Origin of the sequence: Nocardiopsis alborubida (assembly GCF_012396365.1) — a bacterium.
GTDB lineage: Bacteria > Actinomycetota > Actinomycetes > Streptosporangiales > Streptosporangiaceae > Nocardiopsis > Nocardiopsis alborubida.
This window is the reverse complement of sequence record NZ_JAAXPG010000004.1, coordinates 170,942-226,866: the sequence shown is the minus strand read 5'-3', so window position 1 is coordinate 226,866 and position 55,925 is coordinate 170,942. Positions and strand designations below refer to the sequence as shown.

At 71.9% G+C, this 55,925-nt stretch carries 56 protein-coding genes and 1 tRNA gene (2 of these 57 running past the window's edge); 39 read left to right on the top strand and 18 right to left on the bottom strand.

The features are described 5' to 3' along the window. From HGB44_RS06170 to HGB44_RS06160, 3 genes are all read left to right on the top strand, one after another. Positions 1-894 carry the 3' portion of a glycoside hydrolase family 64 protein gene (locus tag HGB44_RS06170; RefSeq protein ID WP_061083460.1) on the top strand. Its footprint begins 288 nt before the window's first position, so only the last 894 of its 1,182 coding nucleotides appear in the window; its start codon lies beyond the left edge, outside the window; it ends in the stop codon at positions 892-894. Between the two features lie 87 nt (positions 895-981). Further along, positions 982-1,917 carry a glycoside hydrolase family 16 protein gene (locus HGB44_RS06165; RefSeq protein WP_231972659.1) on the top strand — a complete coding sequence of 312 codons (936 nt, stop codon included), beginning with the start codon at positions 982-984 and terminating at the stop codon, positions 1,915-1,917. Between the two features lie 178 nt (positions 1,918-2,095). Further along, positions 2,096-2,171, top strand: a tRNA-Arg gene (locus HGB44_RS06160). A 355-nt stretch (positions 2,172-2,526) separates the two neighbouring features. Here the strand turns inward: HGB44_RS06160 and HGB44_RS06155 are convergent. Together HGB44_RS06155 and HGB44_RS06150 are read right to left on the bottom strand one after the other, a co-directional pair. Next, complete coding sequence (locus tag HGB44_RS06155) at positions 2,527-3,099, bottom strand: DUF4232 domain-containing protein (RefSeq protein ID WP_231972517.1); 573 nt, start codon at positions 3,097-3,099, stop codon at positions 2,527-2,529. Positions 3,100-3,330: 231 nt separating this feature from the next. Then, on the bottom strand, positions 3,331-4,389 hold the full coding sequence (locus HGB44_RS06150; protein ID WP_061081738.1) for an LPXTG cell wall anchor domain-containing protein: 1,059 nt from the start codon (positions 4,387-4,389) through the stop codon (positions 3,331-3,333). 510 nt (positions 4,390-4,899) lie between these two features. On the opposite strand from HGB44_RS06150, the gene HGB44_RS06145 reads away from it, so the two are divergent. Continuing rightward, positions 4,900-6,156, top strand: a complete 1,257-nt coding sequence (locus tag HGB44_RS06145) for an FAD-binding protein (RefSeq protein WP_061081739.1) — start codon at positions 4,900-4,902, stop codon at positions 6,154-6,156. 39 nt (positions 6,157-6,195) lie between these two features. Here the strand turns inward: HGB44_RS06145 and HGB44_RS06140 are convergent, their stop codons facing one another. Next, the gene (locus HGB44_RS06140; RefSeq protein WP_231972518.1) at positions 6,196-6,666 is read right to left on the bottom strand and encodes a dihydrofolate reductase family protein; all 471 of its coding nucleotides are present in this window, start codon (positions 6,664-6,666) and stop codon (positions 6,196-6,198) included. A 177-nt stretch (positions 6,667-6,843) separates the two neighbouring features. Between HGB44_RS06140 and HGB44_RS06135 the strand changes: the two genes are divergently transcribed. Next, positions 6,844-7,557: a DUF2306 domain-containing protein gene (locus tag HGB44_RS06135; protein ID WP_061081740.1), complete on the top strand. Its 714-nt coding sequence runs from the start codon at positions 6,844-6,846 to the stop codon at positions 7,555-7,557. 46 nt (positions 7,558-7,603) lie between these two features. Here HGB44_RS06135 and HGB44_RS06130 read toward each other — a convergent pair whose 3' ends face one another. From HGB44_RS06130 to HGB44_RS06120, 3 genes are all read right to left on the bottom strand, one after another. After that, complete coding sequence (locus HGB44_RS06130; RefSeq protein WP_061081741.1) at positions 7,604-9,307, bottom strand: choice-of-anchor I family protein; 1,704 nt, start codon at positions 9,305-9,307, stop codon at positions 7,604-7,606. A gap of 352 nt (positions 9,308-9,659) precedes the next feature. After that, entirely contained in the window at positions 9,660-10,073 is a 414-nt protein-coding gene (locus HGB44_RS06125; RefSeq protein WP_061081742.1) for a hypothetical protein, read from the bottom strand. Between the two features lie 427 nt (positions 10,074-10,500). Continuing rightward, positions 10,501-11,259 (bottom strand): protein phosphatase 2C domain-containing protein, encoded by a 759-nt coding sequence (locus HGB44_RS06120; protein ID WP_061081743.1) that lies wholly within the window; start codon positions 11,257-11,259, stop codon positions 10,501-10,503. A 414-nt stretch (positions 11,260-11,673) separates the two neighbouring features. Here HGB44_RS06120 and HGB44_RS06115 point away from each other — a divergent pair, with 414 nt between their 5' ends. Further along, on the top strand, positions 11,674-13,218 hold the full coding sequence (locus tag HGB44_RS06115) for a stealth family protein (protein ID WP_061081785.1): 1,545 nt from the start codon (positions 11,674-11,676) through the stop codon (positions 13,216-13,218). 41 nt (positions 13,219-13,259) lie between these two features. Here HGB44_RS06115 and HGB44_RS06110 read toward each other — a convergent pair whose 3' ends face one another. Continuing rightward, positions 13,260-13,997, bottom strand: coding sequence for a L,D-transpeptidase family protein (locus tag HGB44_RS06110; protein ID WP_061081744.1), 738 nt, complete (start codon positions 13,995-13,997; stop codon positions 13,260-13,262). Between the two features lie 208 nt (positions 13,998-14,205). Continuing rightward, a complete protein-coding gene (locus tag HGB44_RS06105) occupies positions 14,206-15,144 on the bottom strand; it encodes an ACT domain-containing protein (protein ID WP_061081745.1) in 939 nt (312 codons plus the stop codon). A gap of 314 nt (positions 15,145-15,458) precedes the next feature. On the opposite strand from HGB44_RS06105, the gene HGB44_RS06100 reads away from it, so the two are divergent. Continuing rightward, on the top strand, positions 15,459-15,950 hold the full coding sequence (locus tag HGB44_RS06100; protein ID WP_231972519.1) for a hypothetical protein: 492 nt from the start codon (positions 15,459-15,461) through the stop codon (positions 15,948-15,950). A 162-nt stretch (positions 15,951-16,112) separates the two neighbouring features. On the opposite strand, the gene HGB44_RS06095 is transcribed toward HGB44_RS06100, so the two are convergent. The 3 genes from HGB44_RS06095 to HGB44_RS06085 form a co-directional block, all read right to left on the bottom strand. Next, entirely contained in the window at positions 16,113-17,297 is a 1,185-nt protein-coding gene (locus tag HGB44_RS06095) for a DUF418 domain-containing protein (RefSeq protein WP_061081746.1), read from the bottom strand. 164 nt (positions 17,298-17,461) lie between these two features. Then, positions 17,462-18,019 carry an anti-sigma factor gene (locus tag HGB44_RS06090; RefSeq protein WP_061081747.1) on the bottom strand — a complete coding sequence of 186 codons (558 nt, stop codon included), beginning with the start codon at positions 18,017-18,019 and terminating at the stop codon, positions 17,462-17,464. After that, complete coding sequence (locus HGB44_RS06085) at positions 18,010-18,558, bottom strand: RNA polymerase sigma factor (protein ID WP_061081787.1); 549 nt, start codon at positions 18,556-18,558, stop codon at positions 18,010-18,012. The genes HGB44_RS06090 and HGB44_RS06085 overlap by 10 nt, the downstream gene beginning before the upstream one ends. Before the next feature lie 207 nt (positions 18,559-18,765). On the opposite strand from HGB44_RS06085, the gene HGB44_RS06080 reads away from it, so the two are divergent. From HGB44_RS06080 to HGB44_RS05990, 19 genes are all read left to right on the top strand, one after another. Then, positions 18,766-18,957, top strand: coding sequence for a hypothetical protein (locus HGB44_RS06080; protein WP_061081748.1), 192 nt, complete (start codon positions 18,766-18,768; stop codon positions 18,955-18,957). A 182-nt stretch (positions 18,958-19,139) separates the two neighbouring features. Next, a complete protein-coding gene (locus tag HGB44_RS06075; RefSeq protein WP_061081749.1) occupies positions 19,140-19,646 on the top strand; it encodes an Asp23/Gls24 family envelope stress response protein in 507 nt (168 codons plus the stop codon). Between the two features lie 53 nt (positions 19,647-19,699). Next, positions 19,700-19,885, top strand: coding sequence for a hypothetical protein (locus HGB44_RS06070; protein WP_061081750.1), 186 nt, complete (start codon positions 19,700-19,702; stop codon positions 19,883-19,885). After that, a complete protein-coding gene (locus HGB44_RS32390; RefSeq protein WP_061081751.1) occupies positions 19,882-20,376 on the top strand; it encodes an Asp23/Gls24 family envelope stress response protein in 495 nt (164 codons plus the stop codon). The genes HGB44_RS06070 and HGB44_RS32390 overlap by 4 nt, the downstream gene beginning before the upstream one ends. Before the next feature lie 19 nt (positions 20,377-20,395). Further along, positions 20,396-21,034 carry a DUF6286 domain-containing protein gene (locus HGB44_RS06060; RefSeq protein ID WP_061081752.1) on the top strand — a complete coding sequence of 213 codons (639 nt, stop codon included), beginning with the start codon at positions 20,396-20,398 and terminating at the stop codon, positions 21,032-21,034. Between the two features lie 2 nt (positions 21,035-21,036). Next, positions 21,037-21,822 (top strand): hypothetical protein, encoded by a 786-nt coding sequence (locus HGB44_RS06055; protein WP_061081753.1) that lies wholly within the window; start codon positions 21,037-21,039, stop codon positions 21,820-21,822. 444 nt (positions 21,823-22,266) lie between these two features. Continuing rightward, the gene (locus HGB44_RS06050) at positions 22,267-23,067 is read left to right on the top strand and encodes an ABC transporter permease (RefSeq protein ID WP_061081754.1); all 801 of its coding nucleotides are present in this window, start codon (positions 22,267-22,269) and stop codon (positions 23,065-23,067) included. Next, positions 23,060-23,896, top strand: coding sequence for an ABC transporter permease (locus tag HGB44_RS06045; protein WP_061081755.1), 837 nt, complete (start codon positions 23,060-23,062; stop codon positions 23,894-23,896). The genes HGB44_RS06050 and HGB44_RS06045 overlap by 8 nt, the downstream gene beginning before the upstream one ends. Positions 23,897-23,898: 2 nt before the next feature. Beyond that, on the top strand, positions 23,899-24,903 hold the full coding sequence (locus HGB44_RS06040; protein ID WP_061081756.1) for an ABC transporter ATP-binding protein: 1,005 nt from the start codon (positions 23,899-23,901) through the stop codon (positions 24,901-24,903). A gap of 180 nt (positions 24,904-25,083) precedes the next feature. After that, on the top strand, positions 25,084-25,587 hold the full coding sequence (locus HGB44_RS06035) for a hypothetical protein (protein WP_061081757.1): 504 nt from the start codon (positions 25,084-25,086) through the stop codon (positions 25,585-25,587). A 116-nt stretch (positions 25,588-25,703) separates the two neighbouring features. Next, entirely contained in the window at positions 25,704-26,612 is a 909-nt protein-coding gene (locus HGB44_RS06030; RefSeq protein ID WP_061081758.1) for a DMT family transporter, read from the top strand. A 561-nt stretch (positions 26,613-27,173) separates the two neighbouring features. Then, positions 27,174-27,761 (top strand): hypothetical protein, encoded by a 588-nt coding sequence (locus HGB44_RS06025; RefSeq protein WP_061081759.1) that lies wholly within the window; start codon positions 27,174-27,176, stop codon positions 27,759-27,761. A 104-nt stretch (positions 27,762-27,865) separates the two neighbouring features. Beyond that, complete coding sequence (locus HGB44_RS06020) at positions 27,866-29,329, top strand: PepSY-associated TM helix domain-containing protein (RefSeq protein WP_061081760.1); 1,464 nt, start codon at positions 27,866-27,868, stop codon at positions 29,327-29,329. A 117-nt stretch (positions 29,330-29,446) separates the two neighbouring features. After that, positions 29,447-29,830, top strand: coding sequence for a hypothetical protein (locus HGB44_RS06015; RefSeq protein ID WP_061081761.1), 384 nt, complete (start codon positions 29,447-29,449; stop codon positions 29,828-29,830). Then, a complete protein-coding gene (locus HGB44_RS06010) occupies positions 29,820-31,424 on the top strand; it encodes a sensor histidine kinase (RefSeq protein ID WP_061081762.1) in 1,605 nt (534 codons plus the stop codon). The genes HGB44_RS06015 and HGB44_RS06010 overlap by 11 nt, the downstream gene beginning before the upstream one ends. Continuing rightward, positions 31,421-32,080, top strand: coding sequence for a response regulator transcription factor (locus HGB44_RS06005; protein WP_061081763.1), 660 nt, complete (start codon positions 31,421-31,423; stop codon positions 32,078-32,080). Before HGB44_RS06010 ends, HGB44_RS06005 begins: the two co-directional genes overlap by 4 nt. A gap of 303 nt (positions 32,081-32,383) precedes the next feature. Beyond that, the gene (locus HGB44_RS06000; protein WP_061081764.1) at positions 32,384-33,001 is read left to right on the top strand and encodes a DUF4956 domain-containing protein; all 618 of its coding nucleotides are present in this window, start codon (positions 32,384-32,386) and stop codon (positions 32,999-33,001) included. Between the two features lie 50 nt (positions 33,002-33,051). Next, positions 33,052-33,900, top strand: a complete 849-nt coding sequence (locus HGB44_RS05995) for a polyphosphate polymerase domain-containing protein (protein WP_061081788.1) — start codon at positions 33,052-33,054, stop codon at positions 33,898-33,900. 173 nt (positions 33,901-34,073) lie between these two features. Beyond that, complete coding sequence (locus HGB44_RS05990) at positions 34,074-34,613, top strand: AAA family ATPase (RefSeq protein ID WP_061081765.1); 540 nt, start codon at positions 34,074-34,076, stop codon at positions 34,611-34,613. A gap of 288 nt (positions 34,614-34,901) precedes the next feature. Here HGB44_RS05990 and HGB44_RS05985 read toward each other — a convergent pair whose 3' ends face one another. Beyond that, positions 34,902-36,848 (bottom strand): heavy metal translocating P-type ATPase, encoded by a 1,947-nt coding sequence (locus tag HGB44_RS05985; protein ID WP_061081766.1) that lies wholly within the window; start codon positions 36,846-36,848, stop codon positions 34,902-34,904. A gap of 695 nt (positions 36,849-37,543) precedes the next feature. Between HGB44_RS05985 and HGB44_RS05980 the strand changes: the two genes are divergently transcribed. Beyond that, the gene (locus HGB44_RS05980; RefSeq protein WP_061081767.1) at positions 37,544-38,056 is read left to right on the top strand and encodes an SRPBCC family protein; all 513 of its coding nucleotides are present in this window, start codon (positions 37,544-37,546) and stop codon (positions 38,054-38,056) included. Between the two features lie 181 nt (positions 38,057-38,237). Here the strand turns inward: HGB44_RS05980 and HGB44_RS05975 are convergent, their stop codons facing one another. Continuing rightward, positions 38,238-39,002: a phosphatase PAP2 family protein gene (locus HGB44_RS05975; protein ID WP_061081768.1), complete on the bottom strand. Its 765-nt coding sequence runs from the start codon at positions 39,000-39,002 to the stop codon at positions 38,238-38,240. Between the two features lie 743 nt (positions 39,003-39,745). Here HGB44_RS05975 and HGB44_RS05970 point away from each other — a divergent pair. From HGB44_RS05970 to HGB44_RS05925, 10 genes are all read left to right on the top strand, one after another. Continuing rightward, complete coding sequence (locus HGB44_RS05970) at positions 39,746-40,423, top strand: GntR family transcriptional regulator (RefSeq protein ID WP_017562859.1); 678 nt, start codon at positions 39,746-39,748, stop codon at positions 40,421-40,423. A gap of 577 nt (positions 40,424-41,000) precedes the next feature. Further along, positions 41,001-42,113 carry a pyruvate dehydrogenase (acetyl-transferring) E1 component subunit alpha gene (gene pdhA / locus HGB44_RS05965; RefSeq protein ID WP_061081769.1) on the top strand — a complete coding sequence of 371 codons (1,113 nt, stop codon included), beginning with the start codon at positions 41,001-41,003 and terminating at the stop codon, positions 42,111-42,113. 13 nt (positions 42,114-42,126) lie between these two features. Continuing rightward, positions 42,127-43,140, top strand: a complete 1,014-nt coding sequence (locus tag HGB44_RS05960; protein ID WP_017562861.1) for an alpha-ketoacid dehydrogenase subunit beta — start codon at positions 42,127-42,129, stop codon at positions 43,138-43,140. A gap of 14 nt (positions 43,141-43,154) precedes the next feature. Beyond that, positions 43,155-44,465: a dihydrolipoamide acetyltransferase family protein gene (locus HGB44_RS05955; protein WP_061081770.1), complete on the top strand. Its 1,311-nt coding sequence runs from the start codon at positions 43,155-43,157 to the stop codon at positions 44,463-44,465. A gap of 200 nt (positions 44,466-44,665) precedes the next feature. Beyond that, positions 44,666-45,109 carry a hypothetical protein gene (locus tag HGB44_RS05950; RefSeq protein ID WP_061081771.1) on the top strand — a complete coding sequence of 148 codons (444 nt, stop codon included), beginning with the start codon at positions 44,666-44,668 and terminating at the stop codon, positions 45,107-45,109. A 268-nt stretch (positions 45,110-45,377) separates the two neighbouring features. Further along, the gene (locus HGB44_RS05945; RefSeq protein WP_061081772.1) at positions 45,378-46,469 is read left to right on the top strand and encodes a hypothetical protein; all 1,092 of its coding nucleotides are present in this window, start codon (positions 45,378-45,380) and stop codon (positions 46,467-46,469) included. 250 nt (positions 46,470-46,719) lie between these two features. Further along, positions 46,720-47,496, top strand: a complete 777-nt coding sequence (locus tag HGB44_RS05940; protein WP_061081773.1) for a cupin domain-containing protein — start codon at positions 46,720-46,722, stop codon at positions 47,494-47,496. 354 nt (positions 47,497-47,850) lie between these two features. Next, positions 47,851-48,426 carry a TetR/AcrR family transcriptional regulator gene (locus tag HGB44_RS05935; protein WP_082768469.1) on the top strand — a complete coding sequence of 192 codons (576 nt, stop codon included), beginning with the start codon at positions 47,851-47,853 and terminating at the stop codon, positions 48,424-48,426. 81 nt (positions 48,427-48,507) lie between these two features. Further along, on the top strand, positions 48,508-49,509 hold the full coding sequence (locus HGB44_RS05930) for an acyltransferase domain-containing protein (RefSeq protein WP_269458476.1): 1,002 nt from the start codon (positions 48,508-48,510) through the stop codon (positions 49,507-49,509). Between the two features lie 15 nt (positions 49,510-49,524). Beyond that, complete coding sequence (locus tag HGB44_RS05925; RefSeq protein WP_061081776.1) at positions 49,525-50,622, top strand: transposase; 1,098 nt, start codon at positions 49,525-49,527, stop codon at positions 50,620-50,622. Here HGB44_RS05925 and HGB44_RS05920 read toward each other — a convergent pair. From HGB44_RS05920 to HGB44_RS05900, 5 genes are all read right to left on the bottom strand, one after another. Further along, on the bottom strand, positions 50,615-51,301 hold the full coding sequence (locus tag HGB44_RS05920) for a 4'-phosphopantetheinyl transferase family protein (RefSeq protein WP_061081777.1): 687 nt from the start codon (positions 51,299-51,301) through the stop codon (positions 50,615-50,617). The two genes, HGB44_RS05925 and HGB44_RS05920, sit on opposite strands and share 8 nt — an antisense overlap. After that, positions 51,298-52,365: a copper resistance D family protein gene (locus HGB44_RS32670; protein ID WP_061081778.1), complete on the bottom strand. Its 1,068-nt coding sequence runs from the start codon at positions 52,363-52,365 to the stop codon at positions 51,298-51,300. Before HGB44_RS32670 ends, HGB44_RS05920 begins: the two co-directional genes overlap by 4 nt. Further along, positions 52,362-52,724, bottom strand: coding sequence for a hypothetical protein (locus tag HGB44_RS05910; RefSeq protein WP_168443969.1), 363 nt, complete (start codon positions 52,722-52,724; stop codon positions 52,362-52,364). The genes HGB44_RS32670 and HGB44_RS05910 overlap by 4 nt, the downstream gene beginning before the upstream one ends. Positions 52,725-52,786: 62 nt before the next feature. Continuing rightward, positions 52,787-53,218, bottom strand: coding sequence for an SCP2 sterol-binding domain-containing protein (locus tag HGB44_RS05905; RefSeq protein ID WP_061081780.1), 432 nt, complete (start codon positions 53,216-53,218; stop codon positions 52,787-52,789). After that, entirely contained in the window at positions 53,215-54,207 is a 993-nt protein-coding gene (locus HGB44_RS05900) for a TIGR03564 family F420-dependent LLM class oxidoreductase (protein WP_082768470.1), read from the bottom strand. Before HGB44_RS05900 ends, HGB44_RS05905 begins: the two co-directional genes overlap by 4 nt. A gap of 277 nt (positions 54,208-54,484) precedes the next feature. Here HGB44_RS05900 and HGB44_RS05895 point away from each other — a divergent pair, with 277 nt between their 5' ends. Both HGB44_RS05895 and HGB44_RS05890 read left to right on the top strand, forming a co-directional pair. Continuing rightward, positions 54,485-55,660: a beta-ketoacyl-[acyl-carrier-protein] synthase family protein gene (locus HGB44_RS05895; RefSeq protein WP_061081782.1), complete on the top strand. Its 1,176-nt coding sequence runs from the start codon at positions 54,485-54,487 to the stop codon at positions 55,658-55,660. Then, positions 55,660-55,925, top strand: the start of a protein-coding gene (locus tag HGB44_RS05890; RefSeq protein ID WP_061081783.1) for a hypothetical protein. Its footprint extends 433 nt past the window's final position; 266 of the gene's 699 nt are visible here — the first part of the coding sequence; the start codon lies at positions 55,660-55,662; the stop codon falls past the right edge of the window. Before HGB44_RS05895 ends, HGB44_RS05890 begins: the two co-directional genes overlap by 1 nt.

Below are 55,925 nucleotides of genomic sequence, written 5' to 3'. Positions count from 1 at the left end.
ACCGACTACTCGATCCCGCTGGACTCGGTCAGCGGGCTGACCCTGCCGTTCATGTCCGGCCGGGTGTACTTCGCCCTCGGCGGCAAGCTCCGGTTCAAGGTCGTCATCGACGGCAACGGCAGGCCCGCGCTCCAGTACCCGGCGGGCTGGGTGGAGTCCGACCCCAGCCACGGGGTGCTCCACGACACCGTGGAGTTCACCCACAACGAGACCGGCATGTACTGCAACACCAGCATGGTGGACCAGTTCAGCGTGCCGCTGGCCATCCGCCTCCAGGGCGAGGCGGACCAGACCACCGGCACGTTCAAGCCGGGCGGCCGCGACGCGGTCTTCGCCACGCTCTCCGCCGACCCCGTCTTCTCGTCGCTCGTGCTGAGCGACGGAGGACTCGTCATCGCTCCCGGGCACGGGCTGGACGCCGGGCTGTTCCCCGCCGACTACTACGACTCCTACATCGACCAGGTCTGGGAGCGCTACAGCACCACCGACCTGCGCGTCACCACCAACGCCGGGACCTTCACCGGCCGTGTGGACGGCTCGGGCAACCTGGTCTTCGACGGCGGCGTGGCCCCGGTCCCCAAGCCCTCCACCCGCGACGTCTTCTTCTGCGACGGCGCCCTGGCGGCACCCAACGACGGCATCACCGGCCCGGTGGCCGCGATCCTGGGCGCGGCGTTCAACCGCTCGACGCTGCTGGACACCGCCGAGCACCCGGTCACCGACCCCGCGGCCTTCTACGACCACGAGACCACCAACCGCTACGCCGCGGTCTTCCACGAGAACACCGTGGACGGCAAGGCCTACGGCTTCGCCTTCGACGACGTGTCCAACTTCGCCTCCTACGTCCAGGACCACGCGCCGGCCTCCCTCGACGTGACGCTGACCGCGTTCTAGCACCTCCCGGGCCGGGCTCTCCCGGACCGGAGGCCCCGGCCCGGCCCCTGCCCCCGGCCACCCTCTCCCGAAACCGAGGTGTTTCCCGTGCCAACCCGCATCCGTCCCGGCCACATCGCCCTGGCCTGCGCCGTCGCACTCCCCCTCACCGCCTGCGCGACGGGCTCCCCCGTCGAGGTGGAGACGGTCGCCGACCAGACCTCCGCGTCGTGCGGCCTGTTCTTCGACGACTTCGACTACGGCGACCACACCGACCCGGCCCTGCGCGACCAGGGCTGGAACGTGCGCAGCTGGCCCGGCGGCCCCGGCGTGCCCGGCGCGTCCTGGGACGCCGACAACGTGTCCTTCACCGAGGAGGACGGCGACTCCCTGCTGCGCCTGACCTCGACCACGGACGGCACCCCGGCGGGAACCAGCCAGGCCGAGCTGACCTTCGGCGAGGAGAAGTTCCACGAGGGGACCTACGCGGCCAAGGTCAAGTTCGCCGACGCCCCGGTCTCCGGCCAGGACGGCGACACCGTGCTCCAGACCTTCTACACGATCACGCCGCTGGCCTACGACAACGATCCCGCCTACAGCGAGCTCGACTTCGAGTACCTGCCCAACTCGGGCTGGGGCGCCCCCGCCGAGGCCATGTACCTGACCTCGTACCACACCTACCAGCGCGATCCCTGGGTCGCGGACAACACCAGCGACGTGGTGAACCGCTCCTTCGACGGATGGCGCGACCTGGTGGTCCAGGTGACGGACGGCGTGGTCCGCTACTACGTGGACACGCACCTGGTGGCCGAGCACGGCGGGAAGTACTACCCCTCGTCGCCGATGTCGATCAACTTCAACCAGTGGTTCGTCGACATGAGCGGCCACACCGGCGGCCCGAGCACCTACGTGCAGGACGTCGACTGGGTGTACCACCAGCAGGGTGAGGCCGTGGCCCCCGAGGAGGTCAACCGGCGCGTGGGCGAGCAGCGCAACGCCGGTGTCTCCCGCGTCGACGGGGTGGTCCTCGGCGGAGCCTGCTGACGCCCTGGTCCGTTCCCGGTCCGGTCCGGGGCCGCCGCCCGCCGCCCTGGGCCGACCAGGAGGCGGGGGCGCCGGCATGACCGGTCGCACACTCACAAAACGGTTCGAGGCCCTCTGACAGCGTGATAGAGTCAAAGACGTCGCCAGGGAGACCGGGCGACACACAACTGAACAACCTGCACTCGTAGCTCAATGGATAGAGCATCTGACTACGGATCAGAAGGTTGGGGGTTCGAGTCCTCCCGAGTGCGCCACCATGAGACAGTGGCAGAGCGGCCCTGAGCAGCGTCAAACGCGGCTCGGGGCCGCTTTGTGTGCAGCTCGGACGCACGTACGGCTCCGGCGTGGGAGCGAAATTGGTTCCGCACAGTCCCCGCGCTGACCCGACACTCACCCGAAACGGCTCAGAGAAGCGCTGTCTCCGAAGATTCGACCGCCCTGTCAGGGTGAACTCTTCCGGCATCGCATGTTCTCCGCCCTCGTTCGAGGCCAGCGGGCGACCCGCTCTCCCCGAGACCCCGAACCCCCGCCGACAGGCCGGAAGGCTGGGGGTTCGGGGGAGGAACCGGCGCGGCCCGGCCCCGGAGGACCGAGCCGCGCCGGACCGGGTCAGGCCGGGGTGATCTCGGAGACCGTCGACGCGCCCATGTCCGGGTTGGCGCAGACGCGGTCGTTTCCGCCCGTGGGCACGTAGGCGGCGCCCTCGTCGTTCTGGAGGAACAGGTGGGCCCCGGCCACCTCGGTGGGGCCGCACTCCTCGGGGTCGTAGACCTGCGGGTTGGGGCGGGACACGGTCACCGTGGCCGCGTCGCCCGGGTACAGCGCGAAGACGTCGCCGCCTTGGCCCTCGACCTCCGCGTCCGCCCCGATGCGGTTGCCCTCGGAGTCGCCCCAGTACATGTTCCCGACGGAGGGGTACATGGTGCACGCCACGTCGTCCTGGGGGTCGAGCGGCTCCTGCTTGACCAGCTCGAACTCGATGTGGACGGTACCGGCCGCCCCCTCGCGCGCCGTCTCGGCCACCTCGAGGTCCGCCGCCGTGCAGTCGCGGACGCTCATGGCGCCCGCACCGGAGTCGGCGTCCTCGGCGACCGCGGGCGCGGACGCGAGCAGGAGCGCGGGCAGTGACACCGCGCCCAGGGCCGCGACTCGGACCGAACCAGTGCGAAATGCGCTCGTCATGGCGAGCATCCCCCTCATCCCGTGTGCTGTGTGTTCCGTCTGCCGACATCGGCCACACCCGACCGCTGACGCGGCGACGCCTGTCTCCTCTGCGTCGTTCTCTCCAGAGACCGATTTAAACGCCGTTTACCAACGCGGTGCGGGCAGGCGGCGTCGGGACGCCCTCATACGGAGCGGCACCCGGGGATCGGATCCCCGGGTGCCGTGTCAGGATCGGACAACCGTCCTCGATCAGCCCTCGCTGACCTCCTCGGCGGACGCGGAGGCGTTCTTCCTGCGGCGCGCCATGTAGACGGCGGCACCGCCTCCGGCGGCGATCACGGCACCGGCGGTGATCAGACCCGCGACCGGGCTGCCGGTCTGCGCCAGAGGACCGCCGGCGCCGTTTCCGGCCTCCGTCTCGGAGGAGTCGCGGTCATCCGCGTCATTCGTGTCATCGACGTCGCCGGAGTCACCGTCCTGGCCGCTCCCGCCCTCGGTGCCGTCGTCGCCCTCACCGCCGGTTCCACCCTCGCCGTCGCCGGGCTCCTCACCGCCGGACTCTCCGTCCTCACCGCCGGATTCTCCGTCCTCACCGCCGGGCTCCTCGCCACCGCCGGGCTCCTCCGGAGCACCGGGCTCGGTGTCCGAGGCCACGATGGTCTCACCGACCTCGTAGGAGACGCTGAACCCCTCCTCGGGGAAGGTCACGACCATGTCCAGGGTCTGGACCCCGCCCCACAGTTCCACCCTTCCCAGATCAGAGTCCATGAGCGTGTCGCTCCAAGGAGCCTCCTCGGTGACGAGGGAGATCTCGGCGCCGAGTTCGTTCACCTCGACGGACCCGGTACCCGGGTCGTGGGAGAACTCCCGGTCACCGGCCCAGTCCTGGACGGCCTCGATCTCGGTCCCGGTGAAGGACGCCTGGAGGAGCAGTTCGTCGGACCCCCCCTCCGGGTTCTCGAGGCCGGGCTGGGAGATCCCGCCCTCGGCCTCCGCCCGCATGGCCTCGACGTCGGCCGCCGTGAGCTCGATCCGGAGCTCGTCGAAACTCACGAGGGCGCGGAGCTCGTCCCTGTCCACGTCCGACAGGACGGAGGTGCGGGAGAGGGCGAAGACCTCGCCGCCGAAGGCGTCCAGGTACCGGTTGGTGCCGTGGAAGTCGGCGCCCCTCGGGTAGAACGCGGTGATTCGGGCCTCGTCCGCGACGTTCGCGTGCGCGTAACCGATCTCTCCGTTCTCGGCGTGGGCGGGAACGGCCGCCGCGACGCTGAGCGCGCCGAACGCGGCGAAGGCGACACCGCCCTGCAATGCGCGACGTGCGGAAACGGGGGAAAACAATGTCAAGGGAATCCTCGTTCGGATCGATCCGGTCCGTGTCCCTCAGACCGGCCATGGGGGATTGCGGACGAGCTGCGCCCTCGACCAGCGGGGAGGGGAGGACTTCGTCCGGGGCCGCGGTTCGGGCCCGGCGGAGGCGGGTGCGGCACTCCGCCGCCGAGAAATGATCCTAATGCCACACCGCCCCCGAAGAAGCGGAGCACAACAACAAAACCGTAACCAGCCGGGCCATTAAGCCTCATCCGGAATCCATTTCTTCTAACAATTGTTAAAGGGGAAGCGTGAACCTTACGACGTTTGGAACGTCGTACCATGTGTCCGAATGCCTACGGGACTCCCCGTGCGGTCGACCGGACACGAGCGTCCTCCCCGGTCGAACCCCGCGAAGGGCCGCCCGGCTATCCTCCGGGAAGCCGCCCGCCGGGGCGGTGCCCGGGAAGCCCGGGCCCCACGCCGCTCGTCCCACCCACGGAGCGCCCCATGTCAGCACCCCTCACGCAGACCACCAACTGGGCGGGCAACGTCACCTTCGGCAGTCCGCGGATCCACCGGCCCCGGAGCCTCGACGAGCTGCGCCGTGTCGTCCGCGACAGCACGCGGATCCGCGCCCTGGGCAGCGGCCACTCCTTCAACCTCGTCGCCGACTCCGACGCCGACCTGGTGCGCCTGGACGGGCTACCCGCGGAGGCCGGGATCGACGCCGGGGGCCGGACCGTCACCGTCACCGCCGGTATGCGCTACGCCGAACTGGTCACCGCGCTGCACGAGCGGGGGTTCGCGCTGGCGAACCTGGCGTCGCTGCCGCACATCTCGGTCGCGGGCTCCTGCGCGACCGGCACCCACGGGTCCGGGGACGGCCAGCGCTGCCTGTCCGCCGCCGTGCGCGCGGTGCAGCTCATGGGCCCCGACGGCGACCTGACCTGGCTGAGCCGCGACGCGGACCCGGAGGTCTTCCCCGGCGTGGTGGTCGCCCTGGGCGCGCTGGGCGTCGTCACCCGGCTCTCCCTGGAGATCGAACCGGCGTTCACGATGACCCAGCGGGTCCGTGTCGGGGTGGCCCTGGACGAGGTGGCCGACCACGTCGACGACGTGTTCGGCGCGGCCTACAGCGTCAGCGTGTTCACCGACTGGTGCGGTGAGGCCGCCGTGTGGCTCAAGCACCGCACCGACCGCCCCGGGGGCGCCTGGAGTGGCGGTCGGCCCGCGCCGGGGCCGGTGCACCCCGTCCCGGGGATGCCTCCGGAACCCAGCACCGAGCAGATGGGGGTCGTCGGCCCCTGGCACGAGCGGCTCCCGCACTTCCGCCCCGAACTGGAGCCGAGCGCGGGCAGGGAGTTGCAGTCCGAGTTCTACGTGCCCCGTGAGGCCGCGGGCGCCGCGTTCGCGTCCCTGCGCGGGATCGGGCACCTGCTGGCCCCGACGCTGTACGTCGCGGAGGTGCGCACGGTCCGCGCGGACGACCTGTGGCTGAGCCCCGCCCACGGCCGGGACTGCGTCACCTTCCACTTCACCTGGCTCCCGGACCCGCGGGCCGTGGCGCCGGTCCTGGCGGCCGTGGAGGAGCGCCTCCTGCCGCTGGGCGCCCGCCCCCACTGGGGCAAGCTCACCTCGATGGCCCCGGCCGACATCACCGCCGGGTACGAGCGCGCGGCGGACTTCGCGGGCCTCGCACGCGCGCTCGACCCGGCCGGGAAGTTCCGCAACGCCTTCACCGACGGCCTCTTCCCCCGCGGGTGAGGCCGGGCCGGGCCCGACCCGGCGGCGCACTCCGAGGGCTCAGCCGACGACGTCGAACACCTGCTTCTGGACGCCGTTCGAGTACGCCTCGTGCTCGACCAGGCGCAGCTTCGCGGCGTCCTTGTCCGTGTCGCTGAACAGGCGCTTGCCCGCGCCGAGCAGCACAGGGAAGACCAGCAGGCGGTAGCGGTCGACCAGCCCGGCGTCGGCCAGGGCGCGGCCCAGGGCGGCGCTGCCCTGCACGGAGACGGGCCCGCCCTCGGTCCTCTTGAACTCGGCCACGTCGTCGAGCGAACGCAGGACGGTGGCCGGCCAGCGCGGGTCCTGCTCGGCGAGCGTGGTCGAGACGACGTACCGGGGCATGGCGTTGTACCCGGCGAACTCCTCCACCGTCGTCGGCCAGGCCGGAGCGAAGGCCTCGTAGCTGCGGCGGCCGAGAAGCAGGGCGGTGGCCTCCCGTCCCCTCCACCGGCGGGGGCGCCCGTCTCGGCGGCCCCGCCCTGAGGACACCCGGGGGCGGGGGGCGGGAGAACAACCGGTGGCGGCGTTCCCTAGGGGGTTCCGGGGTCCGGTCCCCACGGACGACCTCGGGGCCGCCGATCTTCCGGGATGAACCCGATACCGCGCGCCCCCGTCGACGGCCAGCGTTGAGGGGAAGCCACGTCCCTTCCCACCGAAGGAAGAACGATGCCCCCTCCCTCCGGCACCCTCTCGCCTCCGGCCTCCAGCCCCGCTCCCCGGCGCAGGCGCCGCACCGCCGTACTCGCCACCGTGACGACGCTGTGCGCGCTGGTCGCCGTGTTCGCCGCCTCCGCCTACGTGGGCCTGGACCCCGACGCCTCCCAGGTGGAACTGAGGCCGGACTGGCCGCCCCACTACCCGTTCCTGCTGGTCCACGTGGCGGCTTCGGTCATCGCGCTCACCACCGCTCCCCTCCAGTTGTTCCCCGCCCTGCGCCGAGGCGGGGCGCACCGTGTGATCGGCCGGATCCACCTGTTCGCCGGGGTGTTCCCCGGCGCGCTCTCCGGGTTGGTCGTGGGCGTGATGAGCACCTACGGCTTCGCCGCTCAGGCGGGGTTCTCACTGCTGGCCGTGCTGTGGTTCTCCATCGGCGTGGCCGGGTACCGCGCGATCCGGCAGGGCCGCCGCGCCGACCACAGGGAGTGGATGCTGCGCCTGTTCGCACTGACGATGGCCGGGGTGATGCTGCGCGTGCTGGTGCCGGTGCTGGTGCCCGCCCTCACACCGCTGCTCGGCCCGGCGCACGGCGGTGACGAGGAGGCGGTCTTCCGTGAGGTCTACCAGGGCATCGCGTGGCTGTGCTGGGTGCCCAACCTCCTCGTCGCCGAGTGGTGCCTGCGGCGGTCCCGCCGGGGCTCCGCCTCCTACCGGAGCGCGTGACGGCCGCCGCCGGGCCCCCGGGAGGCGGCCCGGCGGAGCAGTCCGATCAGGCCGGGTCGACCCGGTACAGGGTGGTCGAGCCGGACACCTCGTTGGCCACGGCCAGCATCGGGACGCCCCGGATCGGCGAGTCCGAGGCGCTGATGAAGGCCAGGCCCTCCGCGCCGAGGTCGCCCGCCTCGCGGGTACCGGGCTCGGCGGTGAAGTCGCGGTTGTTGAGGTACTGCACGAAGGACGCCTCCCGGGGGTCGGTGACGTCGTAGACCATCACGCCGCCCACCCGCTCCAGTCCCACGAACGCGTAGGTACGGCCCGCCACCTCGCCGAGCACGACCCCCTCGGGCTCGGGGCCCTTGTCGTCGCTGCGGTTGTCGAAGGCGTTCTCCGCGTGGTCGGAGTTGAAGAACTCCGGCGCGGCCTCGGCGGTGATCCGCTCGAAGTCCGACCCGGAGTCGAAGAGCAGCTCGCCCTCGGCGGTGAAGATCGAGAACGAGCGCCCGCCGAACGCGTACACGTCCTCGTAGCAGCTGCCGTCCTCGCGCAGGCCCTCGGCGGCGGTGACCTTCAGCCTGCCCATGTTGGCCTCGTCGAGCAGCTCCTCGGTGCTGTCGATGCCCAGGTCGTTGCCGGCCAGGAACTCCCGGAGGCGCGGGGAGTCCTCGCACAGCGGGGTGTCCTCGGCCAGGTCGCCGAGACGGGTCTCCTCGGAGTAGCCGTCCCAGTCGCGGGTGTCGCCCTCGTTCGCAGTGACCATCAGGGTCTGGCCGCGCCAACGGTAGGTGTCGAACCCGTCGGGCTGGTACATGCCGTACACCGGCCAGTTGGCGATGCGGATCCCGTCGTCCCGGTTCGACACGTCCAGCTCGTTGCCGGGCTCCATGTGGTCCTTGAGGCCGAGGGGCACGATGTCGGTGAACTCGGCGGTGCGCAGGTCCAGCAGCGCGACGGCGTTGGCCTCCTGGAGCACCACCTGGGCGCTGTGGGCGGTGTCAGCGGAGATGTACTCCGGTTCCAGGTTGCGCGCCACCCGGCCCGGGGTGCCCTCCTCGCCGGTGGACAGGTCCGGTCCGAACACCCGCACCCCCGAGGGCAGCTCCCTCTCCCCGTCCCAGGCGCGGAAGTCGGCGGTGCGGACGTCGTCCTGGGTGACGGCGGCGGGCCTGCGGTCCACGCGGATGACGCTCACCGACCCCTCGGGGTCGGTCGAGTAGTCGTCGCTGGGCTCCCCCTCGTTGGCCACCAGCAGCAGCCTGCCCTCGGGCGTGAAGGTGGCCATGTCCGGCAGGGCGCCGACCCTGACCGCGTTGAGCGCGGTGCCGCCGGTGTCGTAGAAGACCACCCAGCCGTTCTCGGTGCGGTCGGGGGCCTCCACCGCCACGGCCACGGTGCCGCCGTGGACCGCCACGGAGTTGGCGACCGCGCCCTCCGGCACCACCGATCCGTCGGCCGCCTCGATCCCGGGCGTGCGCAGGTCGAACAGCTTGGCGGGGGCCGCCGGGTCGGAGACGTCGAGCACCTCCACCGCGGCGGCCAGGGCGTTGACCACGTACAGGCGCTGGGTGCGCGGGTCGTGGGCGACGATCTCCGCCGCCGCCTCGTCGAAGGAGCCGGTGTGGTAGCTGCCGAGGGCGGACAGTTCGACGCCGTCGCGCCCTCCCTCGCCGGGCTCCCGCCGCTCCGCGTGGGCGGGGGCCACCGTCCCTGTGAGGGCGACGGCGAGGGACACCGCGGCCGCCGTGATCTTGCGCATGCGTGCTTCCTGGTGGTTCCGGGGGATGGACGCGGTCACGCCCGCGCCGAAGCCAACCAGGGGCGGGCATGGATCAGTGGAACGCCCGGTGACGCGGGGATGAAGGCGGAGGGCGGCCGTCCCGGTCGCGGGGGCGCGCCTCATGCTATTGGCGCTGGAGGAATTCCGCGGGCGGATCGAGAAATCCGGAACACCGGAGAACCGGAAGGACTCGTGAAAGGACCGCTGCCAACGCGTGTCCGAACGGCACCGGAAAAGGGAGCGCCGCCGGTTCAACGGTTATTCGGCCGCGGCGGTACCGGGTGTGACGGGCGTGCGGTGCGAATCCGGGAAGAGGGCCGGAGGAGGGAAGTCAGTAACCGGCCGACCGGAGCCTGTGCCAGGCGGTCGTCCAGCGCTGGCGCTCACCGGCGTCCTCACCGGCGCAGGCGGTCACGAAGGCCATCAGGAACACGTACCTGGGCAGCTGGGTCCCCTCCAGGACGTCGCGGAAGGTGGTCGCCCGCACCGCTGCCCCGCACAGGTACTCCAGCTCCAGGTAGGACCAGTCGCCCGCCCAGACGAGGTAGCGGCGCATGACCAGCAGGAACTCCGCGGGAGTCCCGGCGTCCAGGGGGTTGGGCCGATGCTCGTAGCCGTCCAGGGCACGGACGGTCGGGTGGCGCTCGACGGCGGAGCTGGGGGTCGTGAGGACACGGTCGAGCCAGCTGGTGTGACCGAGGGACCGGTTCGGTCCGGTGGGTTCGAGGACGCCCGTGGTGGTCACACCTTCTCCTTTTCACCGGTCGAAATCGACGTCAGGGGGTTCTCCCGTACGCGCTGCGCCTGTTCGGCGTACACGCGGGCGCGGGGGATGGAGAGAACAACGAAGGCCGGATACCAGCTGTTGTGGGGAGAACTCCGGCGGTTCGGTTACGGAGAAACCTACCGGATGAACACGGAACGCGAAAGCGCCTGGCGACACGGGTTCGGAGAGGCGTTGGTCTCCCCCGTGTGTGACGTCGCCGCCGCTGCTTCCACTGTTGTGCGCTTTTACCACAAAGGGCAACAAAGGGCATCTGGAACACTGGGCAAAACGTCCTCCCTCGCGGCAGCGCCCACAACGCGACCACCTGGGACGTCAGGGGGAAAGATCCCGGGGCTGCGAGATTGTTTTGTCCGAATATGCAATTTAAGGTTGACCGTAACCAGGATCACGGTGTCCACGCCAGTACCGTGGCGTCGTCGCTCCCCTTGCCGCGCGGATGACGGAGCCGGTCGGGGTCGGCGGCCTCCAGCGCGCGCACCCGGTCCAGCAGCGCGCGCGGCCCCATGTCCGAAACCAGGGCGAACGCCTGGTCCCAATCCAGGTCGCCGAAGAGGTCGACCACCCGGCTCGCCCCGTCGGTCATGGCGGTGAAGCGCCCGAGGGGCAGGGTTCCGGTCAGCGCCTCCTCAGCCGCCCGGGGGTGGGCTCCCGCCGTCCAGAAACCCTCGGGAACGTTGCGGTACGCGCGGATGGCGTCCCAGGGGCTCCCCCGGCGGGCCAGGTCGTCCCTGAGGTCGTCCAGACGGGTGTCGGTGAGCACGTGCACTCCGGCCCCGCCCTCCACCAGCAGCACGGAGTCGGACAGCACCAGGTACTCCAGTGCGTCGGAGTCCGCCCGCACCGCCACGACCGTGGCGGACGGGCTCTCCTGGTTGCCCAGGTCGCAGGTGTCCGCGTGCAGGGCGGAGGCCGTCACGATCGCCTCGGCCAGGGCCTCGCGCAGGGGGAGTCCCGCGTCGGCCCCCGCAAGCAGCAGCGCGCCGAGCCGCCGGGTGTACCAGGCCACCCCGTGGGAGCAGCCCGTCTCCACGTCCCGTGGCGCGCTCGCCCCGTCCAGGAGGACCGCACTGGTCGCGGTCGCCGCGGCGAAGTCCTCGTTGGGTCGGCCGGGATCGCCCGGCTCCGTGGCGACGCGGAAGGGCATTCCCGGATCTCCCGTTCACGGACGGCGCGTCCTGTCGTGGGCACCGTGCCCCCAGCTCGGAGGCACGATGACCGCACGCTATCTACCCCTGAAATTTACACCCATGGAAAGCACAGCTTTCGGGTAGATGAACGATTCGGTACGTTTCCGGAGACCGCCGACATCGCACGGCCCGGATCCGGCGAGGACGCGAGCAGAGGAAGCACGCCCCGCGACGAAAGCGGGGACCCGCACACGCAAGGACCAGAACAAGGACAAGAAGACGAGAACAGGATGGATCCCCCCATGTGGAATATTCCCTACTACTTCCGGAGAGTCAGGAGAATACTCAGGAGAATGGTTCCGGTCCCGGTCAGGAAGGTCCTCTTCCTTCCCGTCTCATGGAGGCACCGGAGGAGGGACCCGGAACTCACCGTGTCGACCTACCGGCGCGAACCCGTCCTCGCACGGCGCTGGTCCGGCCCCTTCGACATCGAGGACTTCGTCGCCCGACAGACGAACCGCTTCACCGACCTCCTGCGTGAGCGGGGGATCGACTACTTCCTCTCCCGGTCCAACGGCGTGTACCACCGTTCGGTCGCCGTGTCCGAGGAGGACAGGGCCGAGGTCCTGTCGGTCCTCGCCACCCGCTACAGCCTCCGCGGTTCGTACGTGAGGACCCCGGGCGGGTACCGGCCCCTGTCCCCGCTCCGGTTGCGCGGGCTCCGCCGCGCTCCGGTGGTCCGGCTCGGAGAGCACGTCGTCGGCGACCGGGGTCCCGCGGTCGTCGGACCCGCCCACGGCTTCACCGTGGAGTTCTGGCAGGAGGGCGAGCGGTTCCTGGCCTCTCCCGACCGTGAGGAGAGGCTCGGCCGACTCCGGGTCGTGGCGCCCGAGCACGTCCTGCGGGAATCACTCATCGCGCCGCAGCCCAACCCGGTGAGCGAGGTGATCCCCGCCAGGGCCCGCAAGACCGCCGAGGTCAGGGTCGGCGACCGGACCCATCCCACTCTGGACGCCTTCACCTGGGAACTCGCCACCGACATCACCTTTCCCGTCGACGCCGTCTACACCTGGGTCGACGGGTCCGACCAGGCCTGGCGCGCCAAGCGCGACGCCCACCTCGGCGAGAACACCCCGGCCAACCCGCACTCCGCCTCCGACTCCCGCTACACCAGTCGGGACGAACTCCTCTACTCCCTGCGGTCGCTGGAGATGTTCGCCCCCTTCGTACGCAACGTCTACGTCGTCACCGACGGCCAGACGCCGCCGTGGCTGAACACCGACCATCCGCGGGTACGGGTGGTCGACCACACGGAAATCTTCGGTGACCCGTCGGTCCTTCCGGTGTTCAACTCGCACGCCATCGAGTCGCAACTGCACCACATCGAGGGCCTGGCGGAGCACTACCTGTACCTCAACGACGACGTGTTCTTCGGCCGTCCCGTGTCCCCCTCCCTCTTCTTCCACCCCAACGGGCTCGTGAAGCTGAACCCCTCCCCCTACCGCTTCGGCCTGGGCGAGGTCAGCGAGGAGGACCAGCCCGTGGACGCCGCCGCCAAGCGCAACGGCGCGCTGCTGGAGAAGCACTTCGGCAGGGTGCCCGTGTCCAAGTTCAAGCACACGCCCATCCCGCAGCGCCGGTCGGTGGTCCAGGAGTTGGAGGAGAGGTTCCCCGAGGTGTTCTCGCGGACGGCGGCGTCGCGGTTCCGGCACCCGGACGACCACTCCGTGCCGTCGTCCCTGCACAACTACTACGCGCTGTTCACGGGCAGGGCGGTGATGGGGGGTCTGCGCTACACCTACCTCAACCTGGCCGACCTCGACGCGGTGCGGTACCGGACCGGGGCCCTGCTGGTCCAGCGCAACTTCGACACCTTCTGCGTGAACGACACCACGGAACCGGACGAGGCGGCCGAGAGGCACGTCGACGAGTTCCTCGGCGACTACTTTCCCTTCAGGAGCGGTTTCGAGCGGTGAGGGGCGGGGCGGCCCGGCCACGGCCGGGCCGCCCCTTCGGGTCAGCGCACCAGGACGGTGGTGTGCACGTCGATGCTGCCGCTCTCCCAGAGCCAGTCCATCGCGGCCAGGCTCACCCGGGCGCACCCGTGGGAGGCGGGCTGGGACGGGACGACCGGGTACCCGTGCACGGCGATGCCGCCGTTGAAGTACTTCGGTCTGTACAGCGCCCCGTAGGGCCCGGGGTCCCAGGCGTCGACCTCGCGGAAGACGGTGTAGGAGCCGGTCGGTGTGGTGGCGATCCGCTCGGTGCCGTCCGAGGACTCGTAGGGCTGACCGGATCCGGTGGAGGTGTTGAGGACCCGCTCCACCTCGCCGCCGGAGACCACCAGCAGCAGCTGCCGGTCCAGGTCGATCTCCAACAGGTCGCCGGAGGTGTTCTGGGCCTCGGGAAGCACGCCCTCGGCGAGGGCGGCACGGGTGTCGGGGCCCACGACGCCGTCGCGGGTGATCCCGGCGGCCTTCTGGAGCGCCACGACGGCCTGCTCGGTGTGGAAGCCGAACTGGCCGTCCACGCCGTCGATCCAGTAACCCAGTTCGGCGAGGCGTTCCTGGACGGCGGTCACCCCGGCTCCGGAGCTGCCCTGGCGCAGCTCCGGTCCGGCGCTGACCGGGGCCGGGGCGGCGTGCGCGGCCGGAGCCGCCACGGCGGTGCCCAGGAGCAGGGCGAACGCCGCGGCCACGGCCAGGAGGAGGGTGTGTTTCGGGTGCGGTGTCGGGAGGAATCGGGGGGTTGCCATACGTCCTCCTTACCCACCCCGCACGCGGTTCTCCCCGCCCCGTAGGACCTGTGGACGAATCCCGCCTCCGTGTGCGGGCGGACGTGCGAAGACGCGCTGGCGGTTCCTCGACGGCGGACGTATGGGGACGTACGGGGACGCGCTGGCAGTGGCCGCCCCGGGTACGGGCCGCTCGGCGCACGGGAGCCTGGGGCGCGCCCGACCGGGTTCAGCGCCGTCCTGGGCCCGGGCTGTGCGAGCGCGCGTGCAGGGACGAGGCGACGTGGGCCAGGGCCCGGCACCGGGCGAACTCCACTGCGGTGAAGGGGACGGCCCCCCTGCGGACGGTCAGGACGCCGCCGCCGGGCGCGGGGAGGGTCATGACCGTGCCGGACAGGTCCTCGCGGGCCGTCCCGGCGGACGGTTCGGCGGTGTGCTCCACGGCCCGGGCCGAGGCCAGGGACAGCAGCGAGCGCTCCAGCGTGGTCGCCCCGGTGACCAGGGCGCTGACCAGGGCGAGCGTGCGGCTGGTGGTGTCGCTGAGCTCGTGGACGTCGGCACGGCGCACGGCGGCGTCGCGTCCGCCCGCCTCCCGTACGGCGGTGTACAGGTCGCCCTCGCCCACGTGCGCGGGAGCGCTGACGAAGAACTCGTCCACGGCGTCCGCCCCCGCCGGATGCACCTGCATGAGCCGGATGTCGATCCCGAGGGCGGCGAACCGCGCGGTGAGCGCGGCCAGGCCGCCGGGCACGTCGGCGACCGTCACGCGGACACTCCACAGCAGGTCGTCGGACGGGGCACGCGCCGCTTCCCTCCCCCCGGGGGAGCCGTCCGACACCGCGGGTCCGCCCCCGGCGGACCGTCCGTCCGAGGGCGCACTCCGGAACGGCTCGGCGCTCCCGGCCGCGTCCACCGCTCCGGAGTCCCGGGGCGGCCGGGGAGCGGACGCGGCCTTGTGGCGGCGCCACCGGTGGACCGCGGAGACCGCGAGCAGCAGCAGACCCACGGTGATCAGGACGCGGACGCCCGCGTCGCTGTGTCCGAGGGAGAGCACCACAAGGTGCGCCGCACCGGCGGCGAGGAGCAGGGTGCCCAGGTCGAGCGCCTCTCGGCCGAAGAAGCCGTGGCGGTGGTCGTCGGTTCCGTGCCGTCCTTCGGAAGCGTCCATGGGACCGAAGATCCCAGGGCGACGTTGCGCCCGTTCGCACCCGCGTGAAGGACCGGTAACGACGGAGAGTGACTCTGGCCACTCCGGAGGCGAACGGCTCCCGGCCAGGTCCGGAAACGGCTGCCGCATCGGCGTTCCCGTGGTCGCGACGCTCTCAGGAAACCCGCCCGACCAGCAGGGACGCCAGCTCGTCCGGCTTCGCGCACACGGAATGTGCCGTGCCGCACAGCGCTTCTAACGTGAGGTGGAACGACACCCGCGTGTCCTTCCCATGACGACATCCTCCCGGTGGACGCCTCCCGTCCACACGACGCATGGAGCACACGGAACACATGAAGCGCGACGTGACCAGGATCGGACCGCGGAACGAGGCCCGCTATCCGCACCCGCGAACACCGGACGACTCCGGGATCCCGGTGCGCACACTGCGCGCCCGGCACCCGCTGCCCCTCCTGGTCACCGGGGCCGTCGCCTCCCTGCTGGCCCTCCTGGCGACCGCCGAGATCACCACCACCCTGGCGGGCAGTCCCCTGCACCACCGGACGTCGCTGTGGTTCGACACCCACGGCCACCACCAGCTCTGGGCGACCCCCGAGATGATGCTCGCGTCAGCGCTGCTCACGTCCCTGGGGCTGACCATGGTCGTGCTCGCGCTCGTTCCCGCGCGCGGCGACTGGCTGGCGCTGTGCGACAACGGCGTCCGCCCCGCCGACGGCGTTCCCGTCCCCCGCCGGAAGGCGGAGGAGCAGGACACGTTCGGCGGACGCGCACTCCACCGCGCGACGCCCCGGTACAGCTCTCGCTGAGTTCCCGTCAGTCGGCAGGGCCCCGCTCGGGTACCGACCGCGCGTACCGGCCGTCAGAGCGCGGGCCCGGCTCCGCGGTCCGGGTTCCCGGCCCCGGGCTTCCGGTGCGCGGTCCGGGCCCCGGGTTCCGACGCACAAGGCGGGTGGTGCCGGCGCGCGGGCTCAGGCCGCGGTCCGGCCCCGCGCGCGGCCCCCGCCGTACACGAGCCGCCGCATCAGCGCGTCCAGCGGTCCGGGGCGTCCCGCGCGCTCCAGCGACGCGGCCGCGCCCAGGCCGACCAGCCAGGCCAGCAGGGCCACGGCCAGCGCACCGGCACCGCCCACGCGCGTGCCCAGGCCGACCAGGTCGGGGTGGAGGACCACCGCCACCAGCACCGAGTTGAGGATGTAGAAGGTCAGGGAGCGCCGGCCCACCGCCGCGACGGCGCGGGTGAGCGGCCCGGGTGCGCGTTCCAGCCGGATCGCCCACAGGGTGAACAGCGCCGCGTACCCGGCTCCGCCGCACACCCCCGTCAGCACCTGGAGCGCCATGAGCAGCCCGCCCGGCACCGCGCCCGGCTCCAGCGCGCCGACCGCCGTCAGGGAGGAGGGCAGCGCCCCCGCGAGGGACACGGCCACACCCGCCGCGGCGATCCGGACCAGGAGCGCGCGGTGCGCCTCCGGGTCGTCCAGCAGGCCCGCGCGGCCCGCCAGGTAGCCCAGGACGACCAGCAGGAACAGCGGGTAGGCGAGCGCCACCACCAGCGGGCTGAACGGGAGCCCCGCCAGGCGCGTCACCCAGTCCTCGGCGGTCAGGTAACCCGCCACGGCGTACGCCTCCTCCCCCGCCGTCAGCCGCCCGAGGTTCATGCCGACCATCGCCAGGGGGACGGTGAGCGCGTAGAGCGCGGCGAACACGGCCGCGGCGCGCACGAGCGCCCTGTTCGGGCGCAGCAGCAGCCACCCGGTGACCAGGGCCGCCAGCCCGTAGGAGGTCAGGATCTCGCCGGGGAACACCAGCAGCGCGTGGACGAACCCGAACAGCAGCAGGAACGCCCCGCGGCGGCGCAGCAGGCGGCGGACCTCCTCCTCACGCGCGCCGCGCGCGGTCTGCCGGGCGACCATCCACGCCATCCCGTAGCCGAAGAGGATCGCGAACATCGGGAAGGCCCGGTTGTCCAGCAGCAGCGTGGTCGCGAGGGCCGCGATCCGGTCCGGCAGGGGTTCGCCGGACACGTCGGTGCCGAAACCCGCGCCCGCGTACACCCCGGCGTAGGCCATCGCGATGAGCAGCAGCATGAACCCCCTGGCCAGGTCGGGGGCGAGCCTGCGCCCGGTGTCGGGCCGCGGCACGGCGGTGGCGTCCATCGTCTCTTCCCTTCCCTGAGCCGGGTTCCCGGTGTTCCGGGAACTCCAGGCTGGCAGGGCGGCGGTCCGCCCGGATCAGCCGATCGGCCATCCGAACGGCCACGCCGGCGTCCGCGCGGACGGCCGGGCAGGGCCGGCGGGCGAAGGCGCGGACGGCTCCGTCCTCACCGGCCCCGGGCCGGGTCGTCCAGGTCGACGACATCGATGTCCAGGCGGGCGACGGACAGGCCCAGCCGCTGTTCGGCCAGGGAGCGCATGGCGCGCCGGGCGGCGTCGGCGGCGTCGGGGATGGGGAAGCCGACGGCGACCCGCGCCGTGGCCCGGACGGAGAGGCCCTCGCGGGTCTGCTCGACGCGGCAGCGGCCGACCACGACGCCCGGGACGGACTCGACTGAGGTCCGGAGCATGGCCGCCACGGCCGACTCCCTGACCTCGGTGCCGCCGGGACCGGAGCCGCTCAGGACGATCGTCCCCTCGGAGCGGCGCTCCGCACGCACCACGCGCATGACGTCCGCGAGCAGCCCGGGAGGAGCGGTGACCTCCTCCTCGCCGTCCCGGCGCACCGCGTCGACGAGCGGGCGCAGCCCACTCGCCTCCGCCCGGCAGTGCTCGCAGGCGGACTCGTGCTCGGTGAGCCGACCGGACAGCAGGTCCCTCAGGAGTGCGTCCACCGAGGTTCCGCAGGGCAGTCGGTCGTGGTCGTCGGACGGGTCTACCGCCATGGCTCAAGCGCCTCCACGAGATGGGTACGCGCGCGGTGAATACGTCCACGCACAGCGGTCGGGGTCGTGTCGACGATCTCCGCTATCTCTTCATAGCCCAATCCTTCCATTTCGCGCAGAACCCAGCAGATCCGCTGCGGGGGCGGCAGTCCCGACAGGGCTTCGAGCAGAGCCTCGCGCAGGTCGCCCGCGAGCGTCACCCCCGCCGGCCCGGGCTCCCGTGCCTCCAGCCGCTCGTCGTCCTCCACCGGTTCCACCGGCCTGCGGGCACGCAGCATGTTCAGGGCGCGCCGCCCCACGATGCGGTTGAGCCAGGCGGGGAAGCTCTGCGGGTCGGCGAGCTCGGGAAGCCTGCGCCACGCGGTGACCAGGGCCTCCTGTGCCGCGTCCCGCGCGTCGGCGGGATCGCGCAGCACACGCAGGGCGATCCGGTAGACGGCGTCCTGGTGCCGACGGACGAGGTCCTCGAACGCCCTGTCGTCCCCGTCCTGGGCGCGCTCCACGAGCACGCTCTCCGGAAGTGCGGTTTCCCTGTGCATCGTCGCCGCGGCCACCCCTCCCGTACACGAGCACAGAGAAACTACCCCAGGTTTCTGCCCGAACACGGCAGCCCCGCGCCCGAGCCTCCCCCACACTGGCGGTGACGCAGGTCACATGAAAGTGACCGTGAGCCGACGGCCCTCCCCCGTGTCCTTCCCTGTGACGGCGCCACGACGGGCGACGCCGAGCGAGCGAGGAGCACCGCCATGGGAGAGACCGGGTTCGACCCCAGGAGAACGGCCGCCTGGCGCGCCGCCGGAGCGGCCGCCCCGGCGGGGACTCCGCCCCCGGCCCGCACCCCCGGCGCCGTGCCGGAGCACGTCCGGACCGACAGCCGGGACGCGGTCGTCGACGCGGCGGCCCGCTTCACGGCCTCCTCACGGAGCCACCGGCGGTAGAGGCCGCAACGCCGCCGACGGAGAAGGAGGAGGAGTCGGCGGCGCCGCCCGGGGAAGACCGAAGGTCCAGCTCGGAGCGGCACCGGCGGCCCCGACCGAAGGACCGGCGGACGGGCCCGCCCGCGGCGGGCCGCCCGTTTCCACCCCGAACCGAGAACCCGACAACGCAAGGAGATCCGACCATGGCCGCGAAGAGCGCCCAGAACAGTGGACCCGCCCCCGCCGAGCTGCGCGAGGCGGGCGGCGCGAGCACCGTCCCCGTGCGCGCCCAGCACTCCCACGAACTGAACACTGACACCGGGCGCACCTCGATCGCCGACCACGTGGTCGCCAAGATCGCCGGCATGGCCGCCCGGGAGGTCCGGGGCGTCCACCACATGGGCGGCGGGGCCGGACGCGCCTTCGACGCCGTCCGCGAGCGCATCCCCGGCTCCACCTCCACCAGCACCGCGGCGCGCGGCGTGGCCGTGGAGGTCGGCGAGCGCCAGGCCGCGGTGGACATCAACCTCGTCGTCGAGTACGGCGTCTCGATCCCCGACCTGGCGGCCGTCGTGCGGCGCAACGTCATCTCCGGTGTGGAGCGGATGACCGGCTTGGAGGTCACGGAGGTCAACGTGACCGTGGACGACATCCACCTGCCGGACGAGGAGGAAGGCCGCTCCACCGCCGCCGAACCGAGGGTCAGGTGACGGCGGAGCGGCAGCGGCACACCGGCAGACACGATGTGAGGGAGTGAGGACCCATGTGGTCGATCGTCGGACTCGCCTTCGGGGCGGTCCTCGGCCTCGCCGCCGCCTTCGGCGGCTTCGGGGCCTTCCTCCTGGTCCTGGCCCTGGGGGCCGCGGGCTTCCTGGCGGGGAGGGCCTACGAGGGCGAGGTCGACCTCGCGGAGCTGTTCACGCGCCGTGAGCGCGGCGGTCGCCGGTGAGCGCCGCCGAGGCCTTCCCGGGGAGCCGCGGCCCGGCCGCCGGGGATGACGCCGCGGTGGCCGCGGGAGCCGGGGCAGGCGCGGAGACCGCCGCCGGAACGCCCGACGCGCGTGCGCGGTCCGGCGCCGAGCCGGACCGGCGCGCGCCCCGGCTACCGCCCGAGGAGCGCGGCACCACGGTCGTGTCCGACCGGGCGGTCCGCCGCCTGGCGTGCGCGGCCGCCGCCGAGCACCGGTCCACCCGCCCCCTGGGCGACCGGCTGGGCGGGCTGGTGGGCGAGGGCCGGACGGCCCGCGCCGAGGTACGCCGGGGCGGCTCCCGTGTGGGGCTGCGCCTGGAGATCGCCGTCGCCTACCCCTCCCCGCTCGCCCGCACCGCCGAGGAGGTCCGCGCGCACGTGGTCGCCACGGTGGAGGGCCTCACCGGGCTGACCGTCCACAGCACCGACATCGAGATCGTCGAACTCGTACCCGCGCCGCGGGTGCGCTGAGCCATCGGAGGAAGCGGACATGACTTCCCTCCAGGAGGAGGAGCGGACCCGAGAGGCGTCCGCGGCCCCGGGCGACCTCCCGCCCGGGAGCCAACACGGAAGCCGGAGGGCCCGGCGGACCGCGGTGAGGGTCTTCCGGCCCCGGCGGGCGCTGCCCGCCGTCGTGGTCGCCGCCTCGGTGGCGGTGGTCTCCGGGCTGGTACTCGCCGTGATCACCGCGAGCCTGGTCGGCCTGCCCGCGCCGTTCCCCGCGGTGGACGGCATGGTCGCCCACGCCGCCACGACCCCGTGGGAGGCGCCCGAGACCATGCTGGCCTCCGCGGTCGCCGCCGCCCTGGGCCTGACGCTGCTGATCGCGGCGTCGCTGCCCGGGTACGGCGGCCACCTGGTCCTGCGCACCGACGACCGCGACATGGCCGTGGGCCTGTCCCGTCGGGCGCTGCGCGACCTCCTCGCCGTCTCGGCGCGCGGGGTGGACGGTATCCGCGGCGCGCGGGTGCGGGTGGGCCGCGGCACGGTGCGGGTGCTGGCGCGCACGCACGTACGCGGCGACCGCCGGCTGAGGCGGGACGTGGACGCGGCCGTGCGGCGGAGGCTGGAGGAACTCGTCCCGGTCCGCGCCCCGAGGGTCCGCGTCCGGGTGCGGGAGGAGGCGTGAGCATGGACGGACGGCGATCCGTACCGGAACCGGACCCAGCCGACACCCGTCCGGGCGACGCGGACCCAGCCGATACCCGTCCGGACGACACCGGTCCGGGCGACGCGGACCCGGTGGACGCAGGCGCAGTCGGCACCGGCACGACACGCGCCAGCGCGGCACACGGGGGCGCACCGACCCGGTCCACGATCCGGGGCTTCCCCCACCGCCGCAGCAGGAGGACGGCTCGGGGCAACCGGCTCGGGCTGTTCCTCACCGGCCTGGTACTCCTGGTCGTCGGCGCGGCCGGGCTCGCCGTCGGCGGCGGCCTGTTCGGCGACGGTCCCGCCGCCGCCCCGCTGACCGGCCTCGAACCGGTGGCACGGGCCCTGGCCTGGCCCTGGACCCCACACGCCGCCGCGGCGGTCGCGTTGGTGCTCACCGTGCTGTCGGTGCGCTGGCTGCTGGTCCAGGGCCGCGCGTACCGCCCGCGCAGGCTGCTCGTGGGCCCGGACACGGCGTCGGGGCGGACCGAGGTGTCGCCGTCCGCCGCCGGGAACGCCCTGGCCACCCGGCTCAGCGCGCACCCGCGCGTGGTGCGCGGCAGGGCGAGGTTCACCGAGTCCGCGCGGGAGCCGCGCCTGTGGCTCGACCTGGTGCTGACCGAGGACGCCGATCCCGTGGACGTGTGGCGCACCTGCCGGGACGAGGGAGTCGGCTCCCTGCGCGCGTCCCTGGAACTAGAGCGGCTGCCCACCGTCGTGCGCATGTCGGTCTCGGGGCGCGGCGGGGGCAGAGACCTCGCCTGAGCCGCACATCCCGCCGAGGCGCAACGCAAGCAGGCACCTCACCTGCCTCGCACGCCCCGTCGAAGGAAAGCAGGAGCAGACACCCCACTGTCCCGCACACCCCGCCGAGGGGATGCGGGAGCGAAGACCCCGCCTGGTCCGCGCGCCCCCGCTGAGGGGAGGGGGCGGGGCCGGGCGGGCGACGGGGGCGGCGCGGTCCGCCTGTACAAGGGGAGACACCGGCGTGACCCCGCCCCCGTCATCACACCCGTGTTCCGCACGCCCCGATTCCGTCGTGATCCGGACCGGCGGCGGTCCCGTGTGTGCTATCTTCGCCACTCGCGGCGACCCGGACCTGAGCCCCGTGCGACAGGGACGTGCCGGACCCCCGTGTCTCCCCGGCCCCCGGTGTCGAGACCGGTAGTTCACCACCTGCACGTCTCGACACACCAGGAGTCCACGCCCGTGCGCGTCTACTTCGCGGTGTACGCCCGAGGGCTGCACCGCTATTCCACCTACCGCGCGGCCACGATCGCCGGGATCTTCACCAACTCCGTCTTCGGCACGATCAACGCCACCGTCATGCTCGCCCTGTTCGCGGCGCGCCCCGAGATCAACGGCTACGACGCCGGGGACGCCGTCACCCAGGTGTTCGTCAGCCAGGGCCTGATCGGCATGGTCGCCATCATGGGCCCGCCCCTGGAACTGGGCGAGCGGGTGCGCTCGGGCGCCGTGGGCACCGACCTGATGCGGCCGGTCTCCCTCCAGGGCTGGTGGCTGGCCGAGGACCTCGGCCGGGCCACGTTCAACCTGGTCTTCCGCGGGGTGCCCACGTTCACCGTGGGGATGCTGTTGTTCGACCTGGACCTGCCCGGCGACCCGGTCCGCTGGGCCGCCGTCCTGCTGTCCGCCGTGCTGGCCACACTGGTCTCGTTCGGACTGCGCTACCTGTACGAACTGGCCGGGTTCTGGCTCCTGGACTCCAGCGGGATCTGGGCGGTGGCCGGGCTGCTCGGCCCGGTGGCCGCCGGGATGCTGCTGCCGCTCACCCTGTTCCCCCCGGCGCCGGCCGACACCCTGCGGCTGCTGCCGTGGGCGTCGATGGTCCAGATCCCCGCCGAGATCATGCTCGGCAAGGACACCCTGCCGGGCGGCACCGTGCTCGGCGGGCTGGCCCTCCAGGCGTGGTGGGCCGCCGCCCTGTTCGGCCTGGGCGCGTGGGTCACCGCCCGCGCGACCCGCAGGGTGGTGGTCCAGGGTGGCTGACCTGCTCTTCCGCGCCCGCGAGTCCGTGGCCTGGCCGCTGCGCGCCTACCTGCTGCTGGCCTGGACCTGGTGCCGTGCCCTGGCCCAGTACCCGACCTCGCTGGTGCTGATGACCCTGGCGACCTCGATAGGCGTGTTCGCCGAGATCGGCGCCGTCCTCGTCGTGTTCGGCCACGCCGGGCGGCTGGAGGGGTTCAGCCTCGCCGAGGGTCTGCTCATCGCCGGGTTGGCCGCGACCGCCTTCGCCTGCGCCGACATGCTGCTGGGCAACGTCGAGCGGCTGGGGCAGCACATCCGCGCCGGAACGCTCGACGCGATGCTGGTGCGCCCGGTGCCACCGCTCGTGCAGATGGCGACCGACCGGTTCGCGCCGCGCCGCCTGGGCCGGATCGTCCCGGGCACGGTCGTGGTCGCCTTCGCCCTGGCCGCGTGCGACATCGACTGGACCCCCGGCAGGGTGCTGATGCTGCCGGTGCTGCTGGTGTCGGGGACCGCGATCTGCTGCGCGGTCTGGGTCATCGGGGCGTGTCTCCAGTTCTTCGTCGCCGACGCCCGTGAGGCGGCCAACTCGATCACCTACGGCGGCCAGGCCCTCACCGAGTACCCGCTGGCCATCTACGGCCGCGACCTCGTGCGTGCGGTGACCTTCGTACTGCCGCTCGCCTTCGTCACCTGGCAGCCCGTCCTGTACCTGCTCGACCGCCCCGACCCGACGGGGCTGCCGGACGCCCTGCGTCACGCCACACCCCTCGTCGCCGCCGTCCTGTGCCTGGTCGCCGCCGCCTGCTGGCGCTTCGGGCTGCGTCACTACCGATCCTCCGGGAGCTGAGCATGACCTCCGTCCGTGAGTCCGGCGCGTCCGCCGCCGAGCCGATCATCGAGGCCGTCGGCCTGGGCCGCGACTTCGTCCTGTCCGAGGGGCCGTTCCTGCGGCGCAGGCGGCGCACCGTCAGCGCCGTGCGCGACGTCAACCTCACCGTGCGGCCCGGTGAGATCGTCGGTTACCTGGGCCCCAACGGTGCCGGGAAGAGCAGCACCATGAAGATGCTCACGGGCATCCTCACCCCCACCTCCGGACGCCTGCGGGTGACCGGTCTGGAGCCCTCACGCCAGCGGACGAGGCTGGCGGGCCGGATCGGCGTGGTGTTCGGCCAGCGCACCACCCTGTGGTGGGACCTGCCGCTGCGGGACAGCCTGGAGCTGACCCGGCACATGTACCGGATCCCGGCCGCCGACCACGCCCGCCGCCTGGCCGAGCTGACCGAACTCCTGGAACTGGGGCCGTTCCTGGCCACCCCGGTGCGCCAGCTCAGCCTGGGCCAGCGCATGCGCGGCGACCTCACCGCGGCGCTGCTGCACGGCCCCCGGCTACTGGTGTTGGACGAGCCGACCATCGGTCTGGACGTGGTCAGCAAGTCGAGCATCCGCGAGTTCCTGCTCCGGCTCAACGCCGAGGAGGGCACGACCATCCTGCTGACCACGCACGACCTGGGAGACGTGGAGCGCCTGTGCGAGCGGGTGGTGGTCATCGACCGGGGGAGCCTGGCCTACGACGGCGGTCTGGACGGACTGCGCGCGAGCGTGCCCGCGCCGCGCGTGCTGGTCGTGGACCTGGCCGAGCCCGCGCCGGCCATCGAGGTGGAGGGCGGCCGGTGCGTGCGCGTGGACGGCCCGCGCCAGTGGCTGGAGCTGTCGGAGAACCCGGCGGCGGTGATCTCCCGCGTCGCCCAGCGGCACGAGGTGGTCGACCTGACCCTGCGCGAACCCGACATCGAGGGCGTGGTGGCCGCGCTGTACCGGGGGACGCGGAGCCCAGAGGAAACGAAAGGGCTCTGAACTGCGATGATCTTGTACTTATAGCCGATGTCGGCGCTCGAACCTCGCTATAAGTACAAGATCACGGCGAAGGGGCGGGTGGTGAACCCTTCCGCGCCGACGGCGGGTGGCGCGCGCACCACTCCCGGAGGGGAACGGACACCCTGGAGACCGGTCCCGTTCCGGAGAATCCTGGAGGGCATGAGAAACCCTGAGATCGCGCGCGAGACGGTTCCCTACCCGGTGCGCAGGACGGTTCCCGGCCCGGTGCGCTGGGCGGCCGCGGCGTGGGCGACGGCGGTGGCCTGCGGTGTCGCCGAGAGCGCGGTGGCGCTGGCGGGCATGGTCGCGGCGGGTGAGGGCGTCCCGTGGCCGGGGCTCGCGCTGCGCCTGGCGGTCTACACGTCGGCGGCCCTGGTGGTGGTGTGGTTCGCGCGGGGCCACCGGTGGGCGCGGGCGGCCCTGGTCGTCGGGCTCGGCGTGGTGGGCGGCCTGGGCACGCTGGTCGGGCCCCTGGTGCTGGCCGTGCTGGAGGGCGGCGGGATCCTCGACGCGATGGGCCACGCGTCGCACGGGCCGCTGTACCCGGCGCTGCGGACCGCGCACATCGCGTCGGTGGCGACGGCCGCCGTGCTGACGTTCGCCCCCTCCTCGAACCGCTTCTTCGCCAAGGCCTCCGGACGACCGGAAAGCGCGTCGGTGTAGGGGACAGGACCGGATGACGGGTGCGCCCGCCCCCGGGCGGACGGAGGGCACGCGCCTACCGCGGTTTTCCGGCCCCGGCGGCGAACCGGACCGGGGGTGGCGGGATCATCGCTGTCATGGAATCAGGCGTGGTGTTGGGGATCGCGTTCGCGGTGCTCTCGTGTGCGGCCTACACGGCCGCCGCGGTGGCCCAGCGCAGGTTGGCGGTACGGGTGGCCGGGCCGCTCACCGGCGGTGGACAGCTCGCGGCCCTGCTGCGGCACCCGCTGTGGTGGCTCTCCCTGCTGTTCAACGGGGGCCGGGCCGGTTTCCAGGTGGCGGCGGTGAGCAACGCACCGCTGACCGTGGTGCAGCCGCTGGGCGTGCTGGTACTGGTGTTCGGCATCCCCTGGTCGGCGCGGCTGGGCGGGCGGAGGGTCACCCGCGAGGAGTGGAGGGGCGCGGCGTTCACCTCGGTGGCGCTGGGCGTGCTGCTGGCGGTGACGGTGACCGGCGGCCAGGGCGGCGTCCTCGACGACACCGGCTCGGTGGTGGTCGGCGGCGGTACGACCGCGCTCCTGCTGGCGACCGCGTGGGCGGCGGGGCGTGTCCGCTCGGCGGCCTGGCGCAGCTACCTGCTCGCGGGTGCGGCGGGCGTGGCCTTCGGGGTCTCCTCGGCCACGGTCAAGACGGCGGTGGCGGTCATCGGGGAGACCGGCGCGATCGGGCTGGTGCACGCGTCCTCGCTGGCCACGCCCGTGATCGCGGTGCTCGGGCTGTTCCTGGCCCAGGCCGCCTACCAGGGCATGGAGCTGGGCGCCCCGCTGGGGATCACCACCTTCACCAACCCCGTCTCCGCCGCCGTGGTGGGCGTGGCCTTCATGGGCGAGACCTACGCGGGCGGGTGGATCGGCGGCGCGGTCGCGGTGGTGTGCGCCCTGCTGGCGGCGTACGGGATCCGGCTGCTCACCGTTCCGCAGGGCCCGGCCTCCGAGCGGGAGCCGGAGATGCCGCGGGAGCCGGGGAGCGTGGCCGGGGAGCGCTGACCGGTCAGCGGACACGTGTCGCTGACCGTGCGGGTGCCGCACGGGTGCCGAGCCGGACCGCGCTCGGCTCCGCCTGACCCGTGGTGGCCGCGCCCGGCCGCAACGGGGCGGGCGCGGCCATTGCGTTGGCGGTTAGGGCCCACTTGTGAGCAGGTTTCCGTTGGACCCGGTGGTGACGAAACCGGTTGTGTCGCCGGTCCCTATTTCGTTGCGTTGTTTCGTCACCCGAAAACGCGTTCGGTTGCACGCTGCCGAAGGGACCGCCCGGCGGGCCGAAGGACCGACCGGAGCGGTGCCGGGCGGGGTGCCCGCCCGGTGGCCGCGCCGGTCGAGCGGAGGGCCGTGATCCCCGTCGGCCGCGTGACGGCCTCGTGGCCGCTGACCACAGCGTTGGGCGCCTGCCGTCACCGGCCGGACAGCCCGGAGAGCGGGTACCGCGACCACCCGCGGCGCGATCGGCCGGGGCGCCCGCGGAAAGCGCGACCACGCGCGCACACGGTTATGGGAACGCTCCCAAAAGGGGGATGGGCACCCTCGGGAAAGTGGGGAATACTGTCCGCCATGGCCGGTACGGTCCCGCTCCGACTGCCGCGCGCCACGGTGTTCGCCGCGGTGTGCACGGGCCTGTCCTCCACCGGGCACGTCCTGGCCTCCGGACACGCGGTGTCGCCGCTCGGCCTCTCGGCGGGGTTCGTCCTCGTCCTCGCCGTCGCCCACGGGCTCTTCCGCTCCGAACAGCGCCTCGGTTCCCTCGTCGCGGCGACTCTGTGGGGGCAGGCAGCCCTGCACCTGTTGTTCGCGGTCGCGTCGCCGGGCGGCTCCGCGTCGCACGGCGCCGCCTCCCACCCGGCCGGGTCCGGGGCGCTGGAGGGGGCCGGGATCGGGCCGGGCATGCTCCTCGCCCACGCCGCCGCCGGGGTGGCGTGCGCGTGGTGGCTGCGCCAGGGTGAGCGGGCCGTCCTCGCCCTCGTCGACCTCGTACGCTCCCTCTTCCACCGCCTGCTGGTCCTCGTCCCCGCCCCCGCCGCTCCCGCGCGCCGGGGACCCGCGCGGTTCCCCGGACGGACGCCGCTCCGGTACCGCGCCGCCCTCCTGCTCCTGCGGCACGTCCGGATCCTGCGCGGACCGCCCGCGGCCTTCCTGTTCTGAGCCACCCCGCCGGTGCCGCCAGCGCCCGGCCTCCACCGACACGTCGGTGTCCCACGCATGCCCGCACCCCCCGGGCAGCCCCGAACCAGACCCTGGGAGCCCCCATGACGTCCCATGCCCCCGACCGGCTCGGATCCCCCGAGACGCCTCCCCCTCCGAACCGCCGCTCCTCCGTCTGGGCGGCTCTGCGCCAACTCCTCCTACGCCTGCACTTCTACGCCGGGCTCCTCGTCGCGCCGTTCATCGCCGTGGCCGCCCTCACCGGACTGCTGTACGCGTACGCGCCGCAGCTGGAGCAGGTGCTCTACGCCGACCAGCTCCGCGTCGCCCCCGGAGACAGCGCGCTTCCCCTCCAGGAACAGGTGGACACCGCGGTCGCGGCCCATCCCGAGGGAACGCTGAGCGCCGTGCGCCCGGGCACGGAGCCCGACGAGAGCACCCGCGTCCTCCTGAACGTGGAGGACCTTCCCGAGAGCTACCGGCTCGCCGTCTTCGTCGACCCCTACAGCGGCGAACTCCTCGGCGAAACGACCAGCTACGGCAGCAGCGGCGCGCTGCCCGTGCGGTCGTGGCTGTCCGAACTCCACCGCCACCTGCACCTGGGTGAGTTCGGCCGCCTCTACAGCGAACTCGCCGCGAGCTGGCTGTGGGCGGTCGCGCTGGGCGGGGTCGTGCTGTGGACCGCGCGTCGGCGCAGGGTCCGCCGCCTGCGCCGCACCCTGCTGCCCGAGCCCTCCGCGAAGGGGCGCAACCGGACCATGTCCTGGCACGGGTCGGTCGGTATCTGGGCCGTGGTCGGTCTGCTGGTGCTGTCCGCCACCGGGCTGACCTGGTCCCGGTTCGCCGGGGCCAACGTGACCGACATGCGGGTGGCCCTCGGCTGGACCACTCCGGCGCTGTCGGCTCCCGCCCCGTCGGAGCACGGGGACCACGGGGACCACGAGGACCACGAGGACCACGGCGGACACGGTGACCACGCGGACCACGGCTCGGCCGGGCAGGGCGTGGACCTGGACGCGGTCCTGGAGTCGGTGCACGCGGTGGGGATCGACGGCCCGATGGAGATCTCGGTGCCCGCGGAGGAGGGCGCGCCCTTCACCGTCCAGGGAACCGGGCGGAGCTGGCCCGTGCACCAGGACGCGGCGGCGGTCGACGCGACGAGCGGTGAGGTGGTCGAGGAGCTGCGGTTCGAGGACCACCCCTTCATGGCCAAGATGGCCACGTGGGGGATCGCCTTCCACATGGGCCTGCTGTTCGGCCTGCCGAACCAGCTCCTGCTGACGGCGGTGGCCCTGTCCGCGCTCTTCCTCGTGTTCTTGGGCTACCGGATGTGGTGGCTGCGCCGCCCCACCCGGGACACCGCGTTCTCCGTGGGACGGCCGCTCGCCCCGCGCGGGACCTGGCGGGGGCTGCCGTGGTGGTGCCTGGCCCTGGTCGCCGCGGCGGCGGTGGGCGTCGGCCTGTTCCTGCCGGTGTTCGGGGTCTCCCTGCTGGCCTTCCTCGTGCTGGACGCGCTCCTGGGCCTGCGGCGCGGGCGCACGCGGCCGGAGACCGCCCCGAACCCGTGACGGCTCCGTCGGGGCCGGAAGCGCTCGGGTGAGCCTCCGGCCCCGGCGGGCGTGGATGAAGAATTCCTCATGTTCGTTTCATCTCGTATTCCCCCGCGCCAGGAATGCTCGGCGAGTATGAGATCACCACTGTTGTTGCTGTTGGCGGGCACCGTCGCGGCCTTCCTGGCCGCGGGGGCGGTCCTGGTGTGGGCGATGCCCGAGCGCACCTCGGACACCGCCGCCCCGGGTGAGGTGGTGGTCGGGGAGTCCCCCGGCGCCAGCCCCGCCCCTCCCTCCGACGAGGACGTCGTCCCTCCCCCGCCGCCGATCACCGACCACGACGGCGACGGGACTCCCGACGAGGAGGACCCCGACCACACCGGGGCATCGGCCGAACCCTCGCCGGCCCCCTCCGGAACGCCGGGTCAGACCCCCGACCTCACCTGCGGTGACGGCGGCGGCGATGATGACGACGACGACGACTGCGACGACGACGAGGACGACGACGATGACGACTGAGGGGCGTTTCGACGGGGACGCCCCGACCGAGGACCTCGGCGGCGTGGTCGGCGGCAACGCCTGGGGCGCGTCCGCGCACGCCGACATGAACTCCACCATGGTCATGAGGGGACCCCAGCCGGAGGTGCCGCAGAAGCGGCGCATCCCCGCCAGGCTCCTCATCATGGCCTGGGTCGTCCTGCTGATGGCCGCCGTCCTCGTCCTGGTCAACATCCTCACCTGGAGCGCGCTCACCGCGCGCAACGACGAGCGCGTCGACCGAGCGCTGTCCCAGGAGATCGGCGAGTTCCAGGAGTTCGCCGCCGTGGGCGTGGACCCCGGCACGGGCGAGCCCTTCACCGACGTCTCCACCCTCATCCGACTCCATCTGGCCCGCCAGTACCCCGACCGGGCCGAGATCCTGTTCGGCTGGGTGGAGGAGTCGGCCTCCGGCGGAGGCGCGGGCGGCGCCCCGGAAACCACGGCCCAGCCCGGACGCATCCGCCAGGGCCAGGAGCCGCCCTTCGACGTGTCCGCGGACCCCGCGATGGTCGCGGAGGTCCTGGAGGCGTCCAGCGCCCGGGGGACCCTGGACACCCCCGCCGGTCCGATGCGGTGGGAGAAGATCCGCGCCCTGCCCCCGGACGGCCGCGGCGACGCCGCGGGCGCGGGGTGGTTCGTCATCGGTTACTTCACCGAGGCCGACGACGACACGGTCACCACCACCACGCAGACGATCGCGCTGGTCAGCCTGGCCGGGCTGATCGCCGCGAGCACCGCGGCCTGGTGGGTGGCGGGACGCTTCCTCGCACCCGTGCGCCTGGTCCGGCAGACCGCCGCGCACATCACCGAGGAGGACCTGACCCGGCGCATCGACGTTTCCGGGCGGGACGACATCGCCGCGCTCGCCGAGCAGTTCAACAGCATGCTGGACCGGTTGGAGGGCGCCTTCACCGCCCAGCGGCAGTTCGTGGACGACGCCGGGCACGAACTGCGCACGCCCATCACCATCGTGCGCGGCCACCTGGAGCTGATGGGCGACGACCCAGAGGAACGGCGCGAGGTCCTGCGCCTGGTCACCGACGAGCTGGACCGGATGAGCCGGATCGTGGAGGACCTGCTGCTGCTCGCCAAGGCCCAGCAGCCCGACTTCCTGCGCGAGGAGGAGGTGTCCCTGGCCGAGCTGACCAGTGACATCGACGCCAAGGTGCGCAGGCTCGGCGACCGCGACTGGCGCCTGGAGTCGCTGGCCGAGGGAACCGCCCTGCTCGACCCGCAGCGCGTCACCCAGGCCGTGGTGCAGCTGGCCGCCAACGCGGTACGGCACACCGCGCCGGGGTCCACACTGCGCGTGGGCTCGGGCTTCAGCGGCGACGACGTGCTGTTCTGGGTCGCCGACCAGGGGCCCGGCATCCCGGCCGAGGAGCACGGCCGGATCTTCGAGCGCTTCTCGCGGGGCAGCGGGGCGGCCAGGGGGGACCGGGGCGCCGGTCTGGGCCTGGCCATCGTCCGCGCCATCGCCGAGGCCCACCACGGGCGGGTGGACCTGCGCTCCGCGCCGGGCGCCGGTTCGACGTTCACCCTCGTCATCCCCACTGGAAAGAGGTTCGTGTGAGTCGCATCCTCATCGTCGAGGACGAGGAGCGGATCGCCTCGTTCGTCCGCAAGGGCCTGGACGCCAGCGGTTTCACCACCACCGTGGTGGGCACGGGGGCGGAGGCCGTGGACTACGCGGTGACCGGCGGCTTCGACCTGATGCTGCTGGACCTGGGCCTGCCGGACACCGACGGGTTCGACGTGCTGCGGCGCGTGCGCTCGCTGGGCGTGGACATCCCCGTGGTCATCCTGACCGCGCGCGACGGCGTGCGGGACACGGTGACCGGCCTGGAGATCGGGGCCGACGACTACGTCACCAAACCGTTCCGGTTCGAGGAGCTGCTGGCGCGGGTGCGGCTGCGGATGCGCAGCGAGCGCCCCACCGAGCTGACGGTGCTGCGGGCGGGCGGCCTGGCCCTGGACCTGCGCACGCGGCGGGTGGCGGTGGAGGAGACGTCCGTGGACCTGACCGCACGCGAGTTCTCCCTGCTGGAGCTGCTGATGCGGCACCCGGGCCAGGTGCTCACCCGGCAGCAGATGCTGTCGCACGTGTGGGGCTACGACTACGACCCCGGGTCGAACGTGGTGGACGTGTTCGTGCGGGCGCTGCGCCGCAAGGTGGGCGCGGAGCGGATCGTGACCGTGCGCGGGATGGGGTACCGGTTGAACGGGTGAGACGGGCGGTCTGGGAGGGTCCGGTGGCTTGCGCGATCTGGGCGGCCCGGCCAGCCCTACGCCCTGGGTGATCTGTGTGAACCGGGCGGCCTGCGTGTTCCGAGTGGCCCTGGATGACCGGGGGGCTCCGGGAGGGGAGGGCTCCGGTGTGTGACGGGCGACGTTCCGGTGACGAGGGGGCGGAGGTGTCGGTGACACCTCCGCCCCCTCGTCCACGCCTCGGATGACCGGTGCGTGACGAACATGAGGGTTCCCTCATCCACTCCTCATGGGATCCTCACCGCCCGTCCAGAGGATGAACGCATGTTCTGGTTCGCACTGGCGGTCAACACGACCGCGATCATCGCCCTGTCGTACGCCATCTACTTCCGCCGCCACGGGCGGCGCGACCTCCTGCTGGCCTACGTGGCCCTCAACACCGGCATCTTCGCCGTGGTGTCCATGCTGACCAACCAGGAGGTCGGCCTGGCGGTCGGCTTCGGCCTGTTCGGCGTGCTGTCGATCCTGCGCCTGCGGTCGGACCTCATCAGCCAGGGCGAGATCGGCTACTACTTCACGGCGATCGCCCTGGGCCTGGTCAACGCGGTGGCGGCCCCGATGCCCTGGGTGATGCTGGGCCTCAACGCCCTGCTGCTCACCGGCCTGTACGCGGCCGACCACCCGCGCCTGCTCTCGCGGCACGAGCGCCGCATCCTGACCCTGGACGTGGTGCACGAGGACCCCGTGGCACTGCGCCAGGACCTGGAGGCGCGGCTGCGCGGCCGGGTCAAGAAGGTCGAGGTCACCGAGGTCGACTACGTGCGCGACCTGATGATCGTGGACGTGCGGTTCCAGGCGCCCCGGATCGCGTCGGTTCCGGGCCCCGGTCGCGGGTTCGGGCAGGGCTTCGCCTCGGTGACGGGACGGACGGGACGCCGATGAGCCCCGCCGGCCTCGCACCCGTGGAAGCCCCCGTCACCGTGGAGACACCCATGACCATGGAAGCCCTCGGGCCCGTGGGATCGTCCGCTCCCGCGGACGCGCCCTCGCCGGTCCTGGCGGAGCTGCGCCCGATGTCGCTCACCGAGATCAACGAGCGCGCCGCCCTGGTGACCCGGACCTGCCGCAAGTACCTGGTGCCCGCCGAGCTGCTGGAACCGCTGTTCGCGGGCGCCGGGGACCGGTTCGGGGTGCTGACCATCGACGGGCAGCGGGACTTCCGGTACTCGTCCACCTACCTGGACACTCCCGACCTGCGGACCTTCCACGACCACCGCCAGGGGCGGCGGGTGCGTTTCAAGGCCCGGACGCGAACGTACGTGGACACGGGGACGCGCATGTTCGAGATCAAGCTCAAGGGCGCGCGCGGGATCACCGACAAGACGCGGATCGCCTACACGGGGCCGCCGGACCGGATGACCCCCGAGGCCCGGAGGTTCCTGGACGACACCCTGCGTTCGTACGGCATCGAGGCGCCGGACGTGCTGGCGGCCAGCGCGGTGACCGACTACCGGCGCACGACGGTGGTGGCCTTCTCGGGCGAGGAGCGGGTGACGGTGGACACCGGCCTGGTCGGCTACCGGGCGGGCTGGTCGGTGCGGATGCGCCCGGAGGCGGTGCTGCTGGAGATCAAGACGCGCGGCGGGCTCACCGCGACCGAGCGCAGGCTGCACGAGTACGGGGTCCGGGAGGCGCGGTTCACCAAGTACGGGGCGACCGTGGCCGCGCTGGAGCCCCGGCTGCGCGGCAACCGGTGGCACCGTGCGATGGGCGCGTGCCTGGACCATCCGGCGCCGTGCTCCCTGGAGCGGGCGCGGGTGGGGGCCGCGCCCGCTCCCTGACGGGACCGGTGACCGGGACCCCGGAGTCCGCCCGCACGGGTCCGCCGGGTGGTCCGACGGCCTGTCACCCCACGGCACGGGGCGCCGTTCCCACCGTCCCCGCACGGAAAAACCGGATGCGCTCCCCGCCTCCGGTCTGTGACCATGTCCACCACACGACAGAGGGAGGTCGGGTGCGGGACCAGAACGGGTGTCTGATCCTCTCGGGGATGCCCGGAGCCGGAAAGTCGACGGTGGCTCCGTTGGTGGCCGCACGGTATCCGCGTGCGGCCCACGTCAGCGGGGACGTTCTGTCCTACATGGTCGTCCAGGGACGCGTCGCCTTCAACGAGCGGCCCGCGGAGGAGGCGCGGCGTCAGCTGCGGCTGTGCGTGCGCAACATGTGCGACCTGGCGGCCAACTTCGCCGACAACGGCGTCTTCCCGGTCATTGAGTACACCATCGACAACCGCCGGATGCTGGACTCCATGGTGGAGATGCTGCGTCCCAGGCCGGTCATGTTCGTCGCCCTGTTCCCGCCTCTGGAGGTGTGCCGGCGGCGCAACGCCACGCGCGACCCCGAGCACCGCGTCGACTTCGACTTCGCGCCGTACTACCGGGCGATGCGGGAGGACCTGGGCGGAGTCGGCTGGTGGTTGGACACCGCGGCCCTCACCCCGGAGGAGACCGCCGACCTGATCCGCGCCCGCGCGCACGAGGAGGCGCTCCTCTGACGGGCCGGGACCGACGCCCCGGAGCCCGCCCGCGCGGGACCCGGATCGCGAGCCTGAGCGGACCCGTCGCCGGGACGGCGGCCGTTGACACGTCCGCGGCCAGCATGAAGGTTTCACGTGAAACCTCGCTGAGCTGCGAGAACGAGGCAGCCACCGTCCCGTATCCGATCGGGACGGTGGCCTGTCGCGACGTCCCTCCCGCTACCGAAGGGGCGTCACGATCCTTCCAGACGTTACCGGGTCCGGCTCCGCCGTCGCCGGTGCGGGCGCGTCCTCAGGCCGCGCACCTCAGGAGGAGGCGCTCAGGTCCACCCGGCGCAGGAGCTGGGCGTTGAGCGCCACGATGATCGTGGACAGGCTCATCAGCACCGCTCCCACGGCCGGGGCGAGCACGATCCCGACCGGCGCCAGCACCCCGGCGGCCAGCGGGACGGCGACGACGTTGTACCCGGCGGCCCACACGAGGTTCTGCACCATCTTGCGGTAACCGGCCCCCGACAACTCGCGGACCGCCACCACGCCGCGCGGATCGTCCGAGGCCAGCACGACTCCGGCGGACTCGATCGCCACATCGGTGCCCGCGCCGATCGCGATGCCGACGTCCGCCCTGGCCAGGGCGGGCGCGTCGTTCACCCCGTCGCCGACCATCGCCACCCGGTTCCCCCTCGACTGGAGGTCGCGGACCACGGCGTCCTTCTGGTCGGGCAGGACCTGGGCGAAGACCTCGTCCAGGCCGAGCCGCCCGGCCACGGCGTCGGCCACGTTGCGGGCGTCGCCGGTCACCATAGCGACGCGCACGCCCCGGTCCTGGAGCTGCCGGACGGCCGCGGCCGACTCGGGGCGGACCTCGTCGGCCAGCGCCAGGGCACCGGCCACCTCGCCGTCCACGACCACGTGCAGCACCGTCGCACCGCGCTCGCGCCATGGCCCGGTGCGTCCGGCCAGGTCTCCCGGCTCGGTGAGACCGAGCGAATCCAGCAGGGACGGACCGCCCACGTGCACGTCGGCGTCCGCGACCGAGGCGCGGACACCGCGCCCGGTCAGCGACCGGAAGCCTGTGGCGGCGGGCACCGCGCCCGCCTCCCGCGCCGCGCGGACGATCGCCCTCGCGAGCGGGTGCTCGGAGTCGGCCTCGACCGCACCGGCCAGGGCCAGCACCCGCTCGGACGTGTGCCCGGAGGCGGCGGCCGTGTCGGTGACGGCGGGGGCACCCCTGGTCAGGGTGCCGGTCTTGTCGAAGAGCACGGTGTCCACGAGGCGGGTGCGCTCCAGTGCCATGCGGTCCTTGACCAGGATGCCGTTGCGTGCGGAGACGGCCGTGGAGATCGCGATGACCAGCGGGATCGCCAGACCGAGGGCGTGCGGGCAGGCGATGACCAGAACGGTCACGGTGCGTTCGACGGCTTCGGTGGCCTCGCCGAGCAGGGTCCACACGGCGGCGGTGAGCACGGCGGCGACCAGGGCGAACCAGAACAGGAGGGCCGCGGCCCGGTCGGCGAGCGCCTGCGAGCGTGAGCGGGACCGCTGCGCCTCGCTGACGAGCCGCTGGATACCGGCCAGAGCGGTGTCCTCGCCGACGGCGTCGACGCGGACCCGGACGGCGGAGTCGGTGGCGACGGTCCCGGCGACGACGCGGTCGCCCTCCGAACGGGTGACCGTGCGGGACTCGCCGGTGATCATCGACTCGTCCATGGCGGCGCCGCCCCCGACGACGGTGCCGTCGGCGGGGACGCGCCCGCCGGAGCGGACCAGAACGGTGTCGCCGGTGCGCAGGTCGGCGACGGCCGCCTCCTCGACCCCGCCGTCGGCGCCGATCCTCTCGGCTCGGTCGGGCAGGAGCGCGGCCAGGGCCTCCAGGGCGCCGGACGCCTGGCCGAGGGCGCGCATCTCCAGCCAGTGGCCGAGGAGCATGACCACGACCAGCAGGACCAGCTCCCACCAGAAGTCGAGTTCCATGCCCACCGCACCGAACGTGGCGAGCATGCTGGAGCCGAAGGCGACGGTGATCGCCATGGCGACCAGGGTCATCATGCCGGGCCTGCGTTCGCGGAGCTCTCCGACGACGCCGGAGAGGAAGGGCCAGCCGCCGTAGAGGTAGACGACGGTGCCGAGGGCCGGCGGCACCCAGGTCAGCGCGGAGGGGACCTGGTAGCCGAGCCAGCCGGAGACCATGTGGCTGGTGAGGACCACGGGGACGCTGAGCAGCAGGCTCCACCAGAAGCGGGTCCGGAACATCGCGGCGTGGTCCCCGTGGCCCCCGTGACCACTGTGGCCCCCGCTGTCTCCGTGACCGGCGTGCTCACCGTGGCCGGGGGCGGCCCCGTCACCGGCGTGCTCACCGTGCGCAGAGGCACCGGCGTGCACGGTGTGCGTGCCGCGATCGGCATGTGCCTCATGAGCGGAGGGGTCCGTGCGCCCGGCACGTCCACCGGGGCTCTCGCCCCTCCCCTGGCCCCTGTGCCCGTCGTGGCCGTTCGGTCCGTGTTCATCTGCGGTCATGTCGTTCTCCCCCCACTCTCGCAACATACCCCAAGGGGGTATCCACGGGACAGACGTTCACCTCGTCGGCGTGTCACTACAAGCAATATACCCCTAGGGGGTATTCCCACAAGAGACGACGACCTCCTCGCCAGCGGGACCGGCGCTCCGGCGCCAGCGGCCACCTCCACGGCCCAGCCCCCGCCGGAGGAGGCGGGAAGGTCCGCACCCGGCCCGGGACCGGGTGTCCGGCACAGCGCCACCCAGCACAGCGCCCCCGCCACCGTGCGCCCGACACCGTGCGTCCGACACAGCACCACCCAGCACAGCGCCCCCGCCACCGTGCGCCCGACACCGTGCGTCCGACACAGCGCCACCCCTCACGGCGCCTCCGCGCGGATTCCCTCCGGGGGCACCGGGGTAGGCCGACGCCGAGTGGACCTGGAGGGACCATGGCCGGACGCGAGATCGACGAACGCGGGCTCCTGAGCGGCCCGAACACCACCGAACGCCCCCGTGCCACGAGCACGGCGGTCTACACGGCCCACTTCGACGCACCGCCCGGCCGGGTGTTCGCTTTCTGCACGAGCCGGTCGGGACTGGAGGACTCCATGCCCGGCGGGGTACGCGTCCTGCGCTGGCCCGAGGCGGGCTTCGCCGAGGGCGAGACGATGGTGATGCGCTGGCGCCTGGCCGGGATTCTCCCCGTGCGCTGGGTCGGCGTCATCGACTCCTTCGAGGAGGGCGACCACTTCACCGACCTCCAGCTGCGCGGCCTGTTCCGGTACTTCCGGCACACGCACACGACGGCGCCCGAGGGCGCCGGAACCGCCTACACCGACCGGGTGGAATTCGCCAGCCTCTTCGGTCCCATTGTGGACAGAACCGTACTAAGGTTTGTGATGGACCGGATGTTCCTACAACGTCTGGCCCGCATGCGGGAACTGGTGGAGGCCGGAGCCTGACCACGGGGAGCCCTCCCGGCTTCCCCACGTCGGCCCCCGGATCCGCCAGCGCCCCCACCAGCACGTACGCGGGTGCGTCGGCGCACCCGGCCCCGTCCCGGACGGGCGTCGGGACCGCGGACGAACGCGGCGCCCGCCGGACCGGGTCCGACGGGCGCGGTGCCACGGGTGGGAGGGCGGCTCAGTCCCTCGCGGGAAGCGCGCCGTCCCTCTCGCCGTACCAGGGCCACCACTGGGTGGTGCGCCCGGACGGGATCATCCGGTCCAGCCGGATGGTCACCCTCAGTGCGAAACCGCCCGCGATCATCCCCGCCACCAGATCCGTGAACCAGTGGAAGTGCAGGTAGATCGAGACGAGGGACTGGAGCAGGGCGATGGCGACGATGCAGTACGCCAGGCGCCGGATGATGTGCGGCCGAGCCGCCGCGAACCGGATGATCAGGAAGAGCACCAGGCCGTAGATGAGGATCGCGTTCGCCCCGTGCCCGGACGGGAAGGCCACGTTGCCCGGCCCCATGAAGAAGTCGGGGTCGAAGTCCTTGGCGTGCCCCCGGTTGATGGCCAGCTTCATCACCGACACCAGCGACATCATCCCCACGACGCCGACCGCGCCCAGCACGATCGGGCGCCAGCTGCGATGCCAGTAGGCCAGTTGGAGCGCGGTGACGCCCAGGACCGGCAGCGCGACCGCACGGGAGGCGACGGTGTCCGGCCAGAGGATCAAGGGTTCGCGGAGCGTGTCCCAGTAGGGCCGGGGCAGCTCGTTCAGGAGGTTGTCGACCGGGTGCAGCGGCCCCGCGGCCAGCATCGTCATGACGATCAGCGCCACGGCCAGCATGATGGCGATGCGGTCCGACGCGATTCCCCACGCGATCTCGCTCACGCTGGGCCATCGGACCGGGCGCACGACGGGCCGCCCAGGGTCGTACACGGTGGTACGCACCATGGGAATCGGCCCGCTGTAGGGCCCCGGGAGCGGTGTCGTCCGCTCTTGCCTGTCGTGTGGCTCGGTCAACTGCCTCGCCCGTGGATGTCGTCGTGTCCTCGAAGAGTGCGTCATGTGCTCAGTGCTGTCTCACACGTCGTGGGCTTGCCTGTGGCACTTGTGAAGCGTGGGGGACGGGCTAGCCGTGGTTGCTGGAACTGATCTGACGTCCTCAGCGCCGACTCGGGGTGGACGTGGCGGAGAGTTCGATACCTTCCGCCCACTCCGTTCGACGGCCGTTCCTTCGGGCTGGTTCACTACGTCGTGATCGGCCTCTGAGCAGGATCGGCGTCCAAGGAACAAGGGGGTCGACAGTGGCGTCTACAGTGTGCCGGGCGCTCGGCCCGGTTCAGGTCGGCGCAGGTCAGGGCACCTCATCGAACTCCTCGTTGTTACGTGGGTCACGCTCCGCGCAGCTTTGTGTGAATATTGCCGACAGATGAGCCTACCCGGACGGTCCCCCCCGTCGGTGGTGTGGTGGCACACGTACGTCCGCCACCACCTCGGACTTTGCCCCACGCCCCGGCACTGGTCGACGGCGGTTCACCGCCATGCGACCTGTTCGTGAGCCTTCTGTTAGCGGTTCGAGGCCTGCTGTCCGGCTGACCCGCGGGTGTGTGGCACTCTTCAAGGAGTTTGTACGACGCTGAGTGAGCCGGTCCGTGCACGGGCCGTGTGCTGGACGTGGAACGGAAGGGCCCTGGATGGTCGACCTGCCCCAGCTGCCGGATGATCCCTCGAAGCTGGCCCGCGAGCCGCTCAGGGAGCAGATCCGGCAGGTACTGGTCGAGGGCCTGCTGTCCGGTCGCTGGCAGCCCGGCGAGCGGATCGTGGAACGCCGCGTCGCCACGGAGCTGAGGGTGAGCCAGGCGCCGGTGCGCGAGGCGCTGCGCGAGCTGGAGACCCTGCGCCTGATCGAGACCGTACCCAACAAGGGCGCCCGGGTGCGGGCCTTCGGGGTCCAGGACATGGCGGAGATCTACCCCGTGCGCGCCGGGCTGGAGCTGGTCGCGGCGCAGCTGGCCGCGCCCCGCCTGGCCGCCGACCCCTCCCCCCTGGAGCGGGAGGTGGAGGCGCTCCAACGGGCGACGGCACAGGGCGACGTGTCCGAGCAGATCCGGCACAGCGTGGAGTTCCACCGCGAGGTGGTGCGCGCCGCCGACAACAGCGTGCTCCTGCACACCTGGGAGTCGCTGGGCGTGGAGGTGTGGACCGCGCTGTCGGTGCGCTGGCTGAACATGGAGCTGCACGCCAAGGCCGCCGACCACGCCCAGATCACGCGCGCCTTCATCGAGGGGGACCCCTCGGTGGGGCAGATGCTCAGCGACCACGTGCTCAACTACGTGGAGGCGGCGCTGAAGTCCCACGAGAGCGCCCGCTGACCCCTGGTCCTCCCGCCACCGTCCCGTGGCGGCGCGTCCACCCGTCCGGCCCCCGCGTCGACCGCCCCGGCACGCCCGGCCTCCGCCAGCGGCCCCGCCGATTCCTCCAGACCCGCGGGAGCACTGCGACCTGCCCCGTCGCTCCGAAACCGGACCTTCTGGCATAGAGTTGTATTGATCGATCATCGATCAGACCGTAGAGTGTGCGCGACACACGTCACACACGAGCGGGCCCCTCCCGGGCAAGCGGAGTCGTTCATCCGGCCGGTGGACGAACCCGTGCGACCGGCACCGCCGCGCCGGGCCACGGACGCATATGCGGGTGCAGACCGGGAAGCAATGCGGCAGGGGTTCTGCGGACAACTGCACACGAGACCCCACCAGCGCTTCGTGTCCGGAGGAGGGCGAGCCACCCTCCTCCGGAACGCGCCCCGCAACAGCCACAGAGCGCCGCCACCGCATGAGCCGGGTGGCTGCGCACGCCACGGTCGCACCCGACAGCGCGGCCGCGGCGGGCCTGGTACCCCGGTCCACAGACCCGGGGCCCCAGGCCTTCTCGTACGTAGAAAGGCACACCATGGCTGACACGGCCAAGCCGAAGGGCCGCACCGCCAGGCCCTCCTCAGGGACCCGGCGGCGTACCACCCGTAAGGACACCTCCCCCGGCCTCGCCGACGAGAAGCCCGACACCCTTCTCGACTACTACCGCCAGATGCTGTTCGTCCGGCGGTTCGAGGAGCGCACGGCCCAGGCCTACACCCAGGCCAGGATCGGCGGCTACTGCCACCTCAACCTCGGCGAGGAGGCCACGGTCGTCGGCCTGATGACCGCCCTCCAGGAGCGCGACTACCTGTTCACGAACTACCGTGACCACGGGTACGCGATCGGCAAGGGCATGGACCCCAAGCGGGTCATGGCCGAGCTCTACGGGCGCGTCGACGGCGTGTCCAAGGGCTGGGGCGGCTCGATGCACATGTACGACACCGAGACCCGCATGCTCGGCGGCTACGGCATCGTCGGCGGGCAGCTGCCGCTGGCCGCCGGTGCCGCGCTGGCCGTCTCCTACCGGGGCGGCGACGAGGTCGTCATGTGCCAGATGGGCGACGGCACCACCAACATCGGCGCCTGGCACGAGACCCTCAACATCGCCAAGCTGTGGAACCTGCCGATCGTCTTCGTGGTGATCAACAACTTCACCGGCATGGGCACCACGGTCGAGATGTCCTCCGCCGAGCCCGACCTGTACAAGCGCGGCGCCGCCTTCCGCATCGAGGGCGAGCGCGTGGACGGCCGCGACGTGCTCGCGGTCCGCGACACCGCGTCCAGGCTCATCGAGCGCGCCCGCGAGGAGCAGACCCCGTTCCTGCTGGAGGCGTGGAGCTACCGGATGAAGGGCCACTCCGTGGTCGACCCGGCCAAGTACCGCACCGACGAGCAGAAGGACGAGGCCCGGTCGGACGAGAACGACCCGATCGCCCTGTTCGACGCCAGGCTCGCCGAGGAGGGCATCCTCACCGACGAGCTGCGCGAGGAGATCGCCGCCTCCGTCAAGGCCGAGGTCACCGAGGCCGCGGAGTTCGCCGAGAACAGCCCGCACCCGGAGGTCTCCACGCTCTTCGACTACACCTACGCCACCCCGGTGCCCAACGAGTCCACCCGCATGCCCGCCGACCCGGTGTTCGCGGAGTAGGGAAGGAACCCACATGTCTGTGATCACTTACCGCCAGGCTCTGCGGGACACCCTTCGCGCCGAGATGGTCCGCGACGAGAACGTCCTCGTCATGGGCGAGGAGATCGGCGTCTTCGAGGGCTCCTACAAGATCACCGAGGGCCTGCTCAAGGAGTTCGGCCCCCGCAGGGTCAAGGACACCCCGATCGCCGAGGAGGGCTTCGTCGGCGCGGCCGTCGGCGCGGCCATGCTGGGCCTGCGCCCGGTCGTCGAGCTGATGACGATCAACTTCTCGCTGATCGCCATCGACCAGATCATCAACCACGCCGCCAAGATCTACGGCATGTTCGGCGGCCAGACGAGCGTGCCCATGGTCATCCGCACGCCCGGCGGCGGCGGCCAGCAGCTCGGCGCCACGCACTCGCAGAACATCGAGCTGTTCTACTCGTTCATCCCCGGTCTGAAGGTGCTCGCTCCCAGCACCCCGGCCGAGGCCTCGCAGATGCTGCGCGCGGCCATCCGCGACGACGACCCGGTCCTGTTCCTGGAGAACCTGGGCCTGTACAACTCCAAGGGCGAGGTCCCCGACGACTACGCCGAGGCGGAGAACGACAACGTCGCCACGATCGGCCGCGCCAAGGTCACCCGCGAGGGCAGCGACATCACCCTCATCGGCTACTCCCGGATGGCCATGGTCGCGACCCAGGTCGCCGAGAAGCTGGCCGAGGAGGACATCGACGTCGAGGTCGTCGACCTGCGCAGCCTGCGCCCGCTGGACCGCCAGACCTTCGTGGACTCGGTCAAGAAGACCGGCGCCGCGGTGATCTGCGAGGACGACTGGCTGACCTACGGGATCGGCGCGGAGATCGCCGCCTCGATCCAGGAGGGCGCCTTCGACTACCTCGACGCCCCGGTCCGCCGGGTGGCGATGGCCGAGGTGCCCATGCCCTACGCCAAGCCGCTGGAGACGGCGGCCCTGCCGTCGGTCGAGTCGATCAGCACCGCCATCAAGGAGACCCTGAGCGCCGTCGGCAAACGGGTCGGGTAGAGGGAGTTTCAAGCATGAGCGAGATCCAGATGCCGCGCCTCTCCGACACCATGGAGGAAGGCGTCATCAGCACGTGGGTCAAGAACGTGGGCGACAAGGTCGCCTCCGGTGACGTCCTGGTCGAGATCGAGACCGACAAGGCCGTCATGGAGTACGAGGCCTACGAGGACGGCTACCTGGTCAAGCAGTCCGTCTCCGAGGGTGAGACGGTGCCGATCGGCGCGGTCATCGGCGTGATCGGCGACTCCCCGGACGCGGTGCCCGAGGACTCCGGCGACGGCGGTTCGAAGCCCGGGGCCGAGCCCGCCGAGGAGGAGCAGGGCGAGAAGGCGGAGGAGATCCAGGAGGCCGCCGAGGGCACGGAGGAGCAGTCCGAGGAATCCGCCCCGGCCTCCGGCGACGGGGCCGCGCGCCCGCGCACCTCCCCGCTGGCCCGGCGTCTGGCCAAGGAGTACGGCCTGGACATCAACAGGATCCAGGGGTCGGGCCCCAAGGGCCGGATCGTGCGCGCCGACATCGAGGCCGCCCGGGAGAAGGGCTCCTCCGCCGAGGGGACCCCGCACACCGTGGAGGCCAAGGAGGAGGCCAAGCCCTCCGCCGAGCGGGCCGCGTCCGCCCCGGCCTTCGACGACGGCCGCGCCTCCGAGGAGCTCAAGGTCAGCAACGTGCGCAAGGTGATCGCGCGCCGCCTGACCGAGAGCAAGCAGACCGTGCCGCACTTCTACCTGCGCCGCACGATCGACGCCGAGGCGCTCAAGGCCTTCCGCGCGCAGATCAACGAGCAGCTGTCCAGCACGGGCGTGAAGGTCAGCTTCAACGACCTGATCGTCAAGGCCAGCGCGACGGCGCTGAAGCTGCACCCGGCGGTGAACACCTCGTGGGTGGACGACAAGCTGCTCCAGCACCACCGGGTCAACGTGGGTGTGGCCGTGGCCGTGGACGCCGGGCTCGTGGTGCCGGTGCTGCACGACACGGACAAGGCGACGCTGTCGGAGATCTCCACGCGCACGCGCGAGCTGGCGGGCAAGGCCCGTGACGGCAAGCTCAAGCCGCAGGAGATGAGCGGCGGCACGTTCAGCGTGTCCAACCTGGGCATGTTCGGCGTGGACAGCTTCTCCGCGGTGATCAACCCGCCGGAGGCGGCCATCCTCGCGGTCGGCGCGATGCGCCAGGAGCCGGTGGTCGTGGACGGCGAGGTCGTCGTGCGCAACCGGATCTCCCTGGAGCTGTCGGTGGACCACCGCGCGGTGGACGGCGCCGTGGGCGCCGCGTTCCTCAAGGACCTCGCGGAGATCCTCGAGGAGCCGATGCGGATCATCCTGTAGCGTCTGGCGCCCGACACACGCGACGCCCCGGCCGTTCCCGGCCGGGGCGTCCGTCGTTCCCGGATGGCGGCGACTTCCTTCCACAGGTTGTGGACAAGCGGGCAGATGGCCATGCCGACGAGTCGACACGGCGACGAACCGACAGGGAGAACCCGGACCCGCGATGCTGTGGCCTTCGGGCGGCTGTGCGAGCATTCCGCATGTTCCTCTTTCCCTTCTCCCTGCTCGCCCTCCTGTGCCTGATCGTGTCGTGCGTGGTGTTCCCGATATCCGCCACCCGTTCCCTCGTGCGCGCCGGCCGCCGCGTGGAGGAGGGAAAGGCCTGGTCGGAGGCGGTGGAGCTCGGACCCCTGATCCATCTCTCGGCGATCGCGTTCACCGCCGCGTTCGTCGTCTACGGCCGGGCACACCTGTACTACGCTCCCAGCCTCTTCCCGGAGGACACCTGTTTCCTGCGCGCGAATACCCAGGCGCCGCCGGTCTCCCACGACGCGTTCCCGCTCAGCACCGTGTGCCCCTCCGCATACGAGCCCGGCGGTGTGGAGATCGTGCCGGCCTGGACGAATCCGACGATCGCCGCTCTGGTCGCGGTGGCCGCGGTGATCCTGGCGGCGGCGTACGCCGTGCACCTCCGGCGCACGTAGCGGACCGGCCGAGGACGGTGTCGGCGCGCCAGGAGACCACCGCCGACGTGCGCTGTCAGTGTGGACGAACGGACATGCCGACGAGTCGACACGGCGACGAGTCGACGGAGCGGCCCCGCGCCGCTCTGGCACCGGCGTGTCGGCCCCGCTGTCCACAGCCTGTGGACGGCGGGGCCGAAGGCCCCCTTCCGTTCGGTAAGCGCCGGTTCCGTTCCGTCACCGCCTCCTGCCATGATCGACGCGAACCGAACGACACGCGGGAGGAACCATGACGAGGACACCGGACGGCGCCAGGGACGTCGTGGGGCTCGCCCGCCAGCTGCGGAGCCTCTCCCCCGGCAAGTGGACCGAAGCGGACCTGCGCGCGATGGCCGACCGCCAGGGCTGGGAGTGGGCCGACGACGAGTGGGGACCGCGGCTGCGCACCGGGGAGGGCTTCGGCGAGGCCCGGCTGCGTCCTGTGGACGAGTTCATGGAGATCCACACGACCACGGAGGAGTACGCCGGTCTGCACTTCCTCGTGAAGGAGGTCCGGGGCGAGGTAAGAGAGCACGTCGAGGCGTTCGGGGAGGTCGCCGAGAGCCTTCGTGGCGAGTTCGTCCGGCCCCATGTCCTCGGGGCCGACGACACCGCCGCCTCCTTCCACGACGACGTCCCCCGCTGGGGCGCCCCCTTCATGCGGTGGAGGGGGCGCAGGAACAGTCTGGAACTGCGGGCGGGCACCGAGGGTCCCCTCCTGTCGCTGCTGCCCAACGATCCGGCCGAGGGGTGGTTCTGGTACAACCGCGAGCACGGGGCCGGGACCGTGGGCGGATTCATCGGCACCCGCCCGGTCAGGGACAACGCCGGCATGTCCTTCGCCGGCATCACCCGGCACACCGACTGGAAGGGGTACGGCAGGCTGCTGGCCGACTCCCTGCGCACCCTGCCCGCCGAGTTGACCGCCCTGGGCCTCTCGCGCTCCTTCGGTTTCCACGGCATGGTTCCTGGCATGGGCGGCCCCTGGGTCTTCCAGTTCGAGCTCGGTGAGTACGTGGAACTCGGTCTGGACGACGCTGTGGCCAACCTCTTCGGCCCGGAGACCCCCACGCCGGAGGAACTGGGTTGGACCAAGGCCACCGAGGAGCGCCACCGCCGCCAGGACATCGCCTACCACTCGCCGCGGTACCCCTACGACGAGGTCAACGGGGTACGGCTGGCGATGATGGTGGTCGAGGCCGCAGAGGCGCTCGGCATCCCCTCCCCCTCGGACCTGTCGCTGACCGACTGGGCCGACCACGTCAAGTTCCCCTCGGATGAAGGGTCGGACGACGGTTACCGCGTCGTCGACTACGGACTCGCCGTGACGGCCAACCCCTGATCCGCGCGTGCGGTGCGCCCGGCCCGCAGCGGCCGGGCAGGGGTCGGTGGTGGCTGTGGGATGCGGCCTTCCGGCGAGGCGGGAGGGCGGCTGCGGCCATGGCGGTGAGGGCGGCGACGGCGCCGATGGCCAGGACGATGCGGAAGGCCTCCTGTGGGGGAGCCGGTGACCGCCGAACGTCGTGGGGACGTCCGCGGGACAGCCCGTGGACAACGTGCCGTCGCACCCGGGCCGGTATACGGTCGGCCGCATGCCCCACGTGCTGCACATGACCGAACTCGAACGCTGGACCTCCGGCAGCGACGACATCGAGGCCGACTCCCTGCGCACGCAGGGGTTCGTGCACGCCTCACCGGACGAGCCCACGCTGCTGGCGGTGGCCAACGCGTTCTACACCGGCGCCGCCGGGCAGCTGGTCGCCCTCGTCGTGGACACCGACGCGGTCGGCTGCGAGGTGCGCTGGGAGGCAGCCGAACCCGCCCCGCCGCCGGGCGTGGGGAACGGCGTCCTCTTCCCCCACATCTACGGACCGATCCCCCGCGGGGCCGTGACGGGCGTGCGCCACCTGCGCCGCGACCCCGCGGGCCGGTACACGGGCGCCGAGGCCAGACCCGCCACGGCCGAGGCGCTGGACCTTCTGCCGCACCCGGAGGGCGGCTGGTACCGGCGGACCTGGCACAGCGGGGTGACCGTGCACCCCGGGGGCTACCCGGGTCCGCGGCCCACCGCCACCGGCGTCCACCTCCTGCTCGGCCCCGGGGAGGAGTCGCGCTGGCACCGGGTGCGCTCCGACGAGGTGTGGGTGTTCAACCGGGGCGGGCCCCTGGTGCTGGAGTACGGCGGCACGGGAGGAGCGCCCGACCCCGACGGACAGGTGACCCTGGGCACGGGGATCGAGCGGGGAGAACGCCTCCAGGCGGTGGTCCCGGCCGGTACCTGGCAGGCCGCCCGCCCGTTGGAGGGTGAGGCGCTGGTCAGCTGCTTCGTCTCCCCCGGTTTCGACTTCGCCGACTTCGAGGCGCTCTGACCCCAACCGGTCCTCTCACGGACGCGGTCGGAGTGGGCCCGGCCGGTGTGCACACGGCGGAGCCCCCGAAAGCCGGAACAGGGTTTCCGCACCACTAGGGACACCGCTGCCCCAATGAACCCAGGGGTCACGCCCACATCCTGGTCAACCACAGATACCATGTGCGGTTTTGCGCCCTACATCCACCCGACCGCGACGACTCGTCATACCAGGTCACAGCGCTGCCGCTCTCGGACAGGGCTTCTTCTCCAGGGATTCCCCCTTGCCTGCGGACATGGCCTCGGATACCGTTCCTAACGTCCGTCAGGTTCCGCAGGAGGAGGTGGCAAGGTAGAACACCATTCACGTTCCCGAATGATTCTGGACGCGGCCTCCGAGGTATTCGCTGAATCGGGTTATGACCACGCCTCCATGCGAGAACTCGCACAGGCCACGGGAGTGACCACTCCTGTTCTCTATTATCACTTCAAATCCAAAATCGACCTCTACGGAGCGGTGGTCGCGAGCCAGGCGGAAAAACTGGTAAGCAGCTGGATCTTCCCGAGCAACACGAACACCCCCGAAGAGCTCTTCAACGAGACGACCAGCGCGTTCTTCCGCTCGATGGAGCACTCCTGGCTCGCCTGGCGCATCCTGTTCGTCAACAGACCCCTGGCCCCGGAGGCAGCCGAGATCTTCGAACAGGCCCAGGACTACGCGACTGAGTCAGTCGCGGCCTGCATCAGGGCACTCGGGCCGCTGGACCTGCCCGTCAACCTGGACACGGACCGGGCCCTGTACGCCCTGGCCGAATCCATCAAGGCCTCCGGACACGCCCTGGTCGCCTGGTGGCACGAGAACCAGGACGTCCCCATAGAGGACGTCATCCACCTGAACAAAACCGTCGTCTGGGGAGGCATGGAAGGACTTCTTTCGAAAAAGGAGCCCTGACCCCTCCCCCACACCGGCCCCAAGCCCCGTGGCCGCTATTCCTCACAGTCAGCACGGAAGGAAAGCACAGAAGGGGCGGCGGTGTTGGATCCCGTACGGATCGCTCTGGTCTTTCCCGGCCAAGGGGCGCAGACACCCCGAATGGGAGCCGGCCTGTACGGCGGGGAACCGGTGTTCAGCGCGACGATGGACGAGTTCTTCGCCCGGACCGGCTCCCGGGGCAGCCTGCTGCGCGACGTGTGGTTGTCCCCGTCTCCCGGGGCCGCCCTGGACGAGTCAGCGCACTCCCAGCCGCTGCTCTTCGCCGTCGGGCACGCACTGGGCCGTGCCGTGACCGCGAGGATGGACGTCGACGCGCTGCTGGGCCACAGCGTCGGCGAGCTCGCGGCGGCGGCCACCGCGGGAGTCTTCACCACCGCGGAGGGCGCGGGCCTCATGGAGGCCCGGAGCCGGGCTCTGCGCCTGGCCCCTGAGGGGGGCATGCTCGTCGTGGCGGCGGCACCGGACCAGCTCCGCGAGCACATGCCCGACGGCGTCGTGGTCGGTGCGCTGAACAACCCCCGCCAGACCGTGCTGTGCGGTCCGCGCCGCTCCCTCCGGGCGCTCGCCGGACGACTGCTCGCCAAGGGTTTCGCCTGCGACTTCGCCCGCTCGTCCCACGCCTTCCACAGTCCTCTGTGTACTCCGTCGGCGCAGGAGTTCGAGAAGGCCTTCGACGGGGTGGCTCTCGCACGGCCTGTACCGCCCGTCCACTCCGCGCGGCACGGCGGTGTGGTCACCGACCGCCAGGCCGTCTCCGGGGCCTTCTGGGCGCGTCAGCTCGACCATCCCGTGCTCTTCTCAGCCGCCGCTGACGGCCTTTTGGCCCACGGACGCCACCTGATCCTGGAGGCCGGGCCAAGGGGAAGCTGTGTCTCCCTCCTCAAACGCAACCGCCTTCTGCGCGCCACCCGCAGCCGCGTCGAACCGCTCCTCGCCGCAACGGAGGACGGTGACGCCCTCGCCGCCTTCGAGCTCGCGGTGAACCTCGCGGCTGAGACCCGAAACGTCAGCTCCGAACGATCACCGAACGCCGAACTCTGATTTTTGGAATCCTCCATGATCTCTCAGGACCCCTGTTCGAGCACGTACTGGCTCAACTCGTTATTCCACTCCCTGTCCCAGCACTTCACCCGCTCAGAACCCCGCACACGTGCCTGGAACTACCTGATCAACCTCGTGGGCACCCCGCCGGAGGAGGGCGCCAGCAGCCGACGCAACCTGGCCCACCGCTCCAGCGACCGGAGGCCCGACTCGGCACAGCGCCTGCTGACCAGTGCCAGGTGGGACGACAAGCACGTCCGCAAAGGCCTCCTGGACTTCCTCGTCAACCACTGTGGGAGCGAGACGAGCACCTTCTACGTCATCGAGACCTCCTTCGCGAAGAAGGGCAGCAAAGCAGCAGCCCTCAAACGCCAGTTCAGCGTCGACACCGGCAGGCTGGAGAACTGCCAAACCGCGGTCACGCTGTTCTGCAGGACCGCGAACGGCAACCTCTTCATGGTCGACTGTGACCTGTACGTACCACGGGAGTGCTTCGAGGACACCGGGTCGCGGCGGATGCTGCCCCAGGAACTGGCCTACCGCTCGAAGTCGCAGATCGCCTCCGGGCTGATCGAGAACGCGATCCGCGGCGGCATGATCCCGAACAAGGTGTTCGTGTCGCTGATGTGCCCAGGCAAGACCCACGTCCAGCACGTCCTGCAACTACGGCGGATACCGCACTGCATGCCGTTGACCTCGCTTGACCTGGCCCGCGGCCCGGGCGAGCAGAGATCACGGGGAGTGTCGGTCAGGCCCTCGCACGCCCCCCACGGCGGCCTCGTGCCGAGACCCGCGGAGGCGCACTCCCGGGGGAGCCGCCTGGGCTCCTCCCCCGGGAACACGGGCAAACGCAGGTACTTCTACGTCTACGACCCGGCCTCGGACACCTTTTCGGACATGGGACGGGCCGCCCAGGAACTCGACCAGGCGCGGCAGGCCTGGAACGCGGCGCGCGAGTGCGTCCGCTTCGACCGCTACAGCGTCCGCAGCCTGCTGGGGTGGCATCGGCACATGACACTGGCCATGGTCGCCTTGGCCGCTTGGGAGATGGCCCGGACCAGCGTCCGTGCGCAGGAGGCGCAGGAGTACCGGCGTCCCGTGCCGGTCAGGTGAGAGAGGAGCCCCGGTCCCGGGCACACCCGGCGGAGGCCGGAACCACCGCGCTGGTCAGGACCAGGCCGTCGGCGGTCACCAGCCACCGGCCGGCCAGGTCCGGGACGGCGGCGCCGTCCAACCGTGTGGTGAAGGTTCCCGATCCCGGCTGGAACTCCAGCTCAGCGTCGGCGAAGTCAAGCCACCGGCCGGTCAGGGGATACCAGGCCTTGTAGACGCTCTCCTTGGCGCTCAGCAGCAGTCGGTCCCAGTGCACGGCGGGGCCGACGCTGTACAACCAGCGGTGGTGCCGGCGTTCGGAGGGGAGCGCTATGACCTCCATGAGCCCGGCCCGCAGGGGGCCGTCCGGCTCGGCGTCGATCCCCACCGCCGCGACCTCGGAAGCCCGGGCGACCGCCGCCGCCCGATACCCGGCGCAGTGGGTGATGCTCCCGACCGCTCCGGTCGGCCAGCGGGGGGCACCGTCCTGGCTCCGTCCCACCGGCGAACCGGGGAACCCCAGGCGGGTCAGGGCCGTGTGCGCGCAGGCCCTCGAAGCGGCGAACTCCCTGCGGCGGCGGGGCGTGGCCCGTTCGAGGGTCTGCGTCCGCACGTCGGCTGCCGCCGTGTCAGCCGCCTCCCCCCGGGAGTCGACGGCCAGGACATCCTCCGGCAGGATCGCGCCGACGAGGGAGTTCATCCCGCCACCGGGGTTCGCGAGAGCACGGCGGCAAGCCCGAACAGGACCCCCATGACCGCGAGTTCGGTGGTGGTCCACGCCAGCACGGCGGTCCGCCGACCCGCCCTGATCTGCGGCAGCAGGCGGAAGCGGATGACGGAGGCCAGTGCGAGGAGGAGTCCGACACAGCCCAGTTTGGCCGCGCACAGAAGCACGTAGGGGGACAGGAGCGTATCCGTGTCCAGTCCCCCCGGAAGACCCAGGAGCAGGACCACGGCGTCCAGTACGCCGGTCAGCGCGACCACCAGGACCGAACACGAGGCGATCACCGAGAAGCGCGGGAGCGCCCCGGCGAGTTCGGTGTGCCGTCGTGCGAGAAGGGTGACGGTGGCCAGGAGGCCTCCGACCCACAGGGCCGCGGCGACGACGTGTCCACCCCTGCTGAGCATCATCAGGCCGTGGAGGGCGGAACTCTCCCCGTGGCCCGTGAGGGTGAGGGGGAGCAGGGGCGTGGCGGACAGGAGCAGACACAGTTCCCTGGGCAGGAAACGCGGGAGGTCACGACCGGCCAGGGCCGCGACAGCCGCCATGAGGGCGAGAGCGCCCATGGCCGCCAAGGCCTGGCCGGTCCTGGAGACCGCCAGGTAGGCGTCGATCGAGGACGTGGTCACCATCGCCTCGACCGCCAGTTCGGCGGCGCCCAGGAGAACGCAGACGCCCGCGCACAGGGCGACGAACGACGAGGCGACCGCCGACAGGCCGAGGGAGCGCCTGTACAGCGCGTTGACGGGTGTCTCCGGGGCTGGGGAGGCCAGGATCGGCAGCAGGGCGAAACCGACTGCGGCGGAGGCGCCGACGTGGAGGAGCGCGCGGGCCGGAGCGAGTCCGTGGTCGACGAGCGGGCCGGGGACCGGGACGCCGGGCGGAGCCGGCTCCAGGAGCACCGCCGTGGTGGCCGCCGCTGCCACCACGGCGCCGGCGAAGAGCACCAGGGACGGGTACACGAGGCGGAACGCGCGCCCCGTCGTTCGCCGCCCGTCCGGTTCCCGGATCCGGTCGAGCCGGAGCCGGGACACCTGGCTCACCGCTCGGTCCTTCCAGGATGACGGCGTTCCCTCAGCAACAGCGTCGTGAGCGCGGCGTCCGTGAGGACGATGGCCGCCATACCGACCACCATCGCCTTCTTCGGCAGGGGCCGCGGTTTCCTCGTCGCCGCGATGGCGCACAGGTCCACGAGGTCGGCCGCGGTACCGGCGAGCATCCACTCGGCCTCGTGTTCGCGCCTACGCAGCGACCGGAACAGTCCGGCACCCAGTCCGAGGTCGCGGACCGCGAAGTGGGCCGCGACCAGCCTCTCGCCCCTGGTGTCGGCACCCGCGCCGAACAACTGCCCCATCATCTGCCGGGGGCGTACGGCGAACAGTGTTCCGACGACACCGCGCACGAACGAAACGAAGTAACAAAGCAATCTGACAATTCCCATGCGGCTACCGCCTGTTCCCCTGCTCACGGTCGGGCGAACCAACTCTCGAACTTCGTCGCCGTCATCATGTCACCGGTGACCTTGATCCTTCGGCTGAGAAAGGCTCGCACGGGAGCGAGGGAGCCCGTGAGGACGCGGAGGAAAACGACGACGTCCATACGCATCGACACGGTGGGCCCGCTGGTTTCCCCGTGCGCGCAGTGGCACTTGCCGTCCTCGATCAGGGCGAAGTAGTTGCGCGTACCGCCGGATGTCTCGATGACGAACTGGAAGCTGATGACGCTCTCACCCGCCCTGTCCGCGATGAGGGCGCCGGGAAGCTCCTCGAACACCAGGTTCAGGAGCGCGTCCGCACCGCCCTCGCGCTGGTCCACCCACGCGAGGACCTCGTCGTCGGACCGGCCGTGCACGGCCTTCCTGATCTCCTGGAAGCTCTGCTCGGACGTGGTGCTCATAGCGGATTCTCCTCCGGGGCGGGGGACGGGGGTTGGGAACGGTCTCCGAGTACGGGCAGCAGGTCCCGTGTCCTGTGGCGTTCGTCCTCGGAACCGATCACGAGGGCGTTGAGGTCGGTCACTCCGGCTTCCTCCAGGCGCCGCACGCTCTCGGTGAGCTCCTTCTCGGACCCGATGAGGGCGATGTCACCGCCGTGGTCCGCGCCCTCGCGGTCGAGCATCGCGCGGTAGGCGGGCAGGGAGCGGTAGATCAGGAACATGCGCTCGGCCAGACGGTGCGCGGTCTCAGGATCGTCCGTGAGACAGACCGGCAGGCTGGCCACCACCCGGGGGCGGGAGCGCCCCGCCCCCTCCGCGCTGGCGGTCAGGAGGGGCACGACATGCTCCTCCAGGGTCCGCGTCCCGGTCATCCAGGTGATGGCCCCGTCAGCCAGTTCCCCCGCGACACGCAGCATCCGGGGGCCGAGCGCAGCCATGAGCAGCGGGACCCGCCCCCCAGGGGGAATGGACACCCTCCCGTTGGCACGGACGGTGTCGCCCTCATAGGCGACCCGCCCGGTGGACAGGAGCTGGTCGAGCACCTGGGCGTACTCGCGCATGCGGTGTGCGGTGCGGTCGTAGGTGTATCCCCACTGGTCCTCGACCACGTGCCGGTGGGAGACACCGATCCCCAGGGTGAACCGTCCCGAACAGGCGGCGTGGGCGGTCAGGGCCTGCTCCGCGAGGACCATGGGGTGCCGGGGGAAGGTCGGAACCACGCACGTGCCGAGTTCGATCCCGCCGACCTCGCGTCCCGCGACGGCCAGGGAGGTGATGCTGTCGTAGCCGAAGAGCTGGTGTCGGTGCCCTCTCGAGCTCCTGGTCCGCGGCCCCGACCCGGGGCTCTGTGGCAGCCACGCACTGGCGAAACCGTGGCTCCGGGCGGAACGCACCTTTTCGACAATCTCTTCGAAGTGGATACCGCCGTCGATATTTATACCGATTCGCACAGGCGAGAAGTTACATCACAGCCAACGGAAAAAGAAAGCCTCAAGTGCGGATTTCGGCATCCGAAATCCTCATCTGCGGATTTATCATCGATCGTCGGCAAGTGCGTATCTATTCTTGTTCTGACGTTCCGCCGGGGGATTGACTTCGCGCAACGGTGTGGAGGGCGGGAGGCCCCCGCGCGGAATGCCCCTGGCCTCGCGTGACCCGCCACGAACGCGGATCCAGCGGTCACGGGCGTCCTCCGTGCGCCGCCGCAGACGCAGGGAGGTTGATGGGATGTCCGACCGTGTGTGGGTGACCGGTATGGGAGCGGTCACTCCTGGGGGCTGGTCCGTGGAGAGGACCTGGGAAACCGTCCGCGACGGCGGCAGCGGGGTACGCCCGGTCCGTCGCTTCGCCACGTTCCCCTCGTCGAGTTCGGTCGCGGGGATGGTTCCCGGCCATGACGAGTACCTGCCCGAGTACTCGCTGTCCGTGAGCTACGGGACGCACGCGGCCCGGGAGGCGCTCGCGGGCTCCGGCCTGGACGAGGCGTCCGGTCTCGACGCGGCGATCGTCGCCAACCACGGCGAGCGGCGCCTGCCCGGGGAAGGCGCCAGCGGGCGCGTGGCGGGGGTGGAGCAGATCGCGCGCGAGGTCGGGGCCTCCGTCGGCGCACGGAGGTCGAGTGCCCCCTACGGGGCCTGCGCGGGCAGCGCCCAGGCGATCGGCATGGCACGCAGGCTCATCACCTCGGGCCGGGCCGACACCGTTCTGGCGGGTGGCAGCGACGCGCTCGTCACCCCCTTCGACTTCTTCTCCTTCAGCAGCCTGTACGTCATGTCCACCCGGGAGTGCCCGGCGGAGGAGGCGTCCTGCCCGTTCGACGAGCGCCGTGACGGTTTCGTGCTGGCCGAGGGAGCGGCGTTCCTGCTGTTGGAGTCGGAAAGGCACGCACGGGCCCGGGGAGCCGAGCCGCTGGCCTTCCTGGACGGGTTCGGACTCAGGCAGAACGCCCACCACATGTTCGCGCCGCCACCCGACGGGCAGGGCCCGGCCGACGCCATGGCGGAGGCCCTGCGCGACGCCGGAACCGCTCCTTCCGGCATCGACCACATCAACGCCCACGGCACCGGCACCCGTGACAACGACTCCTCCGAGACCCTCGCGATCCGCTCGGTCTTCGGGGCACACGCCGATGAACTCACCGTGACGTCCAACAAGAGCCAGCTGGGGCACACGATGGGAGCCTGCGGCGCGATCGAAGCGGTTCTGAGCGTGATGTCCCTGCGGACCGGTGTGGTGCCCCCCACCCGGAACCTGGAAAGGCCCAGCCCCGAGTGCGACCTGGACTACGTGCCCGGAAGCGCGCGTGAGGTCCCGCTGCGCCGGGTGCTCAGCAACAGCTTCGGGTTCGGCGGCCACAGCGCCTCCCTGGTGCTTTCCCTGACCGACTTCCGAGGAGACGCGTGATGTCCGTGAGAATCCATCTCGTTGCCAGCCACGTCGACGAGGCCGACACGACCGTCGAACGGCTGCGCTCACAGGCCAGGGAACACGCCTCCCGCAAGGTGCTGCGGTTCCTGGACGCGGCTTCGCTGGCGGCGTTCAACGCCGCCGCGTCGCTGTACCGCCGTGCCCCCGTGGCGGCTCCCGAACACGTCGCCCTGTACACGGTGGGGCGCTGGGACGGCGACATGCCGGACCCGCCCTTCCTCTCGGACGGTTCCGCGGAAGG

Bases quoted from the DNA above. Each gene is read 5' to 3' on its own strand.
- HGB44_RS06155 (WP_231972517.1), bottom strand. From the start codon at position 3,099: ATGACGAGCGCATTTCGCACTGGTTCGGTCCGAGTCGCGGCCCTGGGC.
- HGB44_RS06145 (WP_061081739.1), top strand. From the start codon at position 4,900: ATGTCAGCACCCCTCACGCAGACCACCAACTGGGCGGGCAACGTCACC.
- HGB44_RS06135 (WP_061081740.1), top strand. From the start codon at position 6,844: ATGCCCCCTCCCTCCGGCACCCTCTCGCCTCCGGCCTCCAGCCCCGCT.
- HGB44_RS06130 (WP_061081741.1), bottom strand. From the start codon at position 9,307: ATGCGCAAGATCACGGCGGCCGCGGTGTCCCTCGCCGTCGCCCTCACA.
- HGB44_RS06120 (WP_061081743.1), bottom strand. From the start codon at position 11,259: ATGCCCTTCCGCGTCGCCACGGAGCCGGGCGATCCCGGCCGACCCAAC.
- HGB44_RS06110 (WP_061081744.1), bottom strand. From the start codon at position 13,997: ATGGCAACCCCCCGATTCCTCCCGACACCGCACCCGAAACACACCCTC.
- HGB44_RS06105 (WP_061081745.1), bottom strand. From the start codon at position 15,144: ATGGACGCTTCCGAAGGACGGCACGGAACCGACGACCACCGCCACGGC.
- HGB44_RS06100 (WP_231972519.1), top strand. From the start codon at position 15,459: ATGGAGCACACGGAACACATGAAGCGCGACGTGACCAGGATCGGACCG.
- HGB44_RS06095 (WP_061081746.1), bottom strand. From the start codon at position 17,297: ATGGACGCCACCGCCGTGCCGCGGCCCGACACCGGGCGCAGGCTCGCC.
- HGB44_RS06090 (WP_061081747.1), bottom strand. From the start codon at position 18,019: ATGGCGGTAGACCCGTCCGACGACCACGACCGACTGCCCTGCGGAACC.
- HGB44_RS06085 (WP_061081787.1), bottom strand. From the start codon at position 18,558: ATGCACAGGGAAACCGCACTTCCGGAGAGCGTGCTCGTGGAGCGCGCC.
- HGB44_RS06080 (WP_061081748.1), top strand. From the start codon at position 18,766: ATGGGAGAGACCGGGTTCGACCCCAGGAGAACGGCCGCCTGGCGCGCC.
- HGB44_RS06075 (WP_061081749.1), top strand. From the start codon at position 19,140: ATGGCCGCGAAGAGCGCCCAGAACAGTGGACCCGCCCCCGCCGAGCTG.
- HGB44_RS06070 (WP_061081750.1), top strand. From the start codon at position 19,700: ATGTGGTCGATCGTCGGACTCGCCTTCGGGGCGGTCCTCGGCCTCGCC.
- HGB44_RS06060 (WP_061081752.1), top strand. From the start codon at position 20,396: ATGACTTCCCTCCAGGAGGAGGAGCGGACCCGAGAGGCGTCCGCGGCC.
- HGB44_RS06055 (WP_061081753.1), top strand. From the start codon at position 21,037: ATGGACGGACGGCGATCCGTACCGGAACCGGACCCAGCCGACACCCGT.
- HGB44_RS06040 (WP_061081756.1), top strand. From the start codon at position 23,899: ATGACCTCCGTCCGTGAGTCCGGCGCGTCCGCCGCCGAGCCGATCATC.
- HGB44_RS06035 (WP_061081757.1), top strand. From the start codon at position 25,084: ATGAGAAACCCTGAGATCGCGCGCGAGACGGTTCCCTACCCGGTGCGC.
- HGB44_RS06030 (WP_061081758.1), top strand. From the start codon at position 25,704: ATGGAATCAGGCGTGGTGTTGGGGATCGCGTTCGCGGTGCTCTCGTGT.
- HGB44_RS06025 (WP_061081759.1), top strand. From the start codon at position 27,174: ATGGCCGGTACGGTCCCGCTCCGACTGCCGCGCGCCACGGTGTTCGCC.
- HGB44_RS06020 (WP_061081760.1), top strand. From the start codon at position 27,866: ATGACGTCCCATGCCCCCGACCGGCTCGGATCCCCCGAGACGCCTCCC.
- HGB44_RS06015 (WP_061081761.1), top strand. From the start codon at position 29,447: ATGAGATCACCACTGTTGTTGCTGTTGGCGGGCACCGTCGCGGCCTTC.
- HGB44_RS06010 (WP_061081762.1), top strand. From the start codon at position 29,820: ATGACGACTGAGGGGCGTTTCGACGGGGACGCCCCGACCGAGGACCTC.
- HGB44_RS06000 (WP_061081764.1), top strand. From the start codon at position 32,384: ATGTTCTGGTTCGCACTGGCGGTCAACACGACCGCGATCATCGCCCTG.
- HGB44_RS05995 (WP_061081788.1), top strand. From the start codon at position 33,052: ATGACCATGGAAGCCCTCGGGCCCGTGGGATCGTCCGCTCCCGCGGAC.
- HGB44_RS05985 (WP_061081766.1), bottom strand. From the start codon at position 36,848: ATGTTCCGGACCCGCTTCTGGTGGAGCCTGCTGCTCAGCGTCCCCGTG.
- HGB44_RS05980 (WP_061081767.1), top strand. From the start codon at position 37,544: ATGGCCGGACGCGAGATCGACGAACGCGGGCTCCTGAGCGGCCCGAAC.
- HGB44_RS05975 (WP_061081768.1), bottom strand. From the start codon at position 39,002: ATGGTGCGTACCACCGTGTACGACCCTGGGCGGCCCGTCGTGCGCCCG.
- HGB44_RS05970 (WP_017562859.1), top strand. From the start codon at position 39,746: ATGGTCGACCTGCCCCAGCTGCCGGATGATCCCTCGAAGCTGGCCCGC.
- pdhA (WP_061081769.1), top strand. From the start codon at position 41,001: ATGGCTGACACGGCCAAGCCGAAGGGCCGCACCGCCAGGCCCTCCTCA.
- HGB44_RS05960 (WP_017562861.1), top strand. From the start codon at position 42,127: ATGTCTGTGATCACTTACCGCCAGGCTCTGCGGGACACCCTTCGCGCC.
- HGB44_RS05955 (WP_061081770.1), top strand. From the start codon at position 43,155: ATGAGCGAGATCCAGATGCCGCGCCTCTCCGACACCATGGAGGAAGGC.
- HGB44_RS05950 (WP_061081771.1), top strand. From the start codon at position 44,666: ATGTTCCTCTTTCCCTTCTCCCTGCTCGCCCTCCTGTGCCTGATCGTG.
- HGB44_RS05945 (WP_061081772.1), top strand. From the start codon at position 45,378: ATGACGAGGACACCGGACGGCGCCAGGGACGTCGTGGGGCTCGCCCGC.
- HGB44_RS05940 (WP_061081773.1), top strand. From the start codon at position 46,720: ATGCCCCACGTGCTGCACATGACCGAACTCGAACGCTGGACCTCCGGC.
- HGB44_RS05935 (WP_082768469.1), top strand. From the start codon at position 47,851: ATGATTCTGGACGCGGCCTCCGAGGTATTCGCTGAATCGGGTTATGAC.
- HGB44_RS05925 (WP_061081776.1), top strand. From the start codon at position 49,525: ATGATCTCTCAGGACCCCTGTTCGAGCACGTACTGGCTCAACTCGTTA.
- HGB44_RS05920 (WP_061081777.1), bottom strand. From the start codon at position 51,301: ATGAACTCCCTCGTCGGCGCGATCCTGCCGGAGGATGTCCTGGCCGTC.
- HGB44_RS05905 (WP_061081780.1), bottom strand. From the start codon at position 53,218: ATGAGCACCACGTCCGAGCAGAGCTTCCAGGAGATCAGGAAGGCCGTG.
- HGB44_RS05895 (WP_061081782.1), top strand. From the start codon at position 54,485: ATGTCCGACCGTGTGTGGGTGACCGGTATGGGAGCGGTCACTCCTGGG.